The sequence below is a fragment of the Peptoniphilus sp. BV3C26 genome (assembly GCF_000478985.1).
Taxonomy (GTDB): domain Bacteria; phylum Bacillota; class Clostridia; order Tissierellales; family Peptoniphilaceae; genus Peptoniphilus_B; species Peptoniphilus_B koenoeneniae.
Genome location: NZ_AWXB01000057.1, coordinates 1 through 57671, shown reverse-complemented (window position 1 = coordinate 57671; position 57671 = coordinate 1). Strand labels below are relative to the sequence as shown.

The window sequence follows — 57671 nt, the reverse complement described above, 5'->3', positions numbered from 1 at the left end:
CAATTTACGACAACATTGCCTATGGCCCAAGGACTCACGGCATGAAAAACAAAAGAGATTTAAACGAAATAGTAGAAAAATCTTTAAAGGGTGCAGCTATTTGGGAAGAAGTAAAGGACGATTTAAGAAAAAGTGCTCTTTCCCTTTCCGGAGGACAACAACAGAGAATTTGCATTGCAAGAGCTCTTGCAGTTGAACCAGAAGTACTTTTAATGGATGAACCTACATCAGCCCTTGATCCTATATCAACAAGTAAAATTGAAGAATTGGTAACAGAATTAAAAGAAAATTATACAATAGTTATGGTAACTCACAATATGCAACAAGCTGCGAGAGTTTCAGATCATACTGTATTTTTCTTAGTTGGAGAAATAATAGAACATGGGGACACCTATTCTCTTTTCCAAAATCCCAAGGAAAAGAAAACGGAAGACTATATATCAGGAAGGTTTGGTTGATATGAGAAAAAATTTAGACAAGGAAATGTTGGAATTAAATACAGACATGCTTGAAATGTCAAGACTTCTTGAAAAAGCTATAAATGGCATATTAATGGGTATACAAAATAAGGATGAAGAAATTTTTAAAGATTTTGACAAAATAGTATCGGAAATAGGAGACCTGGATTCAAAAATTCAAAGTAATTGTTTGAGAATTTTATTGGAGCAACAACCTGTGGCAACGGACTTCAGAAGAGTAAGCGCAGGACTAAAAATGATAACCGACATAAAAAGAATAGGGGATCAATGCAACAATATTGCAAAAATAATACTTGAAACAGATAGTGACAATGATTCCAAAATGTTTTTTGAAATAGAAAAAATTTCAAGGGCAACATCAGATTTAGTAAAAGAAGCAATATATGCCTTCATTAGAAATTCTGCAGAAGATGCACAAAAAGTAATTGAAATGGACGATGCTGTGGACCAAGAATTTATAAGAATTAAAGAAGCCATGGTTGAGGAAATCAGAAAGGGCAAGTTTGATGCAGAACTTATTGTAAACATAATAATTATTGCCAGATATTTTGAAAGAATAGCTGATCACGGTACAAGAATAGCAAGATGGGTAATATTTTCAATAAAAGGTGAGTAGATGAAAATTATTGTAATTGAAGACGATGATGATATAAGAAAACTTATAGAATATGCTTTAAAAAATGCGGATTTTAAAGTTGAAGGATATGAAAAAGCAGGAGACTTTTTTTCTGCAGAAACAGATGGAGATTTGTTTTTGCTTGATATAATGCTTCCTGATATGGATGGAATACAAATTTTACAAAGATTAAAAAAATCTACAAAATATAGAGAAACGCCAGTGATAATGCTTACGGCAAAAAATTCTGAATTTGATATTGTAAATGCTCTTGACAAGGGAGCAGATGATTATATAACAAAGCCCTTTGGAGTTATGGAATTAATTTCCAGAGTAAAAGCCATGTTAAGACGTGCCTATAAACAAGAAGAAAAAATTGTTTATAAAAATCTTTCCATTGACGAGAATAAAAGAGTTTTGAAAAAAGACGGACAAGAAATTTATTTAACCTTTAAAGAATTTGAAATAATGCTTACCATGATGAAAAACATAGGTCTTGTTATGACAAGAGAAAGTCTTCTTGAAAATATATGGGGATATGATTTTCAAGGAGAATCAAGAACGGTGGATATGCACATAGCATCTTTAAGAAATAAAATAGGAGAGGGATATATTCAAACTGTAAGAGGGCTTGGATATAAAATGGAATAATGAGAAAAAAAATATTCAGACAACTTCTGGTCCTGGTTTTATATGCTTTAATATTTTCAGCTTTCTTTTCAACTCTTATGTATTACAGATTTTATAGAAATCAAATAAGTGATTCTTTAAGAGATCAATCAAACTTTTTAGTTGAAACTTATAAAGAAGATCCAGCTGCAATAGAAAAGATTAAGCTGGGAGATTTGAGAATAAATTTAATAGATAAGGAAGGAAAAGTTTTATACGATTCCATAAAGGATGCTGATAGTCTTGAAAACCATAAGGATAGACCGGAAATAAAAGAAGCCTTTGCAAGTGGCAGGGGTAAAAGCGTAAGATACTCAACAACTTTCGGGAAAGACACCATGTATTATGCAAACAGGGTGGGAGAAAAAGTTATAAGAGTTTCAAGGGATATGAAGTCTGTAATTTCAGTATTTCAAATAATTATTCCCGGAGAAATTTTAATAGTAATTTTCTTATTTTTAATAAGTATTTCCATATCAAAGCGAATGACAACAGGTTTAGTAAATCCAATAAGAGATGCCATTCACAATCCTGAGCTGGAAATTTATGAAGAATTAAATCCATATTTTAGAAAAATTGAAGAACAACAAAAAGAAATCAACAATAGATTAGTTAAGGAAATGGAGCAGAACCAAACAATTTCCACAATACTTTCCAACATGAACGAGGGACTTATTATTTTTGACAAAGAAAAAAGAGTTCTTATGATTAATGATTCTGCAGTTAAAATTTTAAAGCCAATAAAAAAATCAGTTGGTTCTCATATTTTGGAAATCACCAGCTCTGAAACTTTAATAGAAGGAGTAAATGAAGCTTATAAGAACAAATATGTTTCAGGTGATGTAAGCTTTAACGGAAAAATTTACGGATATTTTATAAGCCCTTCATCAAAGGATCCCAAGGCAGGAGTGATTTTGCTTCTTGCAGATAAAACTCTTGAAATTTCTTTGAGAAAAAGACGTGATGAATTTACATCCAATGTAACTCACGAACTTAAGACTCCCCTTACAACAATTTCAGGTTTTGCAGAGCTTCTTTCAAAGGGAGTTGAAGAAGATAAGACAAAAGAATTTGGAGAAATAATTTTTAAACAATCCCAAAGACTTAGAGATTTAATAGATGATATTTTGAAAATATCAAAAATTGAATCAAAATCGGAAAAAGATTTTACTCTTATAGATTTAAAAGCTCTAGCTTCAGACTTGGTAAATCAATTTGTAATAGAAGCTGACAAAAAAAATATAGAGTTAAATTTTTATGCTGAGCCTATTACCATAAGAGCCGATAAAGAAATGATGACTGAATGTTTTGAAAACCTTCTTTCCAATGCAATAAAATACAACAAAGAAAATGGAAAAGTTGATTTTACCATAAAAAGAGAGGAAGATTTTTGTCTAATAACCATAAGTGATACAGGCATAGGCATAAAAGAAGAAGACATTGACAGAATTTATGAAAGATTTTATGTTGCAGATAAATCGAGAAATAAAAAAACAGGTTCAACAGGACTTGGGCTTTCAATTGTAAAACACATTGTGGATGTTCACAAGGGAAAGATAGAGTTAGAATCTCAAATAGATGTGGGAACAAAATTTAAAATATTTTTACCTTTATAAAATTTATAAAAAATTAAATTCGCTGATAAAGTTCAGCGAATTTTTTATTTTAAATTTTACTTTATTGATATTTAAGCTTTACCATCGGCAAAATTAAAATTTAGTGTATAATTACATTATGAAAAAAACAAAATTAATTAAGGGCGACCTTATTGTTATAGGCCTTATACTTTTAATAGCAGTTTTAAGCGGTCTTTATACATGGAATACAAATAAGACAAGTTCAAATTTAAGTCTTGTGGTTAAAATAGACGGTAAAATTTATAAAAAATATAAATTGGATAAAAGTTTAGTTGGAAAAACCGCAAAGATAGACAGTAAATACGGTCACAACACTATAAAATTTACAGAAAAGGGTGCAATTATGTATGAAAGCGACTGTAAGGATAAACTTTGCATGAAAATGGGAGAAGTAACAAGGACCGGTCAGTCTATTATATGTCTTCCCAACAGACTTGTTGTGGAATTAAATTCTGATAAAAATGATTTGGATGTGATGTTAAATTGAAAACAAAAAAATGGGTTTTTCTTTCTCTTTTAACGGCATTAGGACTAGTCCTTGGACTTTTTGAATCGCAAATTCCCCTTCCAATTCCCGTTCCTGGAGCAAGACTTGGTCTTTCAAATATGGTAGTTTTAATAACAATATCTGTTTTTGGATATAGAGAAGGCTTTGCCATTGCTCTTTTAAAAAGTCTAGTATTAGTTTTAATAACAGGAGGAGTTTCAAGCTTTATATTTTCCTTTACAGGAGCACTTTTATCCTCTATTGCTATGATACTTGCCCACAAATTTTTGTTGGGGAAAATTTCTCTTATAGGAATTTCAGAAATAGGATCTTTTTTTCATAATTTTGGTCAAATTGCAGCGGCAACCTTTGTATTAAAATCTTCTGCAATTTTTGCCTACTTTCCCTTTCTTGTTATTACAGGAATTTTTACCGGATATTTTGTAGGCCTTGGATCTATATATGGTTCTGAAAGTTTAAATAAAATTAAGGCGGTAAGATAATGAAAATAATACTGGCATCAGGTTCACCAAGAAGAAGAGAAATTTTAAAAAGAGATTTTGACTTTGAAATAATTTCCCCAAAAATTAAAGAAGATAAAGACCATTATGAAGATGGAGAAAGTCTTGTTATGGCCCTTGCCTACGAAAAAGCCTACCAAGTTGCAAAAAATTACAAAAATTCACTAGTAATAGGCGCTGATACTTTAGTCATGAGAGGCTCTCAGCCTTTAGGTAAGCCTAAAAACAGAGAAGATGCATATAATATGTTAAAGAGCCTTTCAAACATAAAGCACAGAGTCATTACGGGCTTTGCTTTAATAAATTTAGATAAAAAAATAAAGTATGTTGATTTTGAATCTTCTTATGTATATTTTAAAGACTTAAAGGAAAAAGACATAATAGCTTATCTTGATACAGGAGAATATAAGGACAAGGCAGGTTCTTATGGAATCCAGGGCTATGGTTCAAATTTAGTTTTAAAATATGAAGGGGATTTTGACAATATTGTAGGTCTTCCCTATAAAAGAATTAAGGAGTATATAGAAAAAATAAATGGCTAAAAAATTTACCTTAAAAGATATTCCGCCTGAGGACAGACCCCAGGAAAAATTAATGGCATACGGATCTAAAGTTCTTTCCAACGCAGAGCTTTTGGCACTAATAATAAGAACAGGAACAAAAGAAAAAAATGCCGTTCAAGTTTCTCAAGACCTTATAAATCAAATAGGGGGACTTAAAAATTTAAACAAGATAAGTTTAAAAGACCTTCTTAATACAGATGGAATAGGTAATAGTAAGGCTGCAATGATAATGGCTTCAATAGAACTTTCTCTAAGACTTAATGAAAGAAAAGAAAAAGGGGAAAAACTCACAAGCCCCGAAAAAATTATTGCCTTTGCAGGAGAAGAACTAAAAAATCTTCAAAAAGAAATTGTAAGAGTTGTAATTTTAGACACAAAAAAACAATTTATAAGCTACAGAGATGTTTCCATTGGAACAATAAATATGAGTCTTATTCATCCAAGAGAAATTTTTAAAAGCGCCATAGACAATATGGCAGACACTATTGTAATTATGCATAACCATCCTTCAGGAGATCCAAGTCCTTCAAAAGAAGATATGGAAATTACAAAAAGACTTAAAGAAGCAGGAAAAATTATAGGCATAGAAGTTTTAGACCACATAATTGTAGGAGACTATGGCTACTACAGTTTTTTGGAGCATGGAAATTTATGATTGAAAACAATGTGCAAAAGAAAATATATATAGACGAAAAATTTAAAACAGCCCTGATTTTTGATGGAAGAATCAGGGATATAATTTATTATGATGAGGAAAATATTTTAAAAAACATCTATCTTGGAAGAGTTACTAGAATAATAAAGTCTATGAACGCAGCCTTTATAGATGTGGGCTTAAAAGACAATGTATATTTAAACCTTGATGATGAAAAAGAAAATATAAAAGAAAATCAAACCCTTATAATTCAAATAAAAAAAACCGGAGAAGATAAAGGACCAAGAGGGACAAGAGAAATATCCCTTCCAGGAAAAAGTCTCGTATATTTTCCTAAAAACAATTTTGTAAAATATTCAAAAAACTTTACTAAAGAAAAAAAAGAAGAATTGAAAAAAATCTCTTTAGAGGGAATTGTTTACAGAACTGAAGCTCAAAATTTTTCTAAGGAAGAAATAAAAAAAGAATATGAAGAATTAAAAGAAAAGGCAGAAAAAATATTAGGAGAAGAAAAATTTTTACCTGTCCCCAGACTTCTTTACAGGGAAGATATTTTAGACAGATTTATTCATGAACACCCTTATGATATAGTTACAAACTCAAAAAATATAGAAAAGGCCTATAAAAATTTAAGAAAAGTTGAATTTGAAAAAAATTATTCCATAAAATATAACCCTCAAATAAACAAAGATTATTTAAAATTATTTGAAAGAATTGTCCATATAAATGATGGATCAAATATTTATATAGACTACACAGAAGCCATGACGGTAATAGATGTGAACTCATCTCAATCAACGGACTTTAAAAACTTTGAAGACTTGGCATATAAAATAAATTTAAAAGCCATAGAAGAAATAGCCCTTCAAATAAAACTTAGAAATATAAGCGGCATAATAATGATTGATTTAATAAATATGAAAGATGAAAAAAATAGACAAGACATTTTGAAAAAAATGGAGGAGGAATTTATAAAAAATGATATTTCTCTTAACATTCATGGCTACACAAGTCTTGGAATTTGTGAATTGTCAAGAAGAAATCAAGGTCTATTGTTAAAAAATAAGCTATGAAATATAAAAACATAAAAGAAGGAATTTTTCTTGAAAGGCAAAATAGATTTATAGGCTTTGCAAAAATAGATGGTCATATAGAAAGAGTTCACATTCCAAACACAGGTCGCTGCAAAGAAATTTTAAGAAAAGATGCAAGAGTTTTATTGGAAAAATCTGACTTAAAAACAAGAAAGACAAAATATTCTTTGGTGAGTGCCTATAAAGAAAATATTTTAATAAATATAGACTCCCAGGCTCCCAATAAAATAGTAGAAGAAGCCATAAAAAGTGGAAAAATTTTTCCCCAATATAAAAATTCTTATAGGAGAGAAGTAAAATTTTTAAATTCCAGATTTGACTTTGCCTTTTATAAAGAAAAAGATCTTTGCGGTTTTTGTGAAGTAAAGGGAGTTACCCTTGAAGAAAATGGCCTTGCCATGTTTCCAGACGCTCCAACTCTAAGAGGAAAAAAACATCTTTTAGAATTAATAGAGGCGAGAAAAAGAGGTCTTGATGCAAATGTGCTCTTTCTTATTCAATTTAAGGGAGCAGATTCCTTTAAGGCAAATGGAGAAAGAGATGAGGCTTTTGCGAAAACTTTAAAAAAGGCAAAAGAGGCTGGAGTAAAAATTCACGTTTATGACAGTAAGGTTACCTTTGATCAAGTTGAATTTTCAGAAAAAATTAAATATGAAATTTGACCCATGTTTTAAAAATATGGGTTTTTATTTTATAAAAAACCATAAAACCTTGACTTTTAAAAGTTTTATTAGTAATCTGTAAATGATAAGAATTATTGGAGGAAATATGATAAGAGATGAAATAAGAGACTCCATAATTGCTGAAGGCGGAAAAGAATTTCTAAGCTGCGGTTTTGAAAAAGCTTCTCTAAAAAATATTTGTAAGGGAGCTAATATAACAACAGGCGCTTTTTATAGAAGATTTAAATCAAAAAAAGAACTCTTTGAAGAAATTGTATCTCCTACGGTAAAAGCAATGGAGGAAATGATTAAAGAAAATTCAGGAAAAAGTGGCTTAATTGAAAAGATTTTACACAACTCACTTGATTATGCAACTCTTTCAAAATTTTATGATGATTGCCAAAACTTAAGGTTACTTTTAAATTGTTCCGACGGCACAAAATATATAGACTATCCTCATATGATTTCACAAGAACTGACAAAAGCTACAAAAAATTATATAATTAACTTAAAAGGAAAAAGCCTTATTCCCGACAAAGAGTTGCATATGTTTATGAGTGCTTATGTAAGTGCGCTTTTTGAAGCTGTAGTTCATTCATACACAGAAGATGAAATTAAAAACTTTCTTGATAGTGTAAATAATTTTTTCAACTGGGAGGGAATTTTAAGCTTAAATAAGACGGAGGAAAAATGAAACTTGTATTAATAAGACATGGTCAAAGCCAGTGGAACAAACTTAATTTATTTACAGGCTGGAAAGATGTAGACCTATCTGAAGAAGGAATTGAAGAAGCAATAAGAGCAGGAGAAAAAATAAAAAATGAAAATATTTTATTTGACATAGCTTTTACATCAATGCTAACTCGTGCCATAAAAACTTGTAATTTAGTTCTTGAACATTCAGATCAACTTTATGTTCCCACCTTTAAAACATGGAGATTAAACGAAAGACACTATGGAGCTCTTCAAGGCCTAAATAAAAAAGAAACAGCTGAAAAATATGGAGATGAACAAGTTCATATTTGGAGAAGATCATACACAACACCACCGCCAGCTCTTGATAAAGATGATGAGAGAAGCGCTCATAGGGATCCTCGTTATAGGAATGTACCCCAAGAAATTATACCAGACTTTGAATCTTTGGAGCTCACCCTTAAAAGAACCCTTCCCTATTGGATGGATCAAATTGCACCAAAAATTATAGAAGGTAAAAATGTTCTTGTAGCAGCTCACGGAAATTCCATTCGTGCCATAACAAAGCACATTGAAAACATAAGTGATGACCAAATAACTTCTCTTGAAATTGCAACAGGACAACCTATTGTATATGAAATGGACAAGAATTTAAAAATAATATCTAAAAAAATTTTATAATATCTTAAAAAACTCTTCTAAGAAAATAGGAGAGTTTTTTCTATATAAGTTTACATATAAAATTCACGATTTCTATGATAATATAGAAATAAGGTGAGAAGATGAAAGGTATATTTGTAACCTTTGAAGGACCTGACGGTTGTGGAAAAACTACAATTGCAAGTCTTTTATATGAAGAATTAAAAAAATTAAATAAAAAAGTTTTACGCACAAGAGAACCAGGTGGAACTGAAATTTCAGAAAAAATAAGAAATATTATTTTAGATCCTCAAAACACAAAAATGGATTATAGGACAGAAGCTCTTTTATATGCAGCAAGTAGAGCCCAGCACGTTCATGAAAAAATAATTCCCGCCTTAGAAGAAGGCTATATTATTCTTTGCGAAAGATTCGTTCTTTCCTCCATAGCTTACCAAGGTTATGGAAGAGGACTAGGAAAAGGCGTTGAAACAATAAATGATTTTGCCACCGGGGGCTTAAAACCGGATTTAGTATTTTTATTTAAAGTAAACTCAGAAAAAACTTTACTTAGAAAATTGGCAGACGGTGGAGACAGACTGGAAAGAGAAGATATTTCATTTCATAAAAAAGTTCAAAGGGCCTATGAAGATTTAAGTAAAAACAAAGATTTTCAAATTATAGATGCTTCAAGGTCAATAGAAGAAGTTTTTAATGAATGTTTGGAAAAATTATTGGAGTTGATAAAATGAAACTTGTAGTAGCAATTGTACAAGATGCCGATTCCGACAACTTGATAGATAAAATAACAAAAAAGAATTTTAGAGTTACAAAGGTAAGCTCTACTGGAGGATTTTTAAAAAGCGGAAACTCCACGATACTTTGTGGAATAGAAGATCAATCCTTAGATGAATTATTAAAAATAATTGAAAACAATTGTAAAACAAGAGAAATAATAAAAACCATTCAACCTATGGGAATACCTGGTCAAGCCCTGGCAGCCTTGCCTGTAAAAGTAACTGTTGGAGGAGCAACGGTATTTGTCCTTGAAGTTGAAGACTTTAAAAGGTATTAGGTGATAATATGAAGATGATAATTGCAATAGTTCAAGATAAATTTGTAGATGAACTTTTAGATAAATTTTTTGAAGAAAATATTTCAGTAACAAAAGTATCTTCTTCAGGAGGCTTTTTCAAATCTGGAAATACAACTCTTTTTTTAGGGGTTGAAGATGAAGAATTAGGTCATGTGGACTCAATTTTAAAAGAAGTAACTCAAACAGAAGAAATAAAAGACGAAAGGGGCAACTTTGAACTTAGCGGTGCAACAATTTTTGTCCTTGACGTTGAAAAGAGTATGAGAATTTAATGTTTGTAGGGAATTTAAACTTAACCCAAGAATTAAAAAATAATAAAGAAATTTCCCATGCCTATATCTTTGCAGGGCCGGAAGGAATCGGGAAAAAAACCCTTGCCATTTGTTATGCAAGAAAAATTTTAACGGGTAAATTTAAACTTGATACAGACGGTTTTGCTCATCCGGATTTATTTATACTGGAAAAGGAAAGAGTAAAAAAATCCGACATAGAAGAATTAATAGAAGATAGTTATAAGCTACCCTTTGAAGGTAAAAGAAAAGTTTATATTATAGACGGTTTTGAAGAAGCAACAAAGGAAAGCCAAAATGCTTTTTTGAAAACTTTGGAAGAACCTCCAGAATATCTTACGATTTTTTTAATTACAAGTGATCTTGAAAGAATCCTTGATACAATTCTTTCAAGATGTAGAACTTTAAATTTCAACGGGCTTTCTCAAAATGAAATTGAAGAATTTTTAATAGATAAGGGAATAAGAAAAAACGCTAGACTTTTTTCAAAAATATCAGGAGGCTCTTTAAAAAAAGCCCTAGCCTTAAATCAAGGGGAAAATTTTGAAAGAAGACAAAAGACAATAAAAAATCTTTTAAAAATTTTAAAAGGATCTAAAGAAGAAATTTTTAAACAATATAATTTCTTTGAAGAAAATAAGGATGATCTCCAAGAAATATTTGAAACCTTAAGCCTATTTCTTAGAGATTTAGCAGTTTATAAAAGCACAAAAAATGTAAATAACATTTTGAACATAGATTATATAGAAGAAATAAAAGGTCTGAATTTAAGTACAAAAGAAGCCTTAGAAGCTTATAAAATTTTAGAAAAAGCAAGAAATAATTTTAAAAGCAACTTAAATTTCAGATTAAATATAGAAAATATGCTCATGAAGTTAGGAGGACTAAATGATTGACGTATCAGGAGTAAGATTTAAAAAAACGGGCAAAATATATTATTTTGACCCAAGAGATATAGATACAAAAATAGGCGATAATGTTATAGTTGAAACATCAAGGGGAATTGAATACGGAACAGTTGTAATCAAAAAAGAATTAAAAGAAGAAGAAATTTTAACGGAATTAAAGCCCGTTCTTAGAATTGCAAGCCCGGAAGATGATTTAAGACAGCTGGACAACAGAAACGATGCAAGAGAAGCTCTTATTATTTGTGAGAACAAATGTAAGGAGCATAAATTAAATATGAAATTAATAGGCTGTGAATACACCTTTGATAGGGGAAAACTTCTTTTTTATTTTACAGCAGATGGAAGAATAGATTTTAGAGAACTTGTAAGAGATCTTGCATCAATTTTCAGAACCAGAATTGAATTAAGGCAAATAGGCGTAAGAGACGAAGCAAAAAAAATCGGAGGCCTTGGACCTTGTGGAAGGCCCTGTTGCTGCAGAGCATTTTTGTCAGAATTTTCGCCAGTATCCATAAAAATGGCAAAGGATCAAGAATTATCCCTAAACCCTACAAAAATATCCGGACTTTGTGGAAGACTAATGTGTTGTTTAAAATATGAACAAGACGGCTACGAATGTATATTTAAAAAAATGCCTCGCCTGGGAGAATTTGTAATGACAGATAGGGGAGAAGGAACTGTCATAGACAAGTATACAATACAAGAACTTGTAAAAATTCAATTCCAAAATGGAGAAGACATAGAAGTTGAAATAAGAGATCTTGACCAAATAAAAAGAAGCGGAAAAATGAACAAGAACTTTACACAACTTAACTCATCTCTTAAAGATGAAGAAGTTAGAGAGAGCGAACTAAAAGATTTGGAGGAATGACCTTGATTTATCAAGGTCTATTATTTTATGAAAATTAAATTATTGATTCAAAAAATCCATAGTAAAATAAAATTATTTTTTTATAAAAAATTGGGAAATACTGACGGGGCTATAGAAATAGGAGCTTTTATTTTAGCAGCAGTTTTAACCTTAGCATCATCATATTATCTGCAAGACCTTTTAAATAATAAATATCTGGGCTTTTTAATAGCCTTCGCTTTTATATTTTCTTTAGTGAGAATTATTTTGTATTTACTCGAATTTCCTATAATTTACATAAAAAAAATAAAAAGCAAAAATATAATATTATTTTCAGCTACAAGTTACGCAAGCTATAAACTCATATATGATATGCCGGGAATGGAAGAATTTACAGACCTTCAAAATTATTTAATAATTTTTTTAGTAATCCTTTTATTTTTTCTCTTTTCAAAATCTTTAATAAGCTTAATAAAAAATAAAAAAATCGGCTTTTTTATAAGCTTTATAATTTCTGCCATGCCTATGATTTTAATTTTATACTTTTTATTTACTCCAGGGTTTTCAAAATTTGAAGGGAAGATAGAAAATTATAAAAAAGGTCCAGAAAGCCCGGAAAAATATTCAGTAATAGAAAAAGACTATCAAGGAGGTCAAGTAAACCTCATTCCCTATGTTCATTACACCGGCAGAACAAAAAAAGTAAGAGATAAAATATTGGGAGATCAACTTATAAAAACTCCCATAAAAGGAAGAATTTACCTTCCAGATAATAATAGAGAAAATGCCATAGTCTTTATATTTCATGGAAATCACAGGGCAACGGAAAAATCCCACTTAGGATACGATTACTTGGGAAGATACCTATCAAAAAGAGGAATAGGACTGGTGTCAGTAGACATGAACATATTAAACGGTCTTGACTATTTCAGCCTTTCAGATGAAAATGACGCAAGAGCAATCTTGGGTCTTGAAAATATAAAGTATATCTTGGAAGAATCGGAATTTAAAAACAAAATAAAAAAAGAAATATTCCTAGGAGGTCACTCAAGAGGGGGAGAAGCTGCAAGTCTTGCCTGCTATTTTAATAATTATGGAAAAAATCCAGAAGATGCTACAAGAAAATTGGACTATAACTTTAAAATAAAAGGGCTCATAAACTTGGCTGCAACCTATGGACAATATAAACCCACAAACAAAAACTTAGCCCTACAAAATATAAATTACCTGGTCCTTCATGGAACAAATGATTATGACTTAGACACTTTTGAAGAATTGGCCCTATATAGAGAAATAAAAAACACAGACGAAAACCTATTTAAAGCCGCAATCTATATAGGAGGAGCAAACCACGGAAACTTTAATACCAGATGGAAAGATATGGACACAGATTATATAGAAGGACTTTATTTGGAAAAATCAAACCTTTTTAAAGGGGAGGACCAAAGAAAAATAACCTCCATCCTAATAGAAAACTTTGTAAATAAAAGCCTAAACAAAGATTATGATCAAAACATCTTTTATGACATAGAAAAATCTCAAACAGCCTATCCTGATGGCACATATTATCAAATGTATTCAGAAGGAAATGAAAAAATCCTTATGGATTTTGAAGAAGACAATAATATAAACACAGGCAGCCTTAAAAATTCAAAATTAAGATACACAGGCTTTACAAAAATAAGAGAAAAAAATTATGACTTAGTAGAAGATCACCAAGAGACCCTATTAAGTTTAAATTTTAATGAAAAAGGCCTCCTTGAATTTTTACCTCAAGAAAATTTAAAAATGGAAAATTATTTTTCCATAGATCTTAAAAAAGACAAAAACATAAAAATATCTTTAAATATAAGAGATAACTACGGGGAAACGGGAGTAATATCATTGGAAGATTATAAAAAATTAAAAGAACCATATAAAGTACAAATGACAAAAATTGAAACTTTAAGGGACAATTATACCTACACATCCTCTCTCGAAACAGTAAAAGTTCCCATGGAAGATATAAAAAAGAAAAATCCTAAAATAAATATCGATAAAATAAAATATATAGACTTAATCTTTGAAGGTAATGGAAATGTAGAAATGGATGGAGTAAAAATAAAATAAAAATAAAAATCTTTTATGTTTATTAAAAAACTTTAAGGGTAAATAAATAACATAAAGGATGGATTAAAATGACAAGGACACAACTAATTAATAAAATTGACATTGATGAAATAAATGCCAAAAAAAATATATTTTTTCTCATAGGTGATATGGAAACAAACAGAGAAAAACTTATGGATATCTTTAACAAAAAAAGTTGCGACTACTTTGACTCAGTAACTTTTAAATATAACGGTATAAGTCTTGTATTAAAAACAAAAGATATACCAAAAGCCATAAAGAATATCACCATGGAAGATATAGAAATATACAGTGTCTATGAAATTTTTTGTCCAATTTAATAATAAGGGAGGATAAAATAAAACATGGAAAAAATATTTGAAAAAGTTAATGAACAATTTAATTTTGAACTTGAATCAGGTTACATCTATTTAGCAATGTCAAACTATTTAAAAAGACTTGGCATGGACGGATTTGCACACTTTATGGATAAACAAGCCCATGAAGAATACGAACATGCAAGAAAATTGTATAACTTTTTAGTAGAAGTTGACTATCCGGTAGAATATAAAGAAATACCAAAACCGGAAAAAAATTATGAAGATATAGCAGACGTATTTAAAAAAGCTTATGCTCATGAACAAGAAGTAACCAGAAGAATAAGAGATATATATAAAGATGCTCACGGAGAATTGAACTTTGAAGTAATGGGACTTTTAGATTGGTTTATAAAAGAACAAATCGAAGAAGAAGATAACTTTAGAGGAATAGTAGAAAAGTTTGAAAGAATAAACGGAAACTGGGGCGGTCTATACATCTTTGATCATGAACTGGGACAAAGATAAAATATAAAATAAAAAGTAAAATCCATTGAAAAAAACTTCAGTGGATTTTTTTATGTCTAAAATAAAATTTTTTACTTAGACCATAAAAAATAAAAGTAAAAATTTACATTTATTTTATAATTATTAATAAAAAATTATATTTTTTATTTTAATTAAAGTATTTCTTATGTATAATAAATTTGGAGGAAAATATGGGAAAAGAAGAAAAAAAATTTAGAAAAGTAAAAATAATTGCCAATCCTCTTTCTGGAAGAGAACAGGCTTTAGATAAAATAGTTGAACTTGTAAGACTTATGAGTAAGGATGAATGGGATATAAATCTTTTGTTTACTCATAAAAGAGGTGACGGTTCTCGCTTTGCAAAAAATTATAATGGAGAAGATTTAATAATTGCCTGTGGAGGGGACGGAACTTTAAACGAAGTTGTAAACGGCTTGGTTAAATCAAAATCTGAGGTGCCTCTTGCAATTTTACAGGCAGGAACTGTAAATGATTTTGCAAATTATTTTAAGCTACCTGAAGATCCGGAAAAATTTTATAAAATGCTTAAAAATTTCAAAACTAAAAAAGTTGATGTAGGTCTGGCGGGAGACAGGATTTTTGCAAATGTTGCTGCTGGAGGAATTCTTACGGAAGTTGCCTATAGCGTTCAGGATGATCAAAAAGCAGTTTTAGGACGTATGGCTTATTATCTTGAAGGTCTTAAGAAAATGTTTCAACTTAATTTTGAAAAGGATAAGTTTCTTAAAATTAACATAAATTGTAAAGAATATAAGGGCACTGAAAATTTATTTTGTTTTTTAATTGCCAACACCACCTCTGTAGGGGGCTTTAAAAAAATAGCTCCTGAGGCAAAGGTAAATGATGGATACCTTGATGTAATTCTCATTAAAGAACCTACGGCTTTTGATATTCTTGAAATAGCTCCTGCAATTTTAACGGGAGATCATGTGGGTCATGATAAAATTATTTATATAAAGACCAAGGAAATAGAATTTTCTTGTGATGATAAGGATGTAGTTATAGATTTAGATGGAGAAAAATCCGGCTCTCTTCCTATGAATTTTAAAATTTTGGAAAAGGCTCTAAATTTAATTGTACAAGCATAGGAGGTAAATTATGGCGTCTACAATTAAAGATGTTGCAAAGATGGCTGATGTTTCGATTTCTACAGTTTCAAGAGTTATAAATGAGTCAAAGCCTGTAAGTCCCGAAGCTAAAAAAAGAGTTCTTCATGCGATAGAAGTTCTTGATTATAAGCCAAATGAAGTTGCCAGAAGTCTTGTTACTAAAAAATCAAACTTAATTGGCGTAATTGTAAGCGATATAGGCTCAAATTATGTTGCACAAATTTTAAGAGGGGTTGAAGAAATAGGTCGTATGTATAATTACGATATTATTCTTTCAAGTTCCTATGGTGACGGACAAATTGAGGTTAAATTTGCAAAACTTCTTCTTCAAAAACAAGTTGAAGGCATTATTGTAATTTCAGATACTTTAAATAACAAACTTTTATATAAGTTAGAAGAATCTAAAAAACCTTACATTGTTCTTAATAGATTTTATAATATTGATGAACATTATTCCGTTGGCATAAATAATAAAAAGGCAACTTATGATATGACTAAATATTTAATTGAAAAGGGCCATAAAAACATTGCTTGTTTAATTGTTAGAAAAGATTTTGACAGAACTGAAGAAAAATATAAGGTTGAAGGTTACAAAAAAGCCCTTGGAGAAAATTCTTTAAAGGAAAATATTATTGAGCTTAATGGAATCAAAGAAAATGATATTGAAAATGAAATAGAAAATATTGTTGAAAAGATAAAAAAGGAAAAGTTATCAGCTCTTATTTGCAGCCAAGATGAAATTGCAATTCATGTTTCCAACTATTTAAGTGACAGGGGCATAAATGTGCCGAAAGATGTTTCTGTAACAGCTTATGGTGGCTCTTACATTACAACAATTCACAGGCCTAAACTTACTGCTGTAAAAGTTCCCTACTATGATATAGGCGCTGTTGCCATAAGGTCTATTTTAAAAGAAATCAAAGGAGAAAGCGATAGCGAAAATGTTATGCTTCCTGCAAGAATTCTTGAAGGACAATCTGTTAAAAAGTTTTAAAAGTAAAAACCCTTTGAGGGTTTTTATTTTTTTACAAAATAATATTTCTTCAATTAAATATTCCTTGCAAGGCAGGACTTGTAATTATATAATAGCAATGATTATGAACAGATAGCCTATCTGTTCAATAACTGTCATTAAGATGGAGGAAAAATGAAGTTAACTAAATTATATATGCCAACTCTTAGAGAAGTACCTTCAGATGCGGAAGTTGAATCTCATAAACTTCTTTTAAGAAGTGGTATGATTAGAAAAGCCACATCCGGAATTTATACCTATCTTCCTTTAGGATATAGAGTTGTTAGAAAAATTGAACAGATTGTAAGAGAAGAGATGGACAAATCCGGGGCTCAAGAAATTTTAATGTCTGCAGTTCAACCAGCAGAAATTTGGCAAGAGTCAGGACGCTGGGAAAAATACGGACCGGAAATGTTTAAACTTAAAGATAGAAATGGAAGAGATTTTTGTCTTGGACCTACTGCAGAAGAATATTTTACTGAACTTATAAAAGGAGAGGTTAATTCTTATAAGCAACTTCCCTTAAATTTATATCAAATTCAAACTAAATATAGAGATGAAAAAAGACCAAGGTTTGGCATAAATAGAGCTCGTGAATTTATTATGAAAGATGCTTACAGCTTTGATGTGGATAAAGAATCCATGGAAAAAGCTTATATGATAATGTACCGTGCCTATGAAAGAATTTTTGACAGACTGGAACTGGAATATAAAGTTGTAGAAGGTCAAAACGGTCCTATGGGAGGAAATAAATCTCATGAATTTATTGCTCTTTCAGAAACGGGAGAAGGTAGAATTGGATATTCAAAAACTTCTCAAATTGCTTATTCAGATGAAAAAGCTCCTGTTAATTATACTTTCACAGATGATTCAGAGCCTAAAGATTTGGAAAAGGTTGAAACAAAAGATACAACAAGTATAGATATGGTTTCAAAACTATTAAAAGTTGAAAAAAATAAGTGCTTAAAGGCTATTGACCTTTTAATAAGTGGAAAACCTGTTTTCGTATTTATCCCAGGGGATAGAGAACTGAATTTTGAAAAACTTTCTGAATTTTTAAATGTTGCTGAACATGAAATAGAAGTAATGGATGAAGAAACTATAAAATCATGTGGAACCTACCCAGGATTTACAGGTCCTATAAATCTTAAAGGTCAAGTAATTATAGATAAAAGCGTTACAAAAATTGCCAATTTAGTAGTTGGAGCAAATGAAAAAGACAAACACTATATAAATGCCAATTACAAAAGAGATTTTCAAGGACAAATAGCAGATGACCTTTTAATGGTTAAAGAAGGAGATATAATTCCTGGAACAAATGAAAAATATGAGTTTGCCAGAGGAATTGAAGTTGGAAATATCTTCCAACTTGGAACAAAATACTCTGAGGCTTTAAATGTAACCTACCTTGATGAAAATGGAAAAAGCCAAAACTTTTATATGGGTTCTTATGGAGTGGGAGTTACGAGAAGTATCTCCGCTATAATTGAACAATATCATGATGAAAACGGAATTATTTGGCCTCTTTCAGTTGCCCCTTATCAAGTAATAGTAACTGTTATAAATCCTAAGGATAAGGATCAAATGGAACTTGGAGAAAAAATCTATGGAGCTGTTGAAAACTTAGGCTATGAAGTTATTCTTGATGATAGAGATGAAAGAGCCGGAGTTAAATTTAAAGACAGAGATTTAATAGGAATACCTTTAAGAATCACAGTAGGTAAAAAAGCCAAAGACTCCATAGTGGAATTTTCAAAGAGAAGAGATGGAGTAAATTTAGAGATTTCTGCAAAAGAAGCTGTTGAAAAAATAAACAATATTATTATTGACAACTTTACAGGAGATTTGGCAGTAAGCCTTGAAAAAATGGTTAAAGACGGTCAATAATTTAAAGTTTATATAAATTTGGAGGAAACAAAATGGCTGATTTTACTTTTAACATTGAAGAAAAAATTGTAGTCCTATCAGAAAACAACAAGGGATGGACAAAAGAATTAAACCTTGTAAGCTACAATGGAAGACCTGCTAAATATGATATAAGAGAATGGAGCCCGGACCATAAGTCTATGGGCAAGGGAGTAACCCTCACAGAAGAAGAGCTTGGGAAAATAATTCAGGCTTTAAATAAATAATTTTTAAAAATATTTGTCTATGTTATAATATTTAAGACGTTAAGGAGGATAATATGACTGAAATACTCAAAAAAGAAAATAATAAAGTATATTTTGATATTGAAATTAGTGCAGAGGAACTTAAAAAACAAGAATTGGAAGTATATAAGAAAAATAAATCTTCAATTCAAATTCCAGGTTTTAGAAAGGGTCATGCACCTTTAAGAATAATCGAACAATTTTACGGAAAGGGAATTTTCCTTGAAGATGCTGTAAATGATTTGCTTCCTAAAAAATATGAAGAAGCTGTAAAGGAATTAAACTTAGAAGTAGTAGATAGCCCTGAAGTTGATTTTGATAAAGTTGAAGAAGGAAAAGACCTTCTTGCTCACATAAGTGTTGATGTAAAACCTGAAATAGAACTTCCTGATTATAAGGGAATGGAAGTTGAAGAAGTAAACTATCAAGTAACTGATGAACTTATAAACAATGACCTTGAAAATCAAAGAAGAATGAATGCAAGAATTGTAAATGTTGATAACAGACCAGCTCAAAAGGGAGATAAAGTTAACATCAACTTTACAGGAAGCATTGACGGAGTAGAATTTGAAGGCGGAAAAGCTGGAAATCAAGATCTTGAACTTGGCAGCAACACTTTTATTCCAGGTTTTGAAGATCAAATTATAGGAAAGAATATAGGGGATGAGTTTGATGTAGTTGCAAGTTTTCCAGAAGATTATCATGCAAAGGAACTTGCAGGGAAAGAAGCAACTTTCAAAACAAAGTTAAATTCAATTTCTCTTGAAGAACTTCCTGAAGTTGATGATGAATTTATAAAAGATATTTCAGACTTTGATACTGTTGATGAATACAAAAAAGATTTAAGAGAAAAAAGAGAAAAAGAATTTAAAGAAAGAACAGAAGCTGAGAAAAAAGCTCGTGCTTTAAAGACTCTTGCATCAAAAGTTCAAGTTGAAGTTCCAAAGGGAATGATTGAAGATGAAATTGAAAATATGGTAAACTCTTACAATCAAAACTTAGGGGCTCAAGGCTTAAAACTTGATCAATATTTAGGAATGCTTGGAACAAATTTAAAAGATTTTAAAGAAAATTTAAAACCTCAAGCAAAAGAGAATGTTATTGAAAGACTTACTCTTGATGCCATTGTTAAAAAAGAAGGTTTTGAAGTAAGTGACGAAGAAATAGAAAAAGAAGTGGACCAAGTTCTTGAAACATATTTCAGCAAAGACGAAGAAAAGAAAAAAGAAATGAAGCATATTATGCTTGAACACAACAAAGAAGCTGTTAAAAATGATCTTTTAGCAAGACGTGCTGTTGAAAAATTAGTAGAAGAATGTAAATTTGTAGAAAAAAAAGAAACTGAAGAAAAAAAATCTGAAAAAATAAAAGAAGAAAAACCAAAGGCTAAAAAGACTACAAAAAAATCAGAAACTAAAAAAGAAACTAAGAAAGAAGAAACTTCTGAAAAATAAAAGAGAAAAGAAAAAAGATATTATCACTTATGAAAGTGAAGAAAGAGGTGGAATATGGCATTAGTACCTACTGTTATTGAACAGACAAATCGTGGAGAAAGATCTTATGATATTTATTCAAGACTTTTAAAAGACAGAATAATTTTCATAACAGGAGAAATTAATGACATTACAGCGGATCTTGTAGTTGCTCAACTTTTATTTTTAGAGTCTGAAGATCCCACAAAGGACATTCAAATTTATATTAATTCCCCCGGAGGTTCAGTAAGTGCAGGTTTTGCAATCTTTGACACAATGAATTATATAAAACCGGATGTTTCAACAATATGCCTTGGAATGGCTGCATCAATGGGAGCTTTTTTACTGGCAGCAGGGAAAAAAGGAAAGAGAATTGCTCTTCCAAACTCTGAAATAATGATTCATCAACCTCTTGGAGGAGCACAAGGACAAGCGTCAGATATTTTAATACACGCTGAAAAAATTATTGAAATTAGAGAACGTATCAATAAAATTTTGGCACAAGAAACAGGACAACCTTTAGAAAAAATTGAAAGAGATACGGATAGAGACCATTTCTTATCAGCTGAAGAAGCTAAAGAATACGGTTTAATAGATAAAGTTATTAAGGAAAGAGAATAAATATAAAATGTCTAATGATGAAATACTAAGATGTTCCTTTTGTGGCAAAACTCAAAATCAGGTAAAAAGACTTATTGCAGGACCTAATGTCTATATTTGCAATGAATGTATAGACCTTTGCCAAGATATTCTTGAAGAGGAAGAATTAAAAAAAGATGTTTCAAAAGATTTTACTCTTCCCACACCAAAAGAAATTAAAGATATATTAGATTCTTATGTAATAAGGCAAGATGCTGCAAAAAGAACTTTAAGTGTAGCTGTTTACAATCACTATAAAAGAATTATGCACAGCAAAAAAAGTTCTGAAGTTGAGCTTCAAAAGAGCAATATTTTGTTAGTAGGGCCCACCGGAAGCGGTAAGACCCTTCTTGCACAAACTTTAGCTAAAATTCTTCATGTCCCCTTTGCCATTGCAGATGCAACTTCTTTAACGGAAGCGGGCTATGTAGGAGAAGATGTTGAAAATATACTTTTAAAATTAATTCAAGCGGCAGATTATGATATTGAAGCAGCTGAAAGAGGAATTGTATATATTGACGAAATAGATAAAATTGCAAGAAAATCTGAAAATGTATCAATTACAAGAGACGTTTCAGGAGAAGGAGTTCAACAAGCTCTATTAAAAATTATAGAAGGAACTCTTGCAAATGTTCCTCCCCAAGGGGGAAGAAAACATCCAAGTCAGGAATTTATCCAAATAGACACAAGTAACATCCTCTTTATAGTTGGAGGAGCTTTTGACAATATTGATTCAATTATTTCCCAAAGAATCGGAAAAAATTCCATAGGTTTTGGAAGTCAAATAAAATCAAAAGATGAAAGAGATTCAAAGATTTTAGAAAACTTACAAACGGAAGATTTGATGAAGTTTGGACTTATACCTGAATTAATAGGAAGACTTCCTGTTACTGTAACCTTGGAAGAGCTTGACGAAGATGCCCTTGTTGAAATTTTACAAGCTCCAAAAAATGCTCTTGTAAAACAATATCAAGAACTATTAAGACTTGATAATGTAAAATTGAGTTTCACAAAAGAAGCCCTAAGATATATTGCAAACCTTTCAATAAAAAGAAAATCGGGAGCCAGAGGGCTTAGGGGTGTAATAGAAAAAACCATGCTTGATATAATGTTTGAAATACCCAGTAGAGAAGACATAAGTCAAGTAATAGTTACAAAAGAAGCTGTAGAAGGAAAAGAACCTGTAGAGATTATATTAAAAGAGAAAAAAGAATTAAAAGATTCTTCAAAATAGGCCCACTAAAGTGAGCCTTTTTTTAAGATGGTGATATTATGAAAAAAAACATTTTACCTATGATTCCATTAAGGGGAATTGTAGTATTCCCGGGTATGGTTACCCATTTTGACTGTGGAAGAAATAAATCCATAGGTTCAATAGAACAAGCAGAACTAAACAATTCAAATATTTTTCTGACGGCACAAAAAAATGAATTAATAGTTGAGCCTAAAGAAAAAGATTTATATAAATATGGAACAGTTGCCGCAGTAAAACAAATATTAAGAATCCCCGGCGGCACAATTAGAATTTTGATTGAAGGATTAAAAAGGGGAAAAATTGAAAAAATAATTGAACATGACAATTATCTTGAAGCGGAAATTACAGAATACGAAGAAGAAGATCAAAAAGAAGAAAGCATAGAAGTAGAAGCTGCTATAAGACTTGTAGAGGAAGATCTGAATAATTACAGTGAACTTGACAATAAATTGATACCGGGACTTTTTCAATCAATAGTAGACGAGTCAACTCCCTCAACTTTAGTAGATACAGCAGCAGGCTATGTAAACTTAAAACTTGAAGATTATCAAAAAATTCTTGAAACAATAGATGTTTACCAAAGGCTTAAAAAATTTCACGAAATATTAAAAAAAGAAATAGAACTTTTAAGAATTGAAAGAAAAATAGATTCTCAAGTAAAATCTCAAATGGATAAAGTTCAAAGAGATTACTATTTAAAAGAACAACTGGAAGTTATAAAAAAAGAACTTGGAGAAGAAGAAGAGCCTTTAAGTTACGAAAAAAAATTAAAAAATAAAAAATTGCCTAAAGAAATCTTGGAAAAAGGTCTTAATGAAGTAGAAAAACTTTCTCAAATGAATTCCCAATCTCCTGAATATGGAGTAATTTTAAATTATCTTGATTGGATTTTAGACTTGCCCTGGGAAGACTCAAAGGAAGAAAATATTGACTTAAAAAAAGCAAGACAAATATTAAATAAAGAACACTACGGCTTAAAAAGTGTAAAAGAAAGAATTCTTGAATTTATTGCAGTTAGAAAACTTTCAAAAGACACAAAAGGACCGATACTTTGTTTAGTAGGTCCGCCGGGAGTAGGAAAGACTTCTATTGCATCATCTATAGCTCACGCCCTCAATAAAAAATTTGTAAGAATGAGCCTTGGTGGAGTAACTGATGAAGCAGAAATAAGAGGCCATAGAAGGACTTATGTAGGTGCTCTTCCTGGAAGAGTAATAAGTTTAATGAAACAGGCCAAGGAAAAAAATCCAGTCTTCTTAATGGATGAAATAGATAAGGTTGGAAATAATTATAGGGGAGATCCTGCATCGGGACTTCTTGAAGTATTAGACCCTTCTCAAAATAAAACTTTTACCGACCACTTTATGGAGCTTCCCTTTGATTTAAGCGAAGTATTTTTCATAACAACGGCAAATACCACATCTACAATACCATCACCTCTTCTTGACAGAATGGAAATAATAAACCTTGAAGGCTATACACCTGATGAAAAATTTAACATTGGGAAAAAATATCTTTTACCAAGACAAATAAAAGAAAATGGCTTAAATAAAAAGAATTTTGCCCTATCTGACGGTGCCATAAAAGAAATAATAAATTATTATACAAGAGAAGCTGGCGTAAGAAGTCTTGAAAAAGAAATATCAAAAGTAGCAAGAAGGGCAGCCCTTAAAATAGTAGAAGGGGAAGAAGAAAAAATATCAGTAACAAAAACTAATTTGCCTGAATATTTAGGAGAAAAGAAATTTTTATTTGACCTCTTGGACAAAAAAAATCAAATAGGAACTGTAAATGGACTGGCGTGGACAAGTATAGGTGGAGTAACTTTAACAATAGAAACTGCAGTTATGCCAGGAAAGGGACAAATTATTTTAACTGGCTCCCTGGGAAATGTCATGAAAGAATCGGCACAAGCTGCAATCTCTTATATAGGAGCAAACACAAAAAAATTCAATGTGAATGAAAATTTCAGATCTGAAATGGATATTCATATTCACGTTCCTGAAGGAGCAGTCCCAAAAGACGGGCCGTCCGCAGGAATTACCATAGCAACATCAATAATATCAGCTTTAACATTAAGGCCAGTAAAAAGAGATGTGGCAATGACAGGAGAAATAACTTTAAGGGGAAGAATTTTACCCATAGGAGGCTTGAAAGAAAAACTTTTAGCAGCCCAAAGAATGGGAATAAAAAAAGTCTTAATACCAAAAGATAACGAAAGAGATTTAAAAGAAATAGACGATAAGGTAAAAGATCTTTTAGAAATAGTTCCTCTTTCATCAATGGATCAGGTTATAGAACTTGCCTTGGAGGAAATATGATTATAAAAAAATCAGATCTTGAAAAAGTAGCTGTAAAAGTATCCCAATATCCACCAGAAGATTTGCCGGAGCTTGCCTTTGCTGGAAGAAGTAATGTAGGAAAATCATCTTTTATAAATGCAATGCTGGGAAGAAAAAATCTTGCAAGGACATCATCCACACCGGGAAAAACAAGAACGGTAAATTTTTACAGGGCAGACGATCTTTTAAGACTTGTAGACCTTCCAGGCTACGGTTACGCAAAAGTATCAAAGGCAGAAAAAAATTCATGGGCCCATGTAATAAATACCTACCTTGATAACAGAAAAAATTTGTTGGAAGTAATTTTACTTGTGGACATTCGCCACGAACCTACAAAACAAGATAAAGAAATGTACGATTACATTCTTTCCTGCGGCTATACGGGAATTGTAATAGCAACAAAATCCGATAAAATTTCAAAGGGTCAATTTCATAAACAAATAAGCATAATAGGAAAAAAACTTGAAATAAAAAACAGGGATAATATAATCGCCTTTTCATCTCAAAATAAAGAAGCAGTAGATGAAATGTGGGACATTTTCACAGACATAGTAGATTTTTATAAAAATGAAAATGAAAAAGAAGACTTATAAAAAATAAGTCTTCTTTTTTTATAAATAAAAATCAAAATTATGATATTATATAGAAAATGTAAAAATAAAAAGGAAAAAATATGAGAAAAATTGCAATATTAGGCTATGGAACAGTGGGAAAAGGAGTTTACAAAATAATAAAAGAAAAATTTGAAAACTCTGAAAACACAGAAGAAAAAATCATAGTAAAAAAAGTTCTTTTAAAAGAAAATAAAAAACCCCAAGAAGAAATAAAAAATGTTTTCACCTATGACTATGAAGAAATTTTAGGCGACAAAGAAATAGACACAATAGTAGAAGTAACAGGAGCTATGGAAGAAGGCCACACCTACATAAAAAAAGCCTTAAGTATGGGAAAAAATATAATAAGTACAAATAAAGCTCTAGTAGCAAAACACTTAGAAGAATATATAAACCTGGCAGAAAAAAATAAAGTTTCATTTTTATTTGAAGGAGCAGTAGGAGGAGCCATCCCCATACTAAGAGAATTAAGAAGCTTAAAAAAAATAAATGAAATTACAAAAATAGAAGGAGTTTTAAACGGAACAGGTAACTATATCTTAGACAGGATGACGGAAAAAAACTTAGATTATTCCCAAAGTTTAAAAAATGCACAGGACTTAGGCTATGCAGAAAAAGATCCATCAGATGACGTTTTGGGATTTGACGGTGGAAGAAAACTAGTATTACTAATAAGTTTAAGTAAATCTCTGGTAAAAGAGGAAGACATAGAAATTTTTGGCATAGAAAAAATAAAAAAAGAGGACATAGAAAGAGCAAAAGCAAAAAATTTAAAAATTCGCCATATTGCCTATAGCGAATTTAGGGAAAATTCCTATGTTGCCATTTTAGAGCCATGTTTAATAGACGAAAAAAATGATTTCTATAATTTGGAAGATGCAAAAAACTTAGTAAAAATATACGGCAAATATTTTGAAGAATTAAGTATTAAAGGAAAGGGAGCAGGAATGTTCCCAACAGCAAATGCAGTTTTGCAAGATCTTTTAAGCCTTGGACAAGAAAATTATACACTGGATACAGGAGCACTTGAAAATAAAAATGAAAACTTTCAAGGAATTTACTATTTAAGAGTGCCTGGTTCGTGTAAAATAGACTTAGAACTTGCAGACAAGATAGATATGGAAAATGGATATATCTTTATAAAAACGAAAAAACTTATAAGAAAAAACTCATTGAAGAGTTGGAAAGATTAAAAATAGAAGATTATTTTTTAGCAAGATACATTTAAGAGGAGGAAAAAATGAGAGCAGTAATAACAATAATAGGCTACGACAAAGTGGGAATAGTAGCAAAAGTTTCAAAACTTTTAGCAGACTATAATTTGAACATAGTAGACATAAACCAAACCATAGTGGACAAATATTTCACCATGATTATGATAGTGGACATAAGCAACTTGGGAGAAAAATTTACAGAACTTGTAGACAAAACAAACCAAATGGCAAAAGAATTGAAGATGGATATAAGAATTCAAAGAGAAGACATCTTTGATGCAATGTATCAGATATAGGTGGACCATGGACGAAAAAAAAATACTGGAAACTATAAGAATGTTCGACCAAGAAAACTTGGACATAAGGACAGTAACAATGGGCATATCTCTTCTTGACTGCATAGACGAAGACATGGACAGAGCCTGCCAAAAAATTTACGATAAAATCTATTCAAAAGCAAAAAATTTAATAAAAACAACAGATCTTGTAAGCAAGACCTATTCAATACCAATAATTAACAATAGAATTTCCGTAACCCCAATTGCACTTTTAGGAGGAGCAACCAAAGAAAAATCCTATTTAAAATTTGCTCAAGTCTTAGACAAAGTGGGAAAAGACCTGGGAGTGGACTTTATAGGAGGATTTTCAGCCCTAGTCCACAAAGGTTTTAACAAGGGAGATAAAATTTTAATAGACTCCATACCAGAAGCCTTGAGCCAAACAGATATAGTGTGTTCATCCATAAACGTAGGCTCATCAAAAGCCGGCATAAACATGGACGCAGTAAAAACATTGGGACAAACCATAGTAAAAACCGCAGAACTTACAAAAGATAAAGACTCCATAGGTTGCGCAAAACTTGTAGTATTTGCCAACGCAGTAGAAGACAACCCCTTCATGGCAGGAGCCTTTCACGGAATAGGCATGGAAGACTGTGTAATAAGCGTAGGAGTAAGCGGACCAGGAGTTGTAAAAGCAGCCCTTGAAAAAGTAAAAGGCAAGCCTTTTGAAACCTTAGCCGAAACAATACAAAAAACAGCCTTTAAAATCACCAGAATGGGAGAATTAGTCGGAAGAGAAGTTTCAAAAGAATTAGACCTTCCATTTGGAATAATAGACCTATCCCTGGCACCCACAGCAGAAATAGGGGACTCAGTAGCAAGAATATTAGAAGAAATGGGAATAAAAAACGTAGGCTACCATGGCACCACGGCAGCACTCGCCCTCTTAAATGACGCGGTAAAAAAAGGAGGCATCATGGCAAGCACCAACGTAGGTGGATTAAGCGGAGCCTTCATACCAGTATCAGAAGACGAAGGCATGATAAACGGAGTGAAAACAGGATCCCTATCCATTGACAAATTAGAAGCCATGACAGCAGTATGTTCTGTAGGCTTAGATATGATAGCAATCCCAGGCGATACCAGCCCATCAACAATATCAGCAATAATAGCAGACGAAGCAGCCATAGGAGTAATAAATAATAAAACAACAGCCGTAAGAGTAATACCAGTAATAGGAAAAAAAGCAGGACAATACGCAGAATTCGGAGGCCTCTTAGGCTATGCACCAATAATGGACATGGGAAAAGGAGATAGCAGTGAATTTGCTAACAGAGGAGGAAGAATCCCCGCCCCAATCCATTCCTTTAAAAATTAAAAAAAATAAATAGAAAAAAACCTACATCAATGGTATGTAGGTTTTTTATATGTTAAAACTTATCAAGATTTAAAAGAACATACGTTTACAAAAATATTGTATGGTGGTATAATTTTTTCAGGTGGTTAAATGGATATTCAAGAAAAAATTAAAATTTTAACTGATGCTGCTAAGTATGATGTGAGTTGTTCTTCCAGCGGGTCTAATAGAAAAAATAAAAATGGTTTGGGGGATGCAAGTTTTTCTGGTATATGCCATTCTTGGAGCGAGGACGGCAGGTGCATTTCTCTTTTAAAGATTCTTTTGACCAATAAGTGCATTTACAACTGCAATTATTGCATAAATAGAAGGGACAATGATGTTATTAGGGCGGAGTTTACTCCAAGGGAAGTGGCTGATTTAACTATAAATTTTTATAAAAGAAATTATATTGAGGGCCTTTTTTTATCTTCTGGGATTTTTAAGAGTCCTGATAAAACCATGGAAAGTCTTATTGAGGTTGCTGAGCTTTTAAGGAACAAGTACAATTTCAATGGCTATATTCACATGAAGGCTATTCCTGGGGCTTCTCATGATCTTATTCATAAACTTGGAAATTTGGTGGACAGGATGAGTATTAATATTGAACTTCCTACGGAGAGGTCTTTGAGTCTTTTGGCTCCTCAAAAGTCTTACGGCCAGATTTTTAAGCCTATGGGAAATATAAAAGATACTTTGATTGAAAATGTTGAGGAAAGAAAGATTTTTAGAAAGGCTCCTAAGTTTCTGCCTGCTGGTCAAACTACCCAAATGATTGTGGGGGCAAGTCGTGAGGATGATTTGACTATTATTAATCAAGCTCAGAGTCTTTACAAAAATTTTAATATGAAGAGGGTTTATTATTCTCGCTACATTCCTGTTGTTAAGTCAAGTTTTACAGAGGGAATTTCTGAGACTTCCATGTTAAGGGAGCATAGAATTTATCAGGCGGATTGGCTTTTAAGGTTTTACGGTTTTAAGGCTGATGAAATTTTAAATAAAAAAAATCCTTATTTTGATTTAAGGTTGGATCCTAAAATGAATTGGGCTATAGAAAATATTGAAAAGTTTCCTCTTGAGATTAATAGGGCAAGTTTTGAAGAGCTTATGCGTGTTCCAGGCATTGGAAGGACCTATGCTCTTAGGATAATAAATGCCAGAAGGTTTGCGGCTTTAAATTATGATGATTTAAAAAGCTTAAAAATTTCAACTAAGAATTGCAAAAATTTTATAACTGTAAGGGGAGTTTACAGGGGAATAAATGTTTCTACAAAGGAGGCTTTAAAGGATATTATGTCAGCTAAAGATCCTTATGCCTGTGAGCAGTTGAAGATGTGGTGATATGAAATATATTTATGATGGGACTTTTGATGGTCTTTTAACTTTAATATTTGATTCTTATAAGTTTATTGAAGATATAGAGATAGAAAAGGAAAATGATCAAGTGGGTTTTTTTGATAGCCTATATGTAAAGAGGGATTTAGAAAAGGCAAATAGGGTTAAAAATAGCTTGATAAAAAATTTTTCTAAGGATATTTTGGGGGATTTTTTTAAGATTTTTTTGTCGGACCATATAAAAAAGGAATATATTATAGGGGTTTGTATAAAGAATATTTACAGATATGGTATTAATTTTTTAAGTTCTGCTCATGAGTACGCAGTGGCTTACAGAGGAATTTTAAAGAATTTTTCCCGGGAACTTCATTCTTATAAGGGGCTTTTAAGATTTAGGGAGATTCAGGATAATTTTTTATTGGCTGAGTTTTCTCCTCAAAATGATATTTTAATTTTTTTGGCAAGGCATTTTTTAAAAAGAATGCCTAAGGAAGATTTTATTATTTGTGATGATAAAAGAAAAAAAGCCGCTTTTTGTCAAAGGGGCAGGCTTAAAATTTTAGATGTTGAGTCTTTAAGTCCTATAGATAGTGAAAATGAAAAGTTTTTCAGGTCCGCTTGGGTTAATTTTTATGATTCTGTTGCCATTGAGGAGAGAAAAAATATAGGACTTATGATTTCTAATATGCCCAAAAAATATTGGAAATATTTGCCGGAAAAAAATAAAAGATTATAGTTTACCTAATCTTTTATTTTAAATAATTTTCATAAAAGTGCTGTGTAAATTTTTCTGCTCCATCCCTATTTAAGTGGGAGGGATCGTAAAAATCTTCCTTTGTTAATCCGATTTTTTCTTTATCCTTTGATAGATCTATAACATTTCCGCCAAAATCCTTAATGTAAGAAAAAGCAGCATCTATATTTTCTTTATAAGGCTCAAAATTAAATAGGGGTGTTTTTATAAAATATAGGGCTAGCTTATTTTTTTTACAAAGGTCGTATATTTTTTTTGCCCAAATATAGTTTTCTTCTTTAAAGGTCTTATCTTTTGCGGCTTCTATAATTTTCATATTATCAAGGCTTACTTTAGGATTTTTCATAAAATTTTTACTTTGACCTTGAAGCATTACATAGCCCTTTAAGTCATCGTGGAAGTCTTTCCATTTAAACTTCAAATCCTCTTCAGCTATTTCCTCCCAACGGGAGTGATATTTAAAAAGGGGAAAAATATTTTCTGCCCACTTATCTTTTGGAAGGGAATTTTTTATCATTGCAAGTTTATCAAAGCTTAGGGGAAAGTAGTCCGTATAGGAGTGAATCGTTCCATCATCCAATTGGTTTTTTGTAATTAAATCACAAATGTCAAAATAAATTTTTTTAGGCTCTGATATTTTCAGGGCTTTTTTTATATAGTAGTAGCTTGCTTGGATAGGTTGCTTTTGACTTGCTAAAACATAAGAATTTATTCCATGTTTTTTAAGTATTTCCGGATAAAAACTGCAATAGGCATGACTTGTGCCGAAAAACATGAGGTCATATTTTTCTTTTTCATTAAAATATCCGGCTATTTTATTGCCCATATCCCAAGGTTTTTCTAAGGATTTTCTAATAAAAATTGTATTCAGTTGACTTATTATTGTTGAGAGAATCAAAATAAAGATTCCTATTTTTAATATTCTTTTTAAATTTTTCATAATTAAATCACATCTAAAATTGAAAATAAATAAATTGACTTTCACTGTAACCAGGACCGTAAACTCCGAAAATAAGAGAAAAGACAATTAAAAGTATATAGATGACTATTCTAAATAAAAAGTTTTTACTTTCTATTTTCTCGCTTATATTTATTCCTCTGTACTTTATTATATCAACTAAGAATAAAACAAAGATTGCAAATGTCAATACATAAACATTGCCTAAGGAAAAGTTTATTTTGTCTTTAAGGGGATCTCCTTCAAGAAAAAATATCTTTGAAATATAGGTAGTTGCCATGGTTAAATGGTTGGCTCTAAAAAATATAAAGGCAAAGGTTGCAACTAAAAAGGTCATCATCCTTCTTAAACTTATATAGAGTAAATTATTTTTGAATATTACAAAATATTTTTTTGTAATATTTTCGAGAATGTTAAAAATTCCATGGATAAGACCCCAGATTATAAATGTATAGTTGGCTCCATGCCAAAGGCCGCTTGTTAAAAAAACTATAAGGACATTTATATAAGTTCTGAATTTATTTACCCTATTTCCGCCAAGAGGTATATAGAGATAATCTTTAAACCAAGTTGAAAGGGAAATATGCCATCTTTTCCAAAATTCTCCTATAGATTTTGAAAGGTAGGGTTCTTTAAAATTATCCATTAAATCGTAACCCAATATCTTTGCCGATCCCTTTGCTATTATGGAATAAGAGTAAAAGTCGCAATAAATTTGAAAACTAAAAAGGACAGCTCCTATAAATAAGAAGAGCCATGAAAGATATTTATAGTCTGCATAAACTTGATTTACAAAAATTGCAGCTCTATCTGCAATTACCAGTTTTAAAAATATTCCCCACAAAATATATAAAAAGCCTTTTGAAAGATTTTCATATTTTCTCTTGCCAAGGGTTTTAATTTGAGGCAGGAGATTTTTTGACCTCTCTATGGGGCCTGCAACAAGTTGAGGAAAAAATGAAACAAAAAGAGCATAATTAATGAAATTTTTTTCTGCCCCTATTTCTTTTCTATATACATCAATTGTGTAGCCCAGAGCTTGGAAGGTATAAAAAGATATGCCAACAGGTAAAAGAAAGTTAAGACCCTTAAAGTTTAAGTGTAAATTTAAAAGTCCTAGAAGTCTATTTAAAAATCCTAAGCTAAAGGAAAAATATTTAAATAAAAAAAGTATGCCTAAATTTATAAAAAAGCATAAAAAAATAAAGAACTTTTTTTCTTTTTGACTTTTAGCTTTTTCTATATAGATTCCCGTAAAAAAAGTTACGACAATACTTAAAATCATTAAAAGGGAATATTTAAAATTCCATGATGAATAGAAAAAAAAGCTTGCTCCCAATAAAAATATTTTTTTGAATTTATCATTCAGGGAAAAATAAATAATTACTATTATGGGAAAAAATATTAAGTAGTTTACAGAATTAAAAAGCATTAAATCAACTCCACTATTATTATAAACGAGTAAAATTTATAAATAAAGCTAATTCATTTTGCATTCATTTAGATAGGCTAAAATGGGTATAGTTAAAGAGGAGGTAGAAAAATGGATGAAAGAAATGAAGAAATAAAAAATTATTACGAAAATGAAAATTTCGACAGAAGAAAAAATAAAAAAAGAGGAGGAAAGGGGATTTTATTTTTAGCCCTTATCTTTTCTCTTATAGGAGGTCTTTTAGGAAGCGCCATTACTTATGGACTTTTAGGAGAAAGATTTCAAATGGCTGTTTCCACAGAGGCGAATAAAGAAAGGGACTTTCAAAGTCAAAATGTAAATATACAAACAAGCTCAGGGGAAAATTCTGCCACTTATGTTTTTGAAAAAGTAGTCCCTTCAGTTGTAGGTATTACAACTGAGGGTTATCAAATGACTCCTTTTGGAACACAAGCAGTGAGGGGAACAGGTTCGGGAGTAATTTATTCAGAGGATGGATATATTTTGACAAATTCTCACGTGGTTTCTTTGGGAGGAAAGGCTGCCAAAAAAGTAAATGTATTTTTAAATGACGGTACCAGCACCGAAGGAAAAGTTGTATGGTCAGACAGTTTTATAGATATAGCCCTTGTAAAAATTAAAAGCGATAAAAAATTGGAAGGGGCAAGTTTTGGAGATTCTGATACTTTAAAAGTTGGACAAACTGCAATTGCCATAGGAAATCCTCTTGACATGGCCTTTCAAAGATCTATGAGTAAGGGAATAATTTCAGGCCTTAACAGATATATAGGTCAAGTTGATGGTGGAGGCTTTATGGTAGGTTTAATTCAAACGGATGCTTCTATTAATGGTGGAAATTCTGGAGGACCCCTTATAAATGACAGAGGACAGGTAATAGGAATTAATACAGTAAAAGTTTCTTCCGCTGAGGGAATGGGCTTTGCAATTCCTATAAATTCTATAAAACCTATTATAGAAAGTGTAATTAAGACAGGAGATTATAAGGCAGTTGCCCTAGGAGCATCATCAGTTCCAGTTGAAGATGCAAACAGAATGCTTGGAACGAATATAAAATCCCATAAGGGTCTTTATGTTGGAGATGTTTTGGACAATTCTCCTGCAAAGCTGGCAGGACTTGAAAAAGGTGATGTCTTATTAAGAATGGACGGAAAAGATTTGGACAGCGTCAACACTTTAAGGGCGGATCTTTACAAATATAAACCGGGAGATAAGGTTAAACTTGATATTTTAAGGGACAAAAAAGAAATGACCCTTGAAATAACTTTTACAGATTATAAAGTGTCAAAGACTGAAGAAAATGTAGAAAAAAATCCTAACAACCAAGGTGATTCCCAAATGGATGATAGAGAAAGACAAAGGTTGTATGAATTTTTCAAAGAATTTTTCGGAAGGTAAAATAAAAAAATGTAGACTTACAAAATAAAGTACTACATTTTTTTTGTACAAGTTTATAATTTTTTTGAGGTTTTTTTATCTCATCATCACCATCATCCCATTAAGTCCATAATTTTTCCCATCTCTTCGGGCAGAGTGTAAATTAATATTGTCAAAGGTAATTTCTTTGGATACTTCAATATTTTTTATTCCATTATTTTCTAAAATTATCTTATTTGCCTTTTTCATGTTAAGTAAAAACTTTTCATTTTTATTGTCCTTTGAAATAAAAATATCTGACTTTTTAAAATTTTTATAAGTATTAAAAGAATCAAAGGCATCATAGACGTCCTTACCAACTTCATAATTTTTTGAATCTATTGAAGGACCTATATAGGCAAGGATATTTTCTCTTTTTCCACCTAATTCTAAGATTTTTTCAATTAAGCTTTCTCCAATTTTTTTTGAAGTGCCCCTCCAACCGGAGTGGACAATACCCAAGATATGATTTTCTCTTTCGTAAAGGACAAGGGGAGTGCAGTCTGCAAATTTTATAAAAAGACCAACATTTTTTGAACTTGTAATCATTCCATCACTGTTAAGAAAAATTTTTCCATATATAAAATTCTCAGCCTTATCCCTTTCAACGATACTTATATTAGTGGAATGACATTGATAAGAGGAATAAATCTCCTTTGGTTCAACATTATCCTTTTTTAAATTTTCTTCTATATAATTTTTGACCTTATCTCCCACTTTTGCATATCTGAAATCATAGGGTTTTAAGTAAATTCTATTGTAAATTTCTTTTAATAATAAACTTTTCATAATATCACCTCTCTAATATTACCCAATATTTCACTAGTATTACAAGAAAAAATAATATGTAATACAATCTTAAAATTAGTAGGAAAAATAACTGATATAATGTAAGTATAAATTGGAAGTGGTGAGGATATGAGAAGGTTAAAAAAATACCTGACACTGTTCATTTCAATTTGTATGTTATTTGTAAGTGTTTCTGCAAGGTCTTTTTCCGATACGAGAAATCACTGGGCCAGTGATTATATTGATAAGCTTTCGGACATGGGTTTTATTTCCGGCTATGAAGGTGATTTATTTAAACCTGATGCGGAAATTTCAAGGGCTGAATTTTATGCCGTTATTAACAATATGGCAAATTTAAAAAAAGTCTACCCTGTTTTTTTCAGTGATGTTAAACCTGATGATTGGTTTTATAAGGAAGTTGGAAAAGCTGTTAAGGCAGGTTATTTAGTTCCTACTACAGGAAATCTAAATCCTTCAAAGCCCATCAGCAGGATGGAAGTTGTAGAAATCTTAGGTTATATGTATAAGTTGAAACTGGATGCAAAGGAAGCTTTGAATTTTAAAGATTTGGAAAATTTGTCTTCTGAAGAAATTGCCTATATAGGTGCTCTTGTAAAGTTGGGGGCTGTTGGAGGTTACCCTGACAATACTTTCAGACCCAGGGGTTCTGTTTTAAGAGCAGAGATTTCAAGAATTTTAACAAGTCTTATTGACAAGGCAGGTCTTCCCGGTGAAAGAACAGTGCCGGACAGTAAAATCAAATTTGGAGATAAAAATCTTTACCAATAAAGAGTGCTCTTGGGGTACTCTTTTTTTGGTTAAAAATTTTGGAAAAATTTCTATAGTTTGATATAATAAATGCGGAGGAATTTATGGACTATTTCTTAAAACACAAAAAAAATTTTCTTCTTGGCGGGATTGCTTTTTTTCTGCTTTTATTTTTAATTTTCAACAGAAATAACTTAAATGGCAACAAGACTTTAATTAAAATAAAGACCCCTGGTTTTGTAAGCGACGTAAAGGATTTTCATCTTACAGGCTCATCTCTTATGATTTGGGATTTAAATTATCTTTATGTTGCCAGCAAAGATGGTGAAATGGAAAAAAAGATTGACAAGAGTTCTGAAAATTTAAAAGTTTTTTGGGGAACTAATTCATGCTATCTATATGATTCCGATCTTAAAAAAATTTATAGATATTCTGAAAATGGAGAATTTTTAGGTACTTCAATGGCTCCTTATGATGTTTACAACATAATTACTCAGGGGCAAAACACCATTGTTCACATGAAGGATAATGGCAGAGAAGTTTTAAGCCTTTTAAAGGGAGATTCTTTAAGCGAAATCTATAAAACTCAGAATTTTATAGTTGCCATGGATTTTAATGATTTAAAAAACTATGTTGTTGCAGAAATAAATCCTTATGACAGAGGATATAAGACAACATTATCAGGTAAGGGAAAATTTTCAAAGAGAATTGACTATGTAGGGGAAGTTGCCTTGGATGTAAAGGTAATGTCAGGAAAAGTTATAATGGTAACTGATAAAAACATTTATATTTTAAATGGAGAAAAAACACTACATAAAGAGATACCCAATATTAGTGATGTCCTTTACAAAGATTCTTGTATTTATCTTTTGCACAGTGGAATTCTTTCAAAATATAACATGAGGCTTGAAGAAGGAGCAAAGTTTATTATTGCAGCAAATGTAACGGGTCTTGCTGATGTGGGAGGTTCAATTTATACTATAGGCGAATCCGATTTAGGAGGAGAGATAGGTAAAAAATCTGAATTTTACACAAGACTCGGTTCAGGAATTGAAAAAATTGAGATAGGCGGTGTAACTGTTGCCGCACTTAAAGATGGGAAATTGAATATTTATAAGATTATTCAATCAAGAAGCTCAGACAATAATAAAATGAGAGATCTCTCGGAAGGTGAATAAGGAGTTTATTATGCTTTATTATGAACTTGGCGATATTGTTATTTTAAAAAAAGGACATCCATGTGGCGAAAATCGTTGGGAGATTTTAAGAACCGGCGCCGACATCAAACTGAAATGCTTAGGTTGTGACAGGATGATTTGGTTAAGTCGTATGGAATTTGAAAAAAGGGTCAGAAAAATTTTAGAGGATGAAAAATTTGTAAGTATAATTCACCACAAAAGACCCGAGGAGGATTAAATGGAAGTTCAAAAAATTTATGATGCTAAAGAAAGGTTAAAGGGTCATATTAAAAAAACACCCCTTGTAAAAGCCGCAAATTTAGGGGAAGATGTTTATTTAAAAGTTGAAGTCTTACAAGACACAGGCTCATTTAAATTAAGAGGAGCTTATAATAAAATTGCAACTTTGACACCTGAAGAAGCTTCTAAGGGAGTTATAGCATGTTCAGCTGGAAACCATGCTCAAGGAGTTGCAAAGTCAGCTACTGAAAGAGGTATAAAATCTATTATATGTATGCCTTTACACGCACCTATTTCAAAAGTTGAAGCAACAAAAAATTACGGAGCTGAAGTTTTACTTGTTCCGGAAACTTTTGATGATGCAGCAGCAAAAGCTCAAGAGTTAGTTAAAGAAAAGGGTTATACTTTTATTGCGCCTTTTAATGATGAAGAAGTTATAGCAGGTCAAGGCACAATAGGTCTTGAAATACTTGAAGATCTTCCGGATTGTGATATTGTAGTTGTTCCTATTGGTGGCGGAGGACTTATAAGTGGAGTTGCTCTTGCAGTTAAATCCCTCAGACCTTCTTGCAAGGTAATAGGAGTTCAAACAAAGGCAGTTCCTTCTATGTATGAATCTAAAAAAGCAGGAAAGATAACAGGAGTTAAAGGCGGTTCAACTATTGCCGATGGTATTTCTGTAAAGGTTCCCGGAGAAATTACTTTTGGTTTAGTTGAAAAATATGTAGATGAAATTGTACTTGTTGATGAAAATGAAATTTCTTCTGCTATACTTACTCTTCTTGAAAAGGATAAGATAGTTACTGAAGGAGCAGGTGCAACTCCTGTTGCAGCTTTAATGTACAACAAATTTGAACATGAAGGTAAAAAAGTTTGTTGTCTACTTTCAGGTGGAAATATTGATGTAACAAGAATTGCAAAAGTAATAAACAAGGGCTTATTTAAAACTAAAAGATCTGCTGAATACAAGGTTATATTAAATGATCAACCAGGTGAATTAAGTAAACTTACAAGATTGTTTGAAGAAAATAAAGCAAACATCAATCAAATAAGACAAGCACCTGATACTCATGCAGATGCTATTGATGCGATGAAAGTTAATGTAGTGGTTTCTACTAAGGATGAAGAACAACAAAGACAAATTGAAGAAGATTTAAGAAAACACGGATATTCTTTTGAAAAAAAATAAAATTTAATTAATTAAAAAGGGCTTATTAATTTAAGCTCTTTTTAATTTCACTAACTTTTCAGATTTTTTTCAATTTATAATCTCTATAAGTTTGAAATAAAACTTAGCTTGTGTTAAAATTTATACGTTATAGATAAATACATTAATAGGAGGTTAAAATGCAAGCTATATTATCAGTTATAATAGCTGTTACATCCATTGTGCTTATTGTTACAGTAACATCAATGGAATCAGAACAAGCGGGACTTGGAACACTTGACGGAAGTGTTGAATCTCTTTGGGGAGAACACACTGGAGCAAGTAAAAAGGAAAAATTAAATAAAATAGTTACTATTTCCGCTATAATTTTCGTTTTATCGTTATTAATTCTATTGGCAATTCAATAGAGTTTTTATATTAAGGAGGAGTTATGGAAAATATTTTAATTATAGCTCCCATCGTTGGACTTATTGCACTGGCATATGCCTTTTTAAAGGCTAATTTTATTGCAAAACAAGATGTTGGAAATGATAGAATGCGTGAAATTTCCGGACATATTCACGATGGCGCTATGGCTTTTTTAAAGAGGGAATACAAAGTTCTAATTATATTTGTAGTGGTATTATCATTAGTTTTATGTTTTGGTCTACATGATATAAAAATAGCAATTTGTTTTTTAGTTGGAGCTATATTCTCAGTTCTTGCAGGTTACATTGGAATGAATGTAGCTACAAAGGCCAATGTAAGAACAAGTAATGCAGCATGGAAAAGTGGAATGGGAAGGGCTCTTGATATTGCTTTTTCCGGCGGTGCTGTAATGGGTATGTGTGTTGTAGGGCTTGGTATTATAGGAATAAGTCTTGCTTATATTTATTCAGGAAAAGATCCTGCAATTGTAACAGGATTTTCTCTTGGTGCTTCTTCAATTGCTCTTTTTGCAAGAGTTGGAGGAGGAATTTACACTAAGGCTGCCGATGTTGGAGCTGACCTTGTAGGTAAAGTTGAAGCGGGAATTCCTGAAGACGACCCAAGAAACCCTGCAGTTATTGCAGATAACGTAGGAGATAACGTAGGTGACGTTGCTGGAATGGGAGCAGACTTATTTGAATCTTATGTAGGTGCTCTTCTTTCAGTTATAACCCTTGGTCTTGTAGCTTACGAAGATGCCGGAGTACAATATGGTATTGCCATTGCTGCAATAGGTATTGTTGCTTGTATTCTTGCGGCATTCTTTGTTAAGGGAGATAAAAATCCTCAAAAAGCTCTTAACATGGGAACTTATATTGCAGCTGTTGTAACTATTGTGGCATCTGCATTTTTATCAAAATATACTTTTGGAAGTTTTCAACCCTTTATACCTGTTATTGTAGGTATTTTAGTAGGACTTATAATTTCTAAATTCACTGAATATTACACAGCAGATAACTATAAACCAGTTCAAAGAATTGCTGAAGAATCAAATACAGGTCACGCAACAAATATTATTGCTGGACTTTCTGTAGGTATGATGTCAACAGTTGGACCTATTATAATTGTAGCTTTAGGTATAATTGCAGCTTATCTTGGAGCAGGTGGAGCAGAAAGTGCCATTAAGGGACTTTATGGTATAGCTCTTGCAGCAGTTGGTATGCTTTCAACTGCAGGTATGACTATTGCCGTTGATGCTTATGGACCAATTGCAGATAATGCAGGAGGTATTGCAGAAATGTGCGAACTTCCTGAAGATGTTCGTGAAATTACAGACTCTCTTGACTCTGTAGGAAACACAACAGCAGCTATAGGTAAAGGATTTGCCATAGGTTCTGCAGCTCTTACAGCTCTTGCACTTTTTGTATCATACATTAATGCAACAGGCCTTGATGGAATAGATATTTCTAAGCCAGCTGTTATTGCAGCAACTTTTGTAGGTGGAATGCTTCCTTTTGCATTCTCAGCTTTGACAATGAGTGCTGTTGGTAATGCGGCATCATCTATGATAGACGAAGTAAGAAGACAATTTAGAGAAATTCCAGGAATCATGGAAGGAAAAGCAACACCTGAATATGCTAAGTGTGTAGATATTTCTACAACCGCAGCTCTTCGTGAAATGATAGTTCCAGGTCTTATTGCAGTAATAGTTCCTATTATTGTAGGATTACTACTTGGACCAGAAGCTTTGGGTGGACTTCAAGCAGGAGCTCTTGTAACAGGAGTTTTAATGGCTATATTTATGGCTAATGCCGGCGGAGCTTGGGATAATGCTAAGAAATATATTGAATCAGGAAAACATGGTGGAAAGGGTTCAGATGCTCACAAGGCTGCCGTAACAGGCGATACTGTAGGAGATCCTTTTAAGGACACATCAGGACCTTCACTTAATATTCTTATTAAACTTATAACAGTTGTTTCTCTTGTATTTGCACCACTATTTGTGCAATTTGGAGGAATGTTCCTATAATTCAATTATAAGTTTAGATTAAAGAGTACTTTAAAAAGTACTCTTTTTTATATTTTATAAACTTAAAAATTTTCTTAATTTTAATAAAACATAAAAAAATAAATACTATAAAAATATTGTTGCAAATCTATTTATTTGGTATCATACTTTATAGCGCGAAAGAAAAATTTTTTAAAAACATTTTATAGTGGAGAATTTATGAAAAAAGAGATTAGAGCAGCATTAATGTTATTATTAGTTGCACTTATTTGGGGAACCGCTTTTGTATTTCAATCTACAGCCATGGATCATGTAGGTCCTTTTAATTATAATATGGCAAGAGGTTTATTGGCAGGTTTTTCACTTATAATAATTATTTTAATAAGACCTAAAAAATTAATAGACAGATCCCATTATATAGACAAAAAATTTTCAGTAAAAGCAGGAGTGATTTTAGGTATTCTCCTTAGTTTTGCTCAAAATTTACAACAGGCAGGTATGGTTTTTACAGATGCTGGGAAATCAGGATTTTTAACAACCCTCTATATTGCATTCTTACCTATCTTTTATTTTTTAATGGGCAAAAAGCCGGATAAAAAAGTTGTAATATGTGTAATTCTTGCAATAATCGGTCTATATTTCATTTCAATAAAAAAAGATTTTACCATAGAAAGAGGAGATTTCTTAATACTTTTAAGTGCAGTGGGTTTTGCTCTTCATATTATTTTTATAGACACTTATTCATCAAAATGTGACGGAATAATATTAAGTTGCTCACAATTTTTTGTTTTTGGAATAATATCGGGAATAATTGCATTTTTTATAGAAGACATAAATATGTCTGGAATTTTGGCTGCAAAAACCTCAATTTTTTATACGGGGCTTCTTTCCAGCGGCCTTGCCTATACTCTTTCAATAATTGCTTTAAGAGATATAGATGCTACAATAGGGTCCCTTATACTCTCTCTTGAAAGTATAATAGCAGCTCTTGCTGCGGCTATACTATTAAAAGAAAGTATGACAGCAAGAGAAATGTTAGGCTGTTTAATTGTATTTATAGCAACCATTCTTGCTCAGATTCCAAGTGAAAATTTAAAAAATCCTTTTAATAAAAAAATCAGAGAATAAAAAACGCCGAGACTAAAAGTCTCAGCGTATTTTTTTGCTAAAAATTAAAAATTATTTATTCTTTTCCAAATTACAACTAAATTTGTGTCTTGAGTAATTATAAAGGTGAATTTATTTTCATCACCAATATATTTTTCATCGCCATTTAATTTAAAGGATTCAAGTTCAAAATTATCCGGTGCTTTAAGTAAAACTTCAATTCTCGTACCAGCTTTATAGGGACCTTTTTTGTTCAATATAAGACCTGTTCCTACAATGTTAATTCTATAAAGATCTTCTTTTTTTCTTTTTAAAGTAATATTTACAACCTTATCTTGATCTTTTATTTCTATAATGGTAGTTTCACTTTTATAATTTTTTTCGCTGACACTTAAGGAATAAAGACCCTTCAAAAGAGGGGAATTATTTAAAAAAGGCAGATCATTTATTGTTAGACTGGCCTTTATTGGATTGCCAGTTTCATCTTTTACATTAACCGTGAGTTTATAAGAAGGTTTATTTTCTTTTTGGGTCTTGTTTTCTTCATTTCCTTCTTTTATAAGGTTTTCCAATTCAATACACATATTTTGAATTTGCTCTAAGTTTTTTTGGTCCATTAAACCTTGAGCCTTTTTTAAAACTTGATCAGGAATTTTTTCCATGGGTCCTGCTTTATAAATAAGTTGTTGTAATTTATATTTTGCAAGTCTTAAATCTTCGTCATCAGGATTTTGAGAACCGATTTTTCTTATGCCTAAATCATCTATCCTTTTAAAAATTGAAGCTGCCTCAGCTCGTGTGAGAGCCTTATAGGGCATAAATTTTTCTTTAGGGTAGCCTGCAAATAAACCTGAAAAATTATTTAAAGCTGTTTTTTCTTTTTTAGTTAAATTTTCAGTATCAGTGTAAAATCTATCTTGGGAAAAGGGCTCATAAATATTGTTGATAAGATTTACAAAATCTATTCTGGTCATGGAATTTTTCGGGAAAAAATAAGATTCATCTTTTACAAAACCTTGAAGAACAAGACTTTTAATTGGTATATAGTACCAGTCATCTTTATTTACATCTTTAAAATTTATCTCAGAATCTAAAGAATTCGCTCTGCTTATTTTATATATAATGCTTGCGGTTTCTCCCCTGGTCAAAATTTTATCCGGCATAAAACTTCTGTCGGGAAATCCTTCCATAAGATTTTTTTCTTTAACATAGTTTATGCTTTCTTTTGCCCAGTGACTATTTGTGTCTGTGAAGGCGTATGTATGTATAAAAATTAAAGAGGCAGCTGAAATTAAAATTAACAATTTTTTCATTTTATCACCTTAATTTATAATAACTGTTTTTATTTGTAAAAGCAATTATACTTGATTTTATCATATTTAAGTCTTACGATTATAATAATGGAGGTAATGATGAAAGATTTAATTAGTGAACTTAAAGAAAAATTAAAAGGAAAAAATGCAAAAATTGTTTTTCCAGAAGGTGAAGATAAGAGAATACTTGAAGCTGCAATAAAATTACAAGAAGAAGGTATAATAAAGCCTCTTGTTCTTGGAGACCTTGAAAGTATAAAAAACACAGGTAAAGAAAATAACTTAGATATAAAGTCTCTTGAAATAGTTGATCCTAAGGAAAATATTTCAGAAGATATGGTAAATTCCCTTGTTGAAAGAAGAAAGGGCAAACTTAATAAAGAAGAAGCTGAAAAACTTCTTCAAGACCCCAACTATTTTGGAACAATGCTTGTTTACATGGGAAAAGCTGACGGAATGGTATCAGGTGCTGTTCATACAACAGGAGAAACTGTAAGACCAGCCCTTCAAATTATAAAAACAAAAGAAGGATTTAATAGAACAAGCGGTTCATTTATAATGCTTAGAAATGATGAAATGTATCTATTTGCAGATTGTGCAATAAATATAGATCTTGATGAAAATGCTTTAGCTGAGGTTGCAGTAGTTTCAAACTTAACTGCAAAACAATTTGGCATGGATCCTAAAGTTGCAATGCTTTCTTTTTCAACAAAGGGTTCAGCAAAAGATGAAAAAGTAGATAAAGTTGCAAATGCAACAAAACTTGCAAAAGAAATGGACAAAGACATTTTAATAGATGGAGAACTTCAATTTGATGCAGCTTTTGTTGAAAGTGTTGCAAAACAAAAAGCACCGGGTTCACCTGTTGCAGGCCATGCAAATGTGTTTATCTTCCCAAGTCTTGAAGCAGGAAACATAGGTTATAAAATAGCTCAAAGATTTGGTGGATTTGTTGCCATAGGACCTATTTTACAAGGTTTAAACAAACCAGTTAACGATTTATCAAGAGGCTGCAACGCTCAAGAAGTTGAATCTCTTGCAATTATAACTGCCGCTCAAGCTTACCTATAGGCTCAAATAAAAATTTATTGAGTTTTTAAGGCATTTATTGTATAATTAACAAGTACTGCCGATAAGGCAACCTTTTCTACGAGAGGAGGGAAACTATGTCAGAAATTAGAGTTGGAGAAAATGAATCTCTTGATAACGCCCTTAAAAGATTTAAGAGACAATGCGCTACTAACGGCGTTCTTAAAGAAGTAAGAAAGAGAGAACATTACGAAAAACCCAGTGTAAGAAGAAAAAAGAAATCTGAAGAAGCACGTAGAAAGAAACATCAAAGATATTAATAGAGGTGGTATAGATGTCACTTAAAGATAAACTTATGGAAGATCTTAAGACTTCTATGAGAGAACGTGATAAGCTACGTAAGGACACCATAACAATGATTCGTGCAGCTATAAAGCAGCGTGAAGTTGATGAACGTGTCGAAATGACCGATGAACAGATTTTAGACATAATTTCCAAACAGTTTAAAGAAAAAAAATCGGATATAGAAGAGTTTAAAAAAGGTAATAGAGATGACCTTGTGGATCAAGCAAAAGCTGAAATGGAAATTTTGCTTGATTACATGCCGAAACAATTAACTGATGATGAGCTAAGAGAAATAGTAAAAGAAACTATTGGAGAACTTAAAATAGAATCAAAGGCACAAATCGGACAATTAATGAAGAATATCATGCCTAAAGTTAAAGGAAAGGCTGACGGCAAACAGGTTAATCGTATTGCACTTGAACTATTAAATTAAACCTAAGGATTAACCTTAGGTTTTTTTTCTTTTAAGGAGGGCAAAATGAAAAAACTAAGCACAATTATAATTCTTTTGCTTCTTATGACAAATGTTTTTGCAAAAGGAAATTTTGCCTTCATTGTTCCTATAAAGGGTGAGATCAATGGAGCTACTGAGACTTTTGTAAAAGAGTCAATAGAAAAAGCTGAAACGAATAAAACCTCCATAGTTTTTGAGATTGACACCTATGGAGGTTACGTAAAGTCTGCGGAAAAAATAAAAAATTATATTTTAAATGCTAAAATACCCACAATAGCTTTTGTTAACAACAAGGCAGAATCTGCGGGAGTTTTAATAAGTATAGCCTGTGAAAAATTGTATATGGCAGAAAATTCAACTATAGGTTCGGCAGAAACCATACCGGCAACTGAAAAAAATATATCTTTTTGGAGGACTCTTTTAAAGGATACTGCAGAAAAAAGAGGTAAAAATGCAAAAGTTGTTGAAGCTATGGCAGATAAGGACCTTGTTATAGATGGCCTTACTAAGGAAGGAAAACTTGTAAATCTAACTGCCAAAGAAAGTTTGGACTTTGGAGTAAGTGACGGAACTTGTAAAGACTTAAATGAAGTTTTTCAAAAAGAAGGAATCACAAGTTCTGAAGATTTAAAAATGCCAATTTTGGCAAAAGCCGTGAATTTAATTTCAAACCCATATATTTCAACTTTAATTTTAACAATAGCAGTAGCAGCCTTTGTAATAGAAATATTTTCTCCAGGCTTTGGTTTAGCGGGAGGAATTTCAGTTTTAGCCTTTGCCTTTTATTTTTTAGGAAATATTTTAGCTGGAAATTCTTATCAGTATGCAATTTTTATATTTTTAATAGGAGTTGCCCTAATTATAGTTGAATCCATAATACCTGGTTTTGGACTACCAGGCATATTTGGAATAATTTCCATAGTAATAGGACTTGTACTTACAATGCGAAGCTTGGACATTGCTTTAATGGGAGTTGCTTCTTCCATGATTGTGGGAGGGGTAATAAGCTATGTATTTGTAAAACAGGGAATAAAGTCTCCCTTTATACAAAAGATTACATTAAGAAACTCCACAAGTGCAGACTTCGGATATTCCAGCCATGATAAACCTAATGTGGAAATAGGCTCAATAGGAAAGAGCCTTACACCTCTAAAGCCAACGGGGTATATAATAATAGGAGATAAAAAATACGAAGCAATAAGCGAAATAGGTTATATAAGTAAAGATGAAGAAGTAGAAGTAACAGAAATCAAAGGTACAAATATTTTTGTAAGGAGGTATATATGCCAAGCATAATAGGAAGATTTTTGGGCGGAGGAGTCATATTAATAGTAATTGTATTATTAATAATATTTTTTTCCTTTGTACCCATTAGACTTTGGATAACAGCATTTTTTTCTGGTGTAAAGATTAAAATTTCAACCTTAATAGGAATGAGATTAAGAAGAGTAAGGCCTGCAAAAATTGTAAATCCCTTAATAAAGGCAACAAAAGCAGGACTTGATCTTAATATTGAAAGCATGGAAGCTCACTATCTTGCAGGAGGAAATGTAAACACTCTTGTAGATGCCCTTATAGCAGCAGAAAGAGCAAATATTCCCCTTCAATTTGAAAGAGGAGCTGCAATTGACCTTGCAGGAAGAAATGTTCTTGAAGCTGTACAAGTATCAGTAAACCCTAAAGTAATAGAAACACCCAACATATCAGCAGTAGCTCAAGACGGAATAGAAGTTATAGTAAAAGCAAAAGTAACCGTTCGTGCAAACATTGACAGATTAGTAGGTGGAGCAGGAGAAGAAACAATAATTGCAAGAGTTGGTGAAGGTATTGTTACAACAGTAGGTTCATCTACAACTTACAAGGCAGTTTTGGAAAACCCTGATTCCATATCAAAAGTAGTTCTTGAAAAAGGACTTGATTCAGGAACAGCCTTTGAAATACTTTCTATAGATATAGCAGACGTTGACGTTGCAAGAAACATAGGAGCAAGACTTCAAACTGATCAAGCTGAAGCTGATAAGAGAATTGCAGAAGCAAAGGCATCAGAGAGAAGGGCTATGGCACTGGCAAGAGAACAAGAAATGAAAGCTGAAGTAGAAGCCATGAGAGCAAAAGTAGTAGAAGCTGAATCAGAAGTTCCTCTTGCAATAGCACAGGCCTTTAAAGATGGAAACTTGGGAGTTTTGGATTATTATAAAATTAAAAACATATCATCAGACACTGACATGAGAGAGGCAATAGCAAAAATTTCAGATCCAAACAAAAATAAACAAGAAAACAAATAAAAAAATTAAATGACGCAAATAAGCGTCATTTTTTTATGAAAAAATAAAAAATCTAAGAAAAAATTTAAAAAAAGCATCAAAGATAACAATTTAATTACAATTTTTTAAATCCATAGACAAAAAAATGTGAGCTTGCTAAGATTAGTTATGGAGGAAAAGATGAAGGCAATAAAAAAATCACTTATATTCATATTTATACTTTTGCTATTTATTTATGTAGGGGGAATTTATATATTCAGCAACTATTTTTTCCCATCTACTACAGTAAATGGTCATGATCTTGGCCTTACGAAAATAGCTGATTTAAAGAAAAATTATGATAAAATAGCCGACGAGTATTTTTTGAATATAGAATCAAAAAGGGGCAGAGAAAGAATAGATTCAAAGGATTTTGACTATGAAGATAAACTTATAGAGGACAAAGTGAGTCAAAATCCCTTTTACTGGTTTATTTCCATCTTAGTTCCCAATGAATATAATTTAAAAAATGAAAGCAATTATAATGAAGAAAAATTAGAAAAAGCAATTTTTAATTTAAGAGCCTTCAAAAACATGGAAGAACCAAAAGACGCAGAGATTATTTTTAAGGACAATAAATTTGTAATTGAAGATGAAGTTGAGGGGACAAGTTTAAAAGTTGCAGATGCTTTTAAAGAAATAAAAGAAGCTATTGAAAATGGTAAAGAAAATTTAGATTTAAACGAATTTTATTTAAAACCTAAAATATATAGAAATGATCCGGAACTTAAGAAAGTTTTAGATGAAAAAAATGAGCTGTTAAATTTAAAAATTACTTATAAATTTGGAGAAAAATCTGAGATCCTTCAAGGAGAAAAACTTGCAGATTTATATGAATTTGATGGTCAGGGTTTAATGCTTAATGGAGAAAAAGTTAAGGCATATATAAGAGGGCTTTCAAATAAATATGATACCTTTAAAAAGGACAGAAATTTTTATGCAACAAATTTAGGCCCCACTATAGTTAAAGGGGGCATATATGGTTGGCTGACAGACATAGAGGCTTCCACTAAAAGTTTGATAAATGCTTTAAATGAAAAAAAGGATAAAGAAATGACCCTTTATTATAAACTTGAAGCAAGTCAGTACGGTCCAAACGATATAGGAAGAAAATATCTTGAAATTGATTTAGCAAGGCAACACATGTGGTACTATGAAGATGGAAAATTAATTATTGAATCAGATGTAGTTACGGGCAATCCATCTAAAAATAATGGAACCCCAACGGGAACAGGACGCATTTGGTCTAAAGAAAGGGACAGATTTTTAAGCGGAGAAGACTATAAAAGTCATGTAAATTATTGGATGCCTTTTAATTGGTCTGGTTGTGGCCTTCATGATGCCACTTGGAGAAATAAATTTGGAGGACAGATTTATAAAGTTGCAGGATCTCATGGATGTGTAAACACTCCTCCTGAAAACATGAAACTTTTTTTTGAAAAAAATCCCACTTAATACGCCTGTTGTTGTTTATGATTCTTCAGATCCCAATTTTAAAATTATAAAATAAATAAGTTTTTACTTTTAACCCTTCTTGTTAAGCCTAGGAAGGGTATTTTTATTTTGAAAATAGAAAACATTTTCATTTATCATAAAAAAATATGAGAAATTTGGTCCTAAATATATTTATGGATTTCCTTGGCTTTTTATATTTTTTTGCTTTATTAAATGTTATAATTAAAACAAAGAACAATAAAAGATTTAGTAATACTTATTGTTATTTTTTTAAGATATCGTTATCTTGGGAGGTGATGATGTGGCAGTTGAAGCTATTGACAAAGTTAAGGAAGCTGAAAACAGTGCTGAGAAATTAATTGCTGATGCAAAGCAAAGAGCGGCGCAAATAATTAATGAGGCAAATTTAAAAGCCCGAGAGGAAAGGAAAAAAATAAAGGAGGAAGAAGATTTAAAAAATTCTCAAACTTTAAAAGCAGCAAGAGAAGAAGGGCAAAATAAATCGGAACCAATTTTGAAAATGGCAAAAAGGGAATCTGGAAAAATTAAAAATATTTCAGATGAAGATTTAGATTCTATTGTGGACAAAATTGTAAAGAGGTTGGTAGAGAATGGCAATAGTTAAAATGAGTAAATTCCACCTTTTTACATTTAGCGAACAAAGGCGGGAATTATTAAAAGCTTTACAAAAGTTTAATCTAACAAACTTTAACGATCTTAAGGTCGCTGAAGGTGAAGATGGAATTAAAAAAGTGGAGCTTCCTGAAGAAATCATTGCTATTGATGAAAGAATCCAAGAAAGCAAATGGGCTATTGATCTTTTGAGTAAGTATCAAAAGAAAGAAGGACTTCTTGAAGGTTTAACTAAAGAGCAAAAGAGTTTTACACTTGAAGATTTAAGACTTAGGGCAAACAAATATGATTTTGAAAAAAACTATAAAGACCTTAAAGACATTTATGAATCAAGAGCTCGTTATGAACAAAAAATTCAAAACGACAAAACTCTTATTGACGAATTAAAACCGTGGTCATCTATACCTATAGAGGTAAAAGAACTTAAAAATTTAAAAAGTGTAGGCGTATCTATTGGAACTATTCCTGAAAAATTCTTAAATGAACTTAAGGAAGACCTTTCAAAATTTGAGCTTGCAGAATTAGTTGAAGTTGACCGATTGAACAAACTTTCTTACGGTCTCATTTTTTATGATAAATCCATAGAAGATCAAGTGATTGAATGTTTAAGAAAAAACTCTTTTGCACCAAGTGACATTAAGACTGATGGATATGTTAAGGATAAAATGAAAGAATTGGAAGAAAACATATCTTCTTATAGGTCTCAAATTGAAAAACTGGACAAGAGCATTGAAAAACATTGTGTAGATCTTGAAGACTTTCAGATTGTTTATGATTTTAACAAAAATGAAAAATTAAGATTGTCGGCGGAAAATAATTTTATTTCCACAGACAGGGTAAATGTTATGGAAGGATACCTTCCTACAGATAAGGTCGATGATTTTATAAAGACTATTGAAGGTGTTGTAGGAAGTAATTATTATTTTGATGTTAAAGAAGCGGATAGGGACGACAAAGATGTGCCCATTATCCTTAAAAATAATAAATTTGTAAGCGATTTTCAAATGTTGACTTCAATGTATTCTATGCCAAAATATAACGAAATAGATCCAACACCGCTTTTTGCACCTTTCTATTGGCTTTTCAGTGGAATAATGATAGGAGATGCAGGTTACGGACTTATAGTTTTAATAGCTTGTCTTATAGGCCTTAAATTTTTTAACTTAAAGAAAAGCATGAGATCCATGGTGAGATTTTTTATGTATCTTGCTATTTCAACAACTATTTGGGGACTTGTATTTGGATCTTTTTTCGGCGATACAATAAAACTGCCTGCTTTAATTGATCCGGCAACGGAATCAGTTAAAATGATAGGAATGAGTTTGATTTTCGGAACAATTCATATTTTCTTTGCTCTTGGAATCAAAGCTTATATGAACATTAGAGACAGAAATTTTATAGATTTTATATGCGATGTACTTGTTTGGTATCTTGCTTTAATTGGAATTATTCTTTGGATAATTTCAGTTGCACTTTCCTTAAGTCCAATTCTTAATAAGATAGGAATGTGGTTAACAATTATAGGTTTAATAGGTATTGCCGCAACAGGAGGCAGAGCAGAAAAATCTTTAGGAGGAAAAATCGGCTGGGGAATTTATTCAGCCTATGGAATAACATCTTATATAGGAGATTTTGTTTCATATCTTCGTCTTATGGCCCTTTGTCTGGCAGGTTCATTTATTGCAGTTGCAGTTAACATGATTGTAAGAATTTTAATTGGGGCAGGACCTCTTGGAGTTGTATTTGCAGTTATAATTTTTCTTGTATTTCAACTTTTCAATGCCTTTTTGTCCTACCTATCCGCCTATGTTCACTCTGCAAGACTTGTTTATGTAGAGATGTTTAACAAATTTTATGAAGGCGGGGGAAGACCCTTTAAAAATATGATAGAAGAGTCAAAATATTTTAACATTAAGGAGGAATAGAATGTTTTCTGAATTTTTTATAAAAAACGGTGGAATGATTTTAGGAGCGTTTGGTGTAGCTATTGCGGTAATGGTTTCAGGATCAGGCTCTGCAAAAGGAGTAGGTATGGCAGGGGAAGCTGCTGCAGGAGTTGTAATTGAAGAACCTGAAAAGTTCGGTAAATCTCTTGTACTTCAATTACTTCCTGGTACTCAAGGTCTTTATGGCTTTGTAATTGGAATTTTAATTTTATTCAGACTTTCACCTGACATGAGTTTAGGTCAAGGATTTATGCTTCTTGCAACTTCTTTACCAGTTGGCTTTGCAGGATATTTTTCTGCAATTGCTCAAGGAAAGGTTTCTGTTGCAGGTATAAACATTTTAGCTAAAAATGAAGAACAACAAGCAAAGGGAATTATTTTTGCAGTAATGGTTGAAATGTATGCAATTTTAGCTTTTGCAATTTCATTTTTAATGATGACACGTGCGTAAAGGGTGTGAGAAGGTGTCAAATTTAGACAATATTTTAGAAAAAATTAAATCCGATGCCAAAGCCCAAGCAGATTCAATTATAGAGGAAGCTGAAAAAAAGGCTCAAAGGATAATTGATGAAGCTATTGAAACTGAAAAAGATTCTGCAGCTTTAAATACAATAAAAACTAAAAGAGAGGCCGAGGCTTTAGTTGAAAAAACTTTAACCTCTGCAGAATTAAAGGCACGTGATTTAAAACTTTCTGCAAGTCAGGAAATAATAAACAAGGTCCTTGAAAGAGTAAAAGATAAACTTAAAAATCTTGACAAAGATTCTTATATTAAATATTTAAAGAGAAATCTTAAGGATTTTCAAGGTAAAGACATTGAAATTATGGTTCAAAAAGATAAGTTGGATCAAGTTAAAGCCTTGGATTTACCCTTTAAAATTTCAGATAGAACAGTTGAAAGTGGCTTTGCATTTGTTGAAAATGACCTTATTTACAATGGTGATTTTTCATCTCTTGTAGAATTTATGAGAGAAGACCTTGAAGGACAAATTGCAAGTCAATTATCCCAAAGATAGGAGGGAAAAATGGATAGAGAAAAATTTATCCAAGTTTCTTCTACCATTAGAGTTTTGGAAAAAAAGCTGCTTAGCAAGCAGTATATGGAAAGGCTTATTGAGGCATCAAACCTTGATGAAACTCTTCGTTATTTAAGTGATTCAAACTATCAGACTTATATTAACAAACTTGATAGGGTTGAAGATTATGAAGAAGCTCTAAAAATGGAAAATCAAAGATTTTTTGACGAGCTTTATTCTGTATCTAAGGACTCTCTTCCTATAGATTTAATTACTTTAAAATACCTTTATCACAATTTAAAGGTTCTTTTAAAGGAAAAAATTCAAAATGAAGATTATAGGGATATGTATATTGAAATTGGCAATATAAGAATTAAAACTTTAAGAGAGGACTTAGAAAAAGACAATAGATCCACAAGTTATGAAGAACTTTATTTAATTTGTAGAAAAGCAATAGACATCTATGAGGAAACAAAAGATCCTCAAGATATTGATATTTATATTGACAAAAAATATTTTGAAAACTTAAATGAACTTGTAGAAAAAAGTGGCATAGATCTATTTAAAAAATATTTACTTGCTTTAATTGATTTTACAAATATAAAGACTATTTTAAGGCTGAAAAAACAAGGAAAAGATCTCAATTTTTTGAAAAAAGTAATTATAGATGGTGGAAACATAAGTAAAAAAGACTATCAAGGCTATCTTAATAAAAATATAGATTCCGCATCGCCCCTTTTCCGTTCCTTAGATTCTGCAAAATATATTGCAAGGGGAATTGAAGAGTATGAAAAAACAGATTCTCTTTCAAAATTTGAACTTGAAATGGACAATTATTTAACGGAACTTGTAAAGGAAAGTAAAAAAATTACTTATGGTCCGGAAGTTGTCTTTGCTTATGGATATGCCAAAGAAATAGAGATTAAAAATTTAAGAATTATTTTAATTTCAAAACTCAACGATCTTTCACCAGATTTTATTAGAGAAAGGTTGCGTGAGACTTATGTATAAAATAGCAGTAGTCGGAGATAAAGATTCTGTTTTAGCTTTTAAGGCCCTGGGAGTTGACGTAAGAGTCGCCTACAACAAAGACGATGCACGTCATCAAGTTGACAGTCTTGCAAAAGATGGATACGGCGTAATCTTTATTACAGAACAATTAGCAAGTCTTATTGAAGAGACTATAGAAAGATATAATAGTGAAGTTGTTCCCGCTGTAATTTTAATTCCTTCCAACAAAGGTACTCTTAATATCGGAATGGATAGAATTAATAAAAATGTAGAAAAAGCAGTGGGTTCCAACATTTTATAAAGGAGGAGCTTTATTGAAAACAGGAAAAGTAATTAAAGTATCCGGACCCTTAGTAGTTGCAAGCGGTATGGAAGATGCCAATGTTTATGACGTTGTTGAAGTATCAGAAAATAAACTTATTGGTGAAATTATAGAGATGAGAGGTGACAAAGCCTCAATTCAAGTTTATGAAGAAACTACAGGTATCGGTGTTGGAGATATAGTATTAAGCACAGGTTCTCCCCTTAGCGTTGAGCTTGGACCGGGCCTTATTGAACAAATGTATGATGGTATTCAAAGGCCTCTTGAAGTTTTAAAAGATAAGGCAGGGGATTTTTTAAGAAAGGGCGTTGAAGTTAAGGCTCTTGATAGAGAAAAAGAATGGACTTTTACACCTTTAGTAAAAGTTGGAGACCCAGTGGAGGCTGGAGATGTTTTAGGAACAGTTCCAGAAACTGTTGTAGTACTTCATAAAATAATGGTACCTAATGGAATAAAGGGAAAAGTAAAAGAAATAAAAGCCGAAGGCGACTACCATGTTGATGATGTAATAGCAATTATAGAAACTGAAAAGGGCGATAAAGAACTTACCATGATTCAAAAATGGCCAGTAAGAGTTGGTAGACCCTATAAAGAAAAAATTGACCCAAACACACCACTAATCACAGGACAAAGAGTAATAGATACATTTTTCCCAGTAACGAAGGGAGGAACAGCTGCGATTCCGGGACCTTTCGGTTCAGGTAAAACAGTTGTACAACATCAACTTGCAAAATGGGCAGATGCTCAAATAGTTGTATATGTAGGTTGCGGAGAACGTGGAAATGAAATGACGGACGTTCTTATGGAATTTCCAGAACTTATAGATGCTTCAACAGGTCAATCTATAATGAAAAGAACAGTTTTAATAGCAAACACTTCAAACATGCCCGTAGCAGCCCGCGAAGCTTCAATTTACACAGGAATAACAATTTCAGAATACTATAGAGATATGGGTTACTCAGTAGCTATGATGGCGGACTCCACATCTCGTTGGGCGGAAGCTCTTCGTGAAATGAGCGGTCGTCTTGAAGAAATGCCTGGTGATGAAGGATATCCAGCATACTTGGCATCCCGTATTGCTCAGTTCTATGAAAGAGCAGGACGTGTTGTATGTAATGGAAACGATGGCAGAGAAGGAGCCCTTACAGCAATTGGTGCAGTATCACCTCCAGGAGGAGATATTTCAGAACCGGTAAGTCAATCAACTTTAAGAATTGTAAAAGTATTTTGGAAATTAGACTATGACTTATCCTACAAGAGACATTTTCCGGCAATAAATTGGATAGATTCATATTCACTTTATCAAGCAAAAATGGATAAATATTTTGATGAGCATATAAGTAAAGAATTTTCTCAAAACAGAATAAAGGCAATGTCTCTTTTACAAGAAGAATCAGCCCTTCTTGAAATTGTAAGATTAGTAGGAAGAGATTCTCTTTCAGAAAAAGACCAATTAAAACTTGAAATAACAAAATCATTGAGAGAAGACTTTTTGCAACAAAATGCCTTCCACGACATAGACACATTCTGTTCTCTTGAAAAACAAGACAAAATGATGAAAGCTATTTTGAAATTTTACCAAGAAGCCTTAAAAGCTCTTGATAAAGGTATATATTTAAGTGAAATTGAAAAGATGCCAGTAAGAGAAAGAATTACAAGAGCAAAAAACATTCCGGAAGATCAATTGGAAAAACTAGATCAACTTATGGATAAGATAGAAGAAGATATGGAAGAATTAATAAAAGGGGGCAGACAAGATGCTTAAAGAATATAAATCAGTAGTTGAAGTAGTCGGCCCTTTGATGACGGTAGAAGGCGTAGAAGGAGTAACCTATGAAGAACTAGTGGACATAGAACTTCAAAACGGAGAAAAAAGAAGAGGCCGTGTAATAGAAGTTAATGGCGACAAAGCCATGGTCCAAATCTTTGAAGGTTCTGCAGGAATAAACCTAAAAGAAACAAAGGTAAGATTTTTAGGAAGACCCTTGGAACTTGGAGTAAGTCCCGATATGATAGGAAGAGTTTTTGACGGATTAGGACAACCTATAGACAACGGACCTAAAATAATACCAGAGAAAAAACTTGATATAAACGGAATGCCTATAAATCCTGCAAGTCGTGACTACCCATCTGAATTTATACAAACAGGAATCTCTACAATAGATGGACTAAACACTCTTGTAAGAGGACAAAAACTTCCTATATTTTCAGGATCAGGACTTCCTCATAATAACGTAGCCGCACAAATAGCAAGACAAGCAAAAGTATTGGGATCAGGAGAAAAATTTGCCGTAGTATTTGCAGCCATGGGTATAACCTTTGAAGAAGCACAATTTTTTATTGATGACTTTACAGAAACGGGAGCAATAGACAGGGCAGTACTGTTTGTAAACCTTGCAGATGACCCGGCAATAGAAAGACTTGCGACTCCAAAAATGGCCTTAACTTGTGCAGAATATTTAGCATTTGACTTGGGAATGCACGTACTTGTAATCCTAACAGACATGACAAACTATGCAGAAGCCCTTCGTGAAGTATCAGCAGCAAGAAAAGAAGTACCAGGTCGTAGAGGATATCCAGGTTATCTATACACAGACCTTTCAACAATTTATGAAAGAGCCGGAAAAATAAAAGGAAAACCTGGTTCAATAACACAAATACCAATATTGACCATGCCTGAAGACGACATAACCCACCCAATACCAGACTTAACAGGTTATATAACTGAAGGACAAATAATCTTATCAAGAGAACTTTACAAACAAGGCATAGAACCTCCGATAAATGCAATTCCATCCCTATCAAGACTTAAAGACAAGGGAATAGGAAAAGGCAAAACTCGAGAAGACCATGCAGACACAATGAACCAAATATATGCAGGCTACACATCAGGAAAAGACGCAAAAGAATTAGCAGTAATATTAGGAGAATCAGCCCTATCTGATTCAGATAAGGCCTTTGCAAAATTTGCAACAAAATTTGAAGAAAAATATGTAAATCAAGGATATTACACAAACAGAACTATAGAAGACACTTTAAACACAGGTTGGGATTTATTAAAAATAATACCAAGAAGCGAACTTAAGAGAATAAGCGACAAGTTGCTTGACAAATATCTTTCCGGTGGAGGAGTTGAAAATTAATGGCAATACTCAAAGTCAACCCCACAAGGATGAATTTATCAACCTTAAAGGGAAGATTGGAAACTTCAACACGAGGTCACAAACTTTTAAAAGACAAGCAAGATGAATTAATGCGCAGATTTATAGACATTATAAAAGAAAACAAAAAACTTCGTGAAGAAGTAGAAAAAGAACTAGCCGGCTCCTTTTCAGATTTTCTTCTTGCCTCAGCCTTAATGAGCCCTGAAATGTTAAAAGAAGCAGTAGCCATGCCTACAAGAACAACAAAAGTGGACATTAAAACAAAAAACGTAATGAGTGTAGAAATACCAGTAATGAAATTTCAAAGTGAAAAACTATCAGAAACAGGGTCTTTCTATCCTTACGGATATAGCCAAACCACATCTGATCTTGACGATACCATAGACAAACTCAACAAAGTAATGGACAGACTTTTAGAACTTGCCCAGATAGAAAAATCATCACAACTAATGGCAGATGAAATAGAAAAGACCAGAAGGCGTGTAAATGCTCTGGAATACAAAACAATACCCGATTTACAAGACACAATAAAATTCATAAGACAGAAATTAGACGAAAATGAAAGAGCAAACATAACAAGGCTTATGAAAGTAAAAGACATAATATCAAAAGAAGAAACAAAAGAGCCGAAAGTTGAAAGAAAAACAGAAGAAATAACAATTTAAAAACAAAAAAGAGATTGCAAAAGCAGTCTCTTTTTTAATAGGAAAAAAATGATAAAAAAAGAGAAAAAAATAAAAAGAAAAAAGAAAATAAACAATTGACACAAGAAAAATAACATGG

General features: G+C 31.8%; 61 protein-coding genes (1 of these 61 running past the window's edge). 57 read left to right on the top strand and 4 right to left on the bottom strand.

Annotated features, from left to right (window positions below):
• The 34 genes from pstB to HMPREF1253_RS06250 all read left to right on the top strand — a co-directional run.
• On the top strand, nt 1-458 hold the 3' portion of the coding sequence (gene pstB / locus HMPREF1253_RS06415; RefSeq protein WP_023055966.1) for a phosphate ABC transporter ATP-binding protein PstB. Its footprint begins 295 nt before the window's first position; the window shows 458 of its 753 coding nt (coding positions 296-753); its start codon lies beyond the left edge, outside the window; the stop codon is at nt 456-458.
• 1 nt (nt 459) lies between these two features.
• The gene (phoU, locus tag HMPREF1253_RS06410) at nt 460-1095 is read left to right on the top strand and encodes a phosphate signaling complex protein PhoU (RefSeq protein WP_023055969.1); all 636 of its coding nucleotides are present in this window, start codon (nt 460-462) and stop codon (nt 1093-1095) included.
• Nucleotides 1096-1746: a response regulator transcription factor gene (locus HMPREF1253_RS06405; protein ID WP_023055977.1), complete on the top strand. Its 651-nt coding sequence runs from the start codon at nt 1096-1098 to the stop codon at nt 1744-1746.
• The gene (locus tag HMPREF1253_RS06400) at nt 1746-3380 is read left to right on the top strand and encodes an ATP-binding protein (RefSeq protein WP_023055926.1); all 1635 of its coding nucleotides are present in this window, start codon (nt 1746-1748) and stop codon (nt 3378-3380) included. The genes HMPREF1253_RS06405 and HMPREF1253_RS06400 overlap by 1 nt, the downstream gene beginning before the upstream one ends.
• A 118-nt stretch (nt 3381-3498) precedes the next feature.
• Complete coding sequence (locus HMPREF1253_RS06395; protein WP_023055991.1) at nt 3499-3888, top strand: NusG domain II-containing protein; 390 nt, start codon at nt 3499-3501, stop codon at nt 3886-3888.
• Nucleotides 3885-4391, top strand: coding sequence for a Gx transporter family protein (locus tag HMPREF1253_RS06390; protein WP_023055906.1), 507 nt, complete (start codon nt 3885-3887; stop codon nt 4389-4391). The genes HMPREF1253_RS06395 and HMPREF1253_RS06390 overlap by 4 nt, the downstream gene beginning before the upstream one ends.
• Nucleotides 4391-4951 (top strand): nucleoside triphosphate pyrophosphatase, encoded by a 561-nt coding sequence (locus HMPREF1253_RS06385; RefSeq protein ID WP_023055905.1) that lies wholly within the window; start codon nt 4391-4393, stop codon nt 4949-4951. Before HMPREF1253_RS06390 ends, HMPREF1253_RS06385 begins: the two co-directional genes overlap by 1 nt.
• Nucleotides 4944-5627 carry a DNA repair protein RadC gene (gene radC / locus HMPREF1253_RS06380; RefSeq protein WP_023055963.1) on the top strand — a complete coding sequence of 228 codons (684 nt, stop codon included), beginning with the start codon at nt 4944-4946 and terminating at the stop codon, nt 5625-5627. The genes HMPREF1253_RS06385 and radC overlap by 8 nt, the downstream gene beginning before the upstream one ends.
• Entirely contained in the window at nt 5624-6700 is a 1077-nt protein-coding gene (locus tag HMPREF1253_RS06375) for a ribonuclease E/G (protein ID WP_023055947.1), read from the top strand. The genes radC and HMPREF1253_RS06375 overlap by 4 nt, the downstream gene beginning before the upstream one ends.
• Nucleotides 6697-7383, top strand: coding sequence for a DNA/RNA nuclease SfsA (gene sfsA, locus HMPREF1253_RS06370; protein WP_023055941.1), 687 nt, complete (start codon nt 6697-6699; stop codon nt 7381-7383). Before HMPREF1253_RS06375 ends, sfsA begins: the two co-directional genes overlap by 4 nt.
• A gap of 106 nt (nt 7384-7489) precedes the next feature.
• Entirely contained in the window at nt 7490-8077 is a 588-nt protein-coding gene (locus tag HMPREF1253_RS06365) for a TetR/AcrR family transcriptional regulator (RefSeq protein ID WP_023055912.1), read from the top strand.
• Entirely contained in the window at nt 8074-8757 is a 684-nt protein-coding gene (gene gpmA, locus HMPREF1253_RS06360) for a 2,3-diphosphoglycerate-dependent phosphoglycerate mutase (RefSeq protein ID WP_023055935.1), read from the top strand. The genes HMPREF1253_RS06365 and gpmA overlap by 4 nt, the downstream gene beginning before the upstream one ends.
• Nucleotides 8758-8858: 101 nt before the next feature.
• Nucleotides 8859-9467, top strand: coding sequence for a dTMP kinase (tmk, locus tag HMPREF1253_RS06355; protein WP_023055985.1), 609 nt, complete (start codon nt 8859-8861; stop codon nt 9465-9467).
• The gene (locus HMPREF1253_RS06350; RefSeq protein ID WP_023055974.1) at nt 9464-9790 is read left to right on the top strand and encodes a cyclic-di-AMP receptor; all 327 of its coding nucleotides are present in this window, start codon (nt 9464-9466) and stop codon (nt 9788-9790) included. The genes tmk and HMPREF1253_RS06350 overlap by 4 nt, the downstream gene beginning before the upstream one ends.
• A gap of 8 nt (nt 9791-9798) precedes the next feature.
• The gene (locus tag HMPREF1253_RS06345) at nt 9799-10083 is read left to right on the top strand and encodes a cyclic-di-AMP receptor (protein ID WP_023055976.1); all 285 of its coding nucleotides are present in this window, start codon (nt 9799-9801) and stop codon (nt 10081-10083) included.
• Nucleotides 10083-10997: a DNA polymerase III subunit delta' C-terminal domain-containing protein gene (locus HMPREF1253_RS06340; protein ID WP_023055980.1), complete on the top strand. Its 915-nt coding sequence runs from the start codon at nt 10083-10085 to the stop codon at nt 10995-10997. The genes HMPREF1253_RS06345 and HMPREF1253_RS06340 overlap by 1 nt, the downstream gene beginning before the upstream one ends.
• The gene (locus HMPREF1253_RS06335; RefSeq protein ID WP_023055983.1) at nt 10990-11880 is read left to right on the top strand and encodes a stage 0 sporulation family protein; all 891 of its coding nucleotides are present in this window, start codon (nt 10990-10992) and stop codon (nt 11878-11880) included. Before HMPREF1253_RS06340 ends, HMPREF1253_RS06335 begins: the two co-directional genes overlap by 8 nt.
• A gap of 27 nt (nt 11881-11907) precedes the next feature.
• Nucleotides 11908-13968: a S9 family peptidase gene (locus tag HMPREF1253_RS09690; protein ID WP_023055927.1), complete on the top strand. Its 2061-nt coding sequence runs from the start codon at nt 11908-11910 to the stop codon at nt 13966-13968.
• A gap of 68 nt (nt 13969-14036) precedes the next feature.
• Nucleotides 14037-14309, top strand: a complete 273-nt coding sequence (locus HMPREF1253_RS06325) for a hypothetical protein (RefSeq protein ID WP_023055894.1) — start codon at nt 14037-14039, stop codon at nt 14307-14309.
• 24 nt (nt 14310-14333) lie between these two features.
• Nucleotides 14334-14813, top strand: coding sequence for a ferritin (locus HMPREF1253_RS06320; protein WP_023055899.1), 480 nt, complete (start codon nt 14334-14336; stop codon nt 14811-14813).
• A gap of 191 nt (nt 14814-15004) precedes the next feature.
• Nucleotides 15005-15922, top strand: a complete 918-nt coding sequence (locus HMPREF1253_RS06315; RefSeq protein ID WP_023055989.1) for a diacylglycerol kinase family protein — start codon at nt 15005-15007, stop codon at nt 15920-15922.
• A 10-nt stretch (nt 15923-15932) separates the two neighbouring features.
• Nucleotides 15933-16937: a LacI family DNA-binding transcriptional regulator gene (locus tag HMPREF1253_RS06310; protein WP_023055908.1), complete on the top strand. Its 1005-nt coding sequence runs from the start codon at nt 15933-15935 to the stop codon at nt 16935-16937.
• A gap of 153 nt (nt 16938-17090) precedes the next feature.
• Entirely contained in the window at nt 17091-18842 is a 1752-nt protein-coding gene (locus HMPREF1253_RS06305; RefSeq protein ID WP_023055949.1) for a proline--tRNA ligase, read from the top strand.
• A gap of 32 nt (nt 18843-18874) precedes the next feature.
• Entirely contained in the window at nt 18875-19087 is a 213-nt protein-coding gene (locus tag HMPREF1253_RS06300; protein WP_023055987.1) for a YdbC family protein, read from the top strand.
• 53 nt (nt 19088-19140) lie between these two features.
• Nucleotides 19141-20559: a trigger factor gene (gene tig, locus HMPREF1253_RS06295; RefSeq protein WP_023055972.1), complete on the top strand. Its 1419-nt coding sequence runs from the start codon at nt 19141-19143 to the stop codon at nt 20557-20559.
• Between the two features lie 54 nt (nt 20560-20613).
• Nucleotides 20614-21198, top strand: a complete 585-nt coding sequence (gene clpP / locus HMPREF1253_RS06290) for an ATP-dependent Clp endopeptidase proteolytic subunit ClpP (RefSeq protein WP_023055968.1) — start codon at nt 20614-20616, stop codon at nt 21196-21198.
• Nucleotides 21199-21205: 7 nt separating this feature from the next.
• Nucleotides 21206-22450 (top strand): ATP-dependent Clp protease ATP-binding subunit ClpX, encoded by a 1245-nt coding sequence (gene clpX, locus HMPREF1253_RS06285; protein WP_023055931.1) that lies wholly within the window; start codon nt 21206-21208, stop codon nt 22448-22450.
• 38 nt (nt 22451-22488) lie between these two features.
• On the top strand, nt 22489-24792 hold the full coding sequence (gene lon / locus HMPREF1253_RS06280) for an endopeptidase La (RefSeq protein WP_023055930.1): 2304 nt from the start codon (nt 22489-22491) through the stop codon (nt 24790-24792).
• Nucleotides 24789-25406 (top strand): ribosome biogenesis GTP-binding protein YihA/YsxC, encoded by a 618-nt coding sequence (gene yihA / locus HMPREF1253_RS06275; RefSeq protein ID WP_023055971.1) that lies wholly within the window; start codon nt 24789-24791, stop codon nt 25404-25406. Before lon ends, yihA begins: the two co-directional genes overlap by 4 nt.
• An 80-nt stretch (nt 25407-25486) precedes the next feature.
• On the top strand, nt 25487-26620 hold the full coding sequence (locus HMPREF1253_RS06270; protein WP_023055956.1) for a homoserine dehydrogenase: 1134 nt from the start codon (nt 25487-25489) through the stop codon (nt 26618-26620).
• Between the two features lie 47 nt (nt 26621-26667).
• Nucleotides 26668-26937, top strand: coding sequence for an ACT domain-containing protein (locus HMPREF1253_RS06265; RefSeq protein WP_023055918.1), 270 nt, complete (start codon nt 26668-26670; stop codon nt 26935-26937).
• A gap of 7 nt (nt 26938-26944) precedes the next feature.
• Nucleotides 26945-28300: a PFL family protein gene (locus HMPREF1253_RS06260; RefSeq protein WP_023055934.1), complete on the top strand. Its 1356-nt coding sequence runs from the start codon at nt 26945-26947 to the stop codon at nt 28298-28300.
• A gap of 129 nt (nt 28301-28429) precedes the next feature.
• Nucleotides 28430-29659 carry a putative DNA modification/repair radical SAM protein gene (locus HMPREF1253_RS06255; RefSeq protein WP_023055955.1) on the top strand — a complete coding sequence of 410 codons (1230 nt, stop codon included), beginning with the start codon at nt 28430-28432 and terminating at the stop codon, nt 29657-29659.
• A 1-nt stretch (nt 29660) separates the two neighbouring features.
• Nucleotides 29661-30389 carry a TIGR03915 family putative DNA repair protein gene (locus HMPREF1253_RS06250; RefSeq protein ID WP_023055933.1) on the top strand — a complete coding sequence of 243 codons (729 nt, stop codon included), beginning with the start codon at nt 29661-29663 and terminating at the stop codon, nt 30387-30389.
• A gap of 13 nt (nt 30390-30402) precedes the next feature.
• On the opposite strand, the gene HMPREF1253_RS06245 is transcribed toward HMPREF1253_RS06250, so the two are convergent.
• Together HMPREF1253_RS06245 and HMPREF1253_RS06240 are read right to left on the bottom strand one after the other, a co-directional pair.
• The gene (locus HMPREF1253_RS06245) at nt 30403-31347 is read right to left on the bottom strand and encodes a hypothetical protein (RefSeq protein ID WP_023055890.1); all 945 of its coding nucleotides are present in this window, start codon (nt 31345-31347) and stop codon (nt 30403-30405) included.
• A 13-nt stretch (nt 31348-31360) separates the two neighbouring features.
• Nucleotides 31361-32650 carry an MBOAT family protein gene (locus tag HMPREF1253_RS06240; protein ID WP_238318891.1) on the bottom strand — a complete coding sequence of 430 codons (1290 nt, stop codon included), beginning with the start codon at nt 32648-32650 and terminating at the stop codon, nt 31361-31363.
• 258 nt (nt 32651-32908) lie between these two features.
• On the opposite strand from HMPREF1253_RS06240, the gene HMPREF1253_RS06235 reads away from it, so the two are divergent.
• Entirely contained in the window at nt 32909-34213 is a 1305-nt protein-coding gene (locus HMPREF1253_RS06235; RefSeq protein ID WP_023055964.1) for a S1C family serine protease, read from the top strand.
• A gap of 75 nt (nt 34214-34288) precedes the next feature.
• On the opposite strand, the gene pgeF is transcribed toward HMPREF1253_RS06235, so the two are convergent.
• On the bottom strand, nt 34289-35020 hold the full coding sequence (gene pgeF / locus HMPREF1253_RS06230) for a peptidoglycan editing factor PgeF (protein ID WP_023055907.1): 732 nt from the start codon (nt 35018-35020) through the stop codon (nt 34289-34291).
• Between the two features lie 174 nt (nt 35021-35194).
• On the opposite strand from pgeF, the gene HMPREF1253_RS06225 reads away from it, so the two are divergent.
• From HMPREF1253_RS06225 to HMPREF1253_RS06195, 7 genes are all read left to right on the top strand, one after another.
• On the top strand, nt 35195-35809 hold the full coding sequence (locus tag HMPREF1253_RS06225; RefSeq protein WP_023055954.1) for an S-layer homology domain-containing protein: 615 nt from the start codon (nt 35195-35197) through the stop codon (nt 35807-35809).
• A gap of 83 nt (nt 35810-35892) precedes the next feature.
• Nucleotides 35893-36966, top strand: a complete 1074-nt coding sequence (locus HMPREF1253_RS06220) for a hypothetical protein (protein ID WP_023055981.1) — start codon at nt 35893-35895, stop codon at nt 36964-36966.
• 10 nt (nt 36967-36976) lie between these two features.
• On the top strand, nt 36977-37204 hold the full coding sequence (locus tag HMPREF1253_RS06215; protein ID WP_023055950.1) for a DUF951 domain-containing protein: 228 nt from the start codon (nt 36977-36979) through the stop codon (nt 37202-37204).
• Nucleotides 37205-38395: a threonine ammonia-lyase gene (gene ilvA / locus HMPREF1253_RS06210; protein WP_023055940.1), complete on the top strand. Its 1191-nt coding sequence runs from the start codon at nt 37205-37207 to the stop codon at nt 38393-38395.
• 158 nt (nt 38396-38553) lie between these two features.
• Nucleotides 38554-38781 (top strand): preprotein translocase subunit SecG, encoded by a 228-nt coding sequence (locus HMPREF1253_RS06205; protein ID WP_023055914.1) that lies wholly within the window; start codon nt 38554-38556, stop codon nt 38779-38781.
• A 23-nt stretch (nt 38782-38804) separates the two neighbouring features.
• On the top strand, nt 38805-40811 hold the full coding sequence (locus HMPREF1253_RS06200) for a sodium-translocating pyrophosphatase (protein WP_023055948.1): 2007 nt from the start codon (nt 38805-38807) through the stop codon (nt 40809-40811).
• Nucleotides 40812-41009: 198 nt separating this feature from the next.
• Nucleotides 41010-41918 (top strand): DMT family transporter, encoded by a 909-nt coding sequence (locus HMPREF1253_RS06195; protein ID WP_023055904.1) that lies wholly within the window; start codon nt 41010-41012, stop codon nt 41916-41918.
• Nucleotides 41919-41962: 44 nt separating this feature from the next.
• On the opposite strand, the gene HMPREF1253_RS06190 is transcribed toward HMPREF1253_RS06195, so the two are convergent.
• Nucleotides 41963-43210 (bottom strand): S-layer homology domain-containing protein, encoded by a 1248-nt coding sequence (locus HMPREF1253_RS06190; protein WP_023055901.1) that lies wholly within the window; start codon nt 43208-43210, stop codon nt 41963-41965.
• 96 nt (nt 43211-43306) lie between these two features.
• Between HMPREF1253_RS06190 and pta the strand changes: the two genes are divergently transcribed.
• The 15 genes from pta to HMPREF1253_RS06115 all read left to right on the top strand — a co-directional run bounded on the left by pta (nt 43307) and on the right by HMPREF1253_RS06115 (nt 57553).
• Nucleotides 43307-44281: a phosphate acetyltransferase gene (pta, locus tag HMPREF1253_RS06185; RefSeq protein WP_369758375.1), complete on the top strand. Its 975-nt coding sequence runs from the start codon at nt 43307-43309 to the stop codon at nt 44279-44281.
• A 95-nt stretch (nt 44282-44376) separates the two neighbouring features.
• On the top strand, nt 44377-44559 hold the full coding sequence (rpsU, locus tag HMPREF1253_RS06180; RefSeq protein WP_023055937.1) for a 30S ribosomal protein S21: 183 nt from the start codon (nt 44377-44379) through the stop codon (nt 44557-44559).
• 14 nt (nt 44560-44573) lie between these two features.
• On the top strand, nt 44574-45017 hold the full coding sequence (locus HMPREF1253_RS06175) for a GatB/YqeY domain-containing protein (protein ID WP_023055929.1): 444 nt from the start codon (nt 44574-44576) through the stop codon (nt 45015-45017).
• A 45-nt stretch (nt 45018-45062) separates the two neighbouring features.
• Nucleotides 45063-46334, top strand: a complete 1272-nt coding sequence (locus HMPREF1253_RS06170; protein ID WP_023055993.1) for a nodulation protein NfeD — start codon at nt 45063-45065, stop codon at nt 46332-46334.
• Nucleotides 46322-47323, top strand: a complete 1002-nt coding sequence (floA, locus tag HMPREF1253_RS06165) for a flotillin-like protein FloA (RefSeq protein WP_023055992.1) — start codon at nt 46322-46324, stop codon at nt 47321-47323. Before HMPREF1253_RS06170 ends, floA begins: the two co-directional genes overlap by 13 nt.
• Before the next feature lie 159 nt (nt 47324-47482).
• Nucleotides 47483-48796 (top strand): L,D-transpeptidase family protein, encoded by a 1314-nt coding sequence (locus HMPREF1253_RS06160; protein WP_023055988.1) that lies wholly within the window; start codon nt 47483-47485, stop codon nt 48794-48796.
• A 301-nt stretch (nt 48797-49097) separates the two neighbouring features.
• Complete coding sequence (locus HMPREF1253_RS06155; RefSeq protein ID WP_023055967.1) at nt 49098-49421, top strand: hypothetical protein; 324 nt, start codon at nt 49098-49100, stop codon at nt 49419-49421.
• Complete coding sequence (locus HMPREF1253_RS06150) at nt 49408-51354, top strand: V-type ATP synthase subunit I (protein WP_023055911.1); 1947 nt, start codon at nt 49408-49410, stop codon at nt 51352-51354. The genes HMPREF1253_RS06155 and HMPREF1253_RS06150 overlap by 14 nt, the downstream gene beginning before the upstream one ends.
• A 1-nt stretch (nt 51355) precedes the next feature.
• Entirely contained in the window at nt 51356-51826 is a 471-nt protein-coding gene (locus tag HMPREF1253_RS06145) for a V-type ATP synthase subunit K (protein WP_023055898.1), read from the top strand.
• Nucleotides 51827-51839: 13 nt separating this feature from the next.
• Complete coding sequence (locus tag HMPREF1253_RS06140) at nt 51840-52391, top strand: V-type ATP synthase subunit E (protein WP_023055965.1); 552 nt, start codon at nt 51840-51842, stop codon at nt 52389-52391.
• A gap of 9 nt (nt 52392-52400) precedes the next feature.
• Nucleotides 52401-53402 (top strand): V-type ATP synthase subunit C, encoded by a 1002-nt coding sequence (locus HMPREF1253_RS06135; RefSeq protein WP_023055897.1) that lies wholly within the window; start codon nt 52401-52403, stop codon nt 53400-53402.
• Nucleotides 53395-53703, top strand: a complete 309-nt coding sequence (locus HMPREF1253_RS06130) for a V-type ATP synthase subunit F (RefSeq protein WP_023055895.1) — start codon at nt 53395-53397, stop codon at nt 53701-53703. The genes HMPREF1253_RS06135 and HMPREF1253_RS06130 overlap by 8 nt, the downstream gene beginning before the upstream one ends.
• A gap of 13 nt (nt 53704-53716) precedes the next feature.
• Nucleotides 53717-55489, top strand: coding sequence for a V-type ATP synthase subunit A (locus HMPREF1253_RS06125; protein ID WP_023055946.1), 1773 nt, complete (start codon nt 53717-53719; stop codon nt 55487-55489).
• Entirely contained in the window at nt 55482-56867 is a 1386-nt protein-coding gene (locus HMPREF1253_RS06120) for a V-type ATP synthase subunit B (protein WP_023055984.1), read from the top strand. The genes HMPREF1253_RS06125 and HMPREF1253_RS06120 overlap by 8 nt, the downstream gene beginning before the upstream one ends.
• Complete coding sequence (locus HMPREF1253_RS06115; RefSeq protein ID WP_023055970.1) at nt 56867-57553, top strand: V-type ATP synthase subunit D; 687 nt, start codon at nt 56867-56869, stop codon at nt 57551-57553. The genes HMPREF1253_RS06120 and HMPREF1253_RS06115 overlap by 1 nt, the downstream gene beginning before the upstream one ends.
• Nucleotides 57554-57671 lie beyond the last annotated feature (118 nt).

What these genes read in the sequence shown, in the direction of transcription:
- phoU (WP_023055969.1), top strand. Translation starts at nt 460, where the DNA reads ATGAGAAAAAATTTAGACAAGGAAATGTTGGAATTAAATACAGACATG.
- HMPREF1253_RS06405 (WP_023055977.1), top strand. Translation starts at nt 1,096, where the DNA reads ATGAAAATTATTGTAATTGAAGACGATGATGATATAAGAAAACTTATA.
- HMPREF1253_RS06400 (WP_023055926.1), top strand. Translation starts at nt 1,746, where the DNA reads ATGAGAAAAAAAATATTCAGACAACTTCTGGTCCTGGTTTTATATGCT.
- HMPREF1253_RS06395 (WP_023055991.1), top strand. Translation starts at nt 3,499, where the DNA reads ATGAAAAAAACAAAATTAATTAAGGGCGACCTTATTGTTATAGGCCTT.
- HMPREF1253_RS06385 (WP_023055905.1), top strand. Translation starts at nt 4,391, where the DNA reads ATGAAAATAATACTGGCATCAGGTTCACCAAGAAGAAGAGAAATTTTA.
- radC (WP_023055963.1), top strand. Translation starts at nt 4,944, where the DNA reads ATGGCTAAAAAATTTACCTTAAAAGATATTCCGCCTGAGGACAGACCC.
- HMPREF1253_RS06375 (WP_023055947.1), top strand. Translation starts at nt 5,624, where the DNA reads ATGATTGAAAACAATGTGCAAAAGAAAATATATATAGACGAAAAATTT.
- sfsA (WP_023055941.1), top strand. Translation starts at nt 6,697, where the DNA reads ATGAAATATAAAAACATAAAAGAAGGAATTTTTCTTGAAAGGCAAAAT.
- HMPREF1253_RS06365 (WP_023055912.1), top strand. Translation starts at nt 7,490, where the DNA reads ATGATAAGAGATGAAATAAGAGACTCCATAATTGCTGAAGGCGGAAAA.
- gpmA (WP_023055935.1), top strand. Translation starts at nt 8,074, where the DNA reads ATGAAACTTGTATTAATAAGACATGGTCAAAGCCAGTGGAACAAACTT.
- tmk (WP_023055985.1), top strand. Translation starts at nt 8,859, where the DNA reads ATGAAAGGTATATTTGTAACCTTTGAAGGACCTGACGGTTGTGGAAAA.
- HMPREF1253_RS06350 (WP_023055974.1), top strand. Translation starts at nt 9,464, where the DNA reads ATGAAACTTGTAGTAGCAATTGTACAAGATGCCGATTCCGACAACTTG.
- HMPREF1253_RS06345 (WP_023055976.1), top strand. Translation starts at nt 9,799, where the DNA reads ATGAAGATGATAATTGCAATAGTTCAAGATAAATTTGTAGATGAACTT.
- HMPREF1253_RS06340 (WP_023055980.1), top strand. Translation starts at nt 10,083, where the DNA reads ATGTTTGTAGGGAATTTAAACTTAACCCAAGAATTAAAAAATAATAAA.
- HMPREF1253_RS06335 (WP_023055983.1), top strand. Translation starts at nt 10,990, where the DNA reads ATGATTGACGTATCAGGAGTAAGATTTAAAAAAACGGGCAAAATATAT.
- HMPREF1253_RS09690 (WP_023055927.1), top strand. Translation starts at nt 11,908, where the DNA reads ATGAAAATTAAATTATTGATTCAAAAAATCCATAGTAAAATAAAATTA.
- HMPREF1253_RS06325 (WP_023055894.1), top strand. Translation starts at nt 14,037, where the DNA reads ATGACAAGGACACAACTAATTAATAAAATTGACATTGATGAAATAAAT.
- HMPREF1253_RS06320 (WP_023055899.1), top strand. Translation starts at nt 14,334, where the DNA reads ATGGAAAAAATATTTGAAAAAGTTAATGAACAATTTAATTTTGAACTT.
- HMPREF1253_RS06315 (WP_023055989.1), top strand. Translation starts at nt 15,005, where the DNA reads ATGGGAAAAGAAGAAAAAAAATTTAGAAAAGTAAAAATAATTGCCAAT.
- HMPREF1253_RS06310 (WP_023055908.1), top strand. Translation starts at nt 15,933, where the DNA reads ATGGCGTCTACAATTAAAGATGTTGCAAAGATGGCTGATGTTTCGATT.
- HMPREF1253_RS06305 (WP_023055949.1), top strand. Translation starts at nt 17,091, where the DNA reads ATGAAGTTAACTAAATTATATATGCCAACTCTTAGAGAAGTACCTTCA.
- HMPREF1253_RS06300 (WP_023055987.1), top strand. Translation starts at nt 18,875, where the DNA reads ATGGCTGATTTTACTTTTAACATTGAAGAAAAAATTGTAGTCCTATCA.
- tig (WP_023055972.1), top strand. Translation starts at nt 19,141, where the DNA reads ATGACTGAAATACTCAAAAAAGAAAATAATAAAGTATATTTTGATATT.
- clpP (WP_023055968.1), top strand. Translation starts at nt 20,614, where the DNA reads ATGGCATTAGTACCTACTGTTATTGAACAGACAAATCGTGGAGAAAGA.
- clpX (WP_023055931.1), top strand. Translation starts at nt 21,206, where the DNA reads ATGTCTAATGATGAAATACTAAGATGTTCCTTTTGTGGCAAAACTCAA.
- lon (WP_023055930.1), top strand. Translation starts at nt 22,489, where the DNA reads ATGAAAAAAAACATTTTACCTATGATTCCATTAAGGGGAATTGTAGTA.
- yihA (WP_023055971.1), top strand. Translation starts at nt 24,789, where the DNA reads ATGATTATAAAAAAATCAGATCTTGAAAAAGTAGCTGTAAAAGTATCC.
- HMPREF1253_RS06270 (WP_023055956.1), top strand. Translation starts at nt 25,487, where the DNA reads ATGAGAAAAATTGCAATATTAGGCTATGGAACAGTGGGAAAAGGAGTT.
- HMPREF1253_RS06265 (WP_023055918.1), top strand. Translation starts at nt 26,668, where the DNA reads ATGAGAGCAGTAATAACAATAATAGGCTACGACAAAGTGGGAATAGTA.
- HMPREF1253_RS06260 (WP_023055934.1), top strand. Translation starts at nt 26,945, where the DNA reads ATGGACGAAAAAAAAATACTGGAAACTATAAGAATGTTCGACCAAGAA.
- HMPREF1253_RS06255 (WP_023055955.1), top strand. Translation starts at nt 28,430, where the DNA reads ATGGATATTCAAGAAAAAATTAAAATTTTAACTGATGCTGCTAAGTAT.
- HMPREF1253_RS06250 (WP_023055933.1), top strand. Translation starts at nt 29,661, where the DNA reads ATGAAATATATTTATGATGGGACTTTTGATGGTCTTTTAACTTTAATA.
- HMPREF1253_RS06245 (WP_023055890.1), bottom strand. Translation starts at nt 31,347, where the DNA reads ATGAAAAATTTAAAAAGAATATTAAAAATAGGAATCTTTATTTTGATT.
- HMPREF1253_RS06240 (WP_238318891.1), bottom strand. Translation starts at nt 32,650, where the DNA reads ATGATTTTAAGTATTGTCGTAACTTTTTTTACGGGAATCTATATAGAA.
- HMPREF1253_RS06235 (WP_023055964.1), top strand. Translation starts at nt 32,909, where the DNA reads ATGGATGAAAGAAATGAAGAAATAAAAAATTATTACGAAAATGAAAAT.
- pgeF (WP_023055907.1), bottom strand. Translation starts at nt 35,020, where the DNA reads ATGAAAAGTTTATTATTAAAAGAAATTTACAATAGAATTTACTTAAAA.
- HMPREF1253_RS06225 (WP_023055954.1), top strand. Translation starts at nt 35,195, where the DNA reads ATGTTATTTGTAAGTGTTTCTGCAAGGTCTTTTTCCGATACGAGAAAT.
- HMPREF1253_RS06220 (WP_023055981.1), top strand. Translation starts at nt 35,893, where the DNA reads ATGGACTATTTCTTAAAACACAAAAAAAATTTTCTTCTTGGCGGGATT.
- HMPREF1253_RS06215 (WP_023055950.1), top strand. Translation starts at nt 36,977, where the DNA reads ATGCTTTATTATGAACTTGGCGATATTGTTATTTTAAAAAAAGGACAT.
- ilvA (WP_023055940.1), top strand. Translation starts at nt 37,205, where the DNA reads ATGGAAGTTCAAAAAATTTATGATGCTAAAGAAAGGTTAAAGGGTCAT.
- HMPREF1253_RS06205 (WP_023055914.1), top strand. Translation starts at nt 38,554, where the DNA reads ATGCAAGCTATATTATCAGTTATAATAGCTGTTACATCCATTGTGCTT.
- HMPREF1253_RS06200 (WP_023055948.1), top strand. Translation starts at nt 38,805, where the DNA reads ATGGAAAATATTTTAATTATAGCTCCCATCGTTGGACTTATTGCACTG.
- HMPREF1253_RS06195 (WP_023055904.1), top strand. Translation starts at nt 41,010, where the DNA reads ATGAAAAAAGAGATTAGAGCAGCATTAATGTTATTATTAGTTGCACTT.
- HMPREF1253_RS06190 (WP_023055901.1), bottom strand. Translation starts at nt 43,210, where the DNA reads ATGAAAAAATTGTTAATTTTAATTTCAGCTGCCTCTTTAATTTTTATA.
- pta (WP_369758375.1), top strand. Translation starts at nt 43,307, where the DNA reads ATGATGAAAGATTTAATTAGTGAACTTAAAGAAAAATTAAAAGGAAAA.
- rpsU (WP_023055937.1), top strand. Translation starts at nt 44,377, where the DNA reads ATGTCAGAAATTAGAGTTGGAGAAAATGAATCTCTTGATAACGCCCTT.
- HMPREF1253_RS06175 (WP_023055929.1), top strand. Translation starts at nt 44,574, where the DNA reads ATGTCACTTAAAGATAAACTTATGGAAGATCTTAAGACTTCTATGAGA.
- HMPREF1253_RS06170 (WP_023055993.1), top strand. Translation starts at nt 45,063, where the DNA reads ATGAAAAAACTAAGCACAATTATAATTCTTTTGCTTCTTATGACAAAT.
- floA (WP_023055992.1), top strand. Translation starts at nt 46,322, where the DNA reads ATGCCAAGCATAATAGGAAGATTTTTGGGCGGAGGAGTCATATTAATA.
- HMPREF1253_RS06160 (WP_023055988.1), top strand. Translation starts at nt 47,483, where the DNA reads ATGAAGGCAATAAAAAAATCACTTATATTCATATTTATACTTTTGCTA.
- HMPREF1253_RS06150 (WP_023055911.1), top strand. Translation starts at nt 49,408, where the DNA reads ATGGCAATAGTTAAAATGAGTAAATTCCACCTTTTTACATTTAGCGAA.
- HMPREF1253_RS06145 (WP_023055898.1), top strand. Translation starts at nt 51,356, where the DNA reads ATGTTTTCTGAATTTTTTATAAAAAACGGTGGAATGATTTTAGGAGCG.
- HMPREF1253_RS06135 (WP_023055897.1), top strand. Translation starts at nt 52,401, where the DNA reads ATGGATAGAGAAAAATTTATCCAAGTTTCTTCTACCATTAGAGTTTTG.
- HMPREF1253_RS06130 (WP_023055895.1), top strand. Translation starts at nt 53,395, where the DNA reads ATGTATAAAATAGCAGTAGTCGGAGATAAAGATTCTGTTTTAGCTTTT.
- HMPREF1253_RS06120 (WP_023055984.1), top strand. Translation starts at nt 55,482, where the DNA reads ATGCTTAAAGAATATAAATCAGTAGTTGAAGTAGTCGGCCCTTTGATG.
- HMPREF1253_RS06115 (WP_023055970.1), top strand. Translation starts at nt 56,867, where the DNA reads ATGGCAATACTCAAAGTCAACCCCACAAGGATGAATTTATCAACCTTA.